59 protein-coding genes (1 of these 59 running past the window's edge) are annotated in these 53,936 nt (G+C 60.4%); 23 read left to right on the forward strand and 36 right to left on the reverse strand.

All coding sequences use genetic code 11. The features are described 5' to 3' along the window. Nucleotides 1-251, reverse strand: a 251-nt coding sequence (locus IMX17_RS25305; RefSeq protein WP_227414693.1) for a hypothetical protein, incomplete at its 3' end; no start/stop codon positions are given. 165 nt (nt 252-416) lie between these two features. On the opposite strand from IMX17_RS25305, the gene IMX17_RS24110 reads away from it, so the two are divergent. Then, entirely contained in the window at nt 417-1,727 is a 1,311-nt protein-coding gene (locus IMX17_RS24110) for an MFS family transporter (protein WP_046897864.1), read from the forward strand. A 36-nt stretch (nt 1,728-1,763) separates the two neighbouring features. On the opposite strand, the gene pssA is transcribed toward IMX17_RS24110, so the two are convergent. From pssA to trxC, 4 genes are all read right to left on the reverse strand, one after another. Next, nucleotides 1,764-3,119, reverse strand: coding sequence for a CDP-diacylglycerol--serine O-phosphatidyltransferase (gene pssA, locus IMX17_RS24115; RefSeq protein WP_193550298.1), 1,356 nt, complete (start codon nt 3,117-3,119; stop codon nt 1,764-1,766). 152 nt (nt 3,120-3,271) lie between these two features. Next, nucleotides 3,272-5,920 (reverse strand): bifunctional acetate--CoA ligase family protein/GNAT family N-acetyltransferase, encoded by a 2,649-nt coding sequence (locus IMX17_RS24120; protein WP_033644169.1) that lies wholly within the window; start codon nt 5,918-5,920, stop codon nt 3,272-3,274. A 48-nt stretch (nt 5,921-5,968) separates the two neighbouring features. Then, on the reverse strand, nt 5,969-6,658 hold the full coding sequence (locus IMX17_RS24125; RefSeq protein WP_046897862.1) for a tRNA-uridine aminocarboxypropyltransferase: 690 nt from the start codon (nt 6,656-6,658) through the stop codon (nt 5,969-5,971). Between the two features lie 114 nt (nt 6,659-6,772). Continuing rightward, the gene (trxC, locus tag IMX17_RS24130) at nt 6,773-7,192 is read right to left on the reverse strand and encodes a thioredoxin TrxC (RefSeq protein WP_004928868.1); all 420 of its coding nucleotides are present in this window, start codon (nt 7,190-7,192) and stop codon (nt 6,773-6,775) included. A 207-nt stretch (nt 7,193-7,399) separates the two neighbouring features. On the opposite strand from trxC, the gene IMX17_RS24135 reads away from it, so the two are divergent. After that, entirely contained in the window at nt 7,400-8,488 is a 1,089-nt protein-coding gene (locus IMX17_RS24135; protein WP_033644167.1) for a tRNA/rRNA methyltransferase, read from the forward strand. A gap of 59 nt (nt 8,489-8,547) precedes the next feature. Here IMX17_RS24135 and emrB read toward each other — a convergent pair whose 3' ends face one another. The 7 genes from emrB to IMX17_RS24170 all read right to left on the reverse strand — a co-directional run bounded on the left by emrB (nt 8,548) and on the right by IMX17_RS24170 (nt 15,865). After that, on the reverse strand, nt 8,548-10,086 hold the full coding sequence (gene emrB, locus IMX17_RS24140) for a multidrug efflux MFS transporter permease subunit EmrB (RefSeq protein ID WP_046897861.1): 1,539 nt from the start codon (nt 10,084-10,086) through the stop codon (nt 8,548-8,550). A 17-nt stretch (nt 10,087-10,103) separates the two neighbouring features. Then, nucleotides 10,104-11,276, reverse strand: a complete 1,173-nt coding sequence (emrA, locus tag IMX17_RS24145) for a multidrug efflux MFS transporter periplasmic adaptor subunit EmrA (RefSeq protein ID WP_016929855.1) — start codon at nt 11,274-11,276, stop codon at nt 10,104-10,106. 23 nt (nt 11,277-11,299) lie between these two features. Next, nucleotides 11,300-12,751, reverse strand: a complete 1,452-nt coding sequence (locus IMX17_RS24150) for an efflux transporter outer membrane subunit (protein WP_033644165.1) — start codon at nt 12,749-12,751, stop codon at nt 11,300-11,302. A 28-nt stretch (nt 12,752-12,779) separates the two neighbouring features. Next, nucleotides 12,780-13,298, reverse strand: coding sequence for a transcriptional repressor MprA (mprA, locus tag IMX17_RS24155; protein WP_004928879.1), 519 nt, complete (start codon nt 13,296-13,298; stop codon nt 12,780-12,782). A gap of 162 nt (nt 13,299-13,460) precedes the next feature. Beyond that, nucleotides 13,461-13,808: an L-valine transporter subunit YgaH gene (gene ygaH, locus IMX17_RS24160; protein WP_033644164.1), complete on the reverse strand. Its 348-nt coding sequence runs from the start codon at nt 13,806-13,808 to the stop codon at nt 13,461-13,463. Further along, the gene (locus IMX17_RS24165) at nt 13,798-14,544 is read right to left on the reverse strand and encodes an AzlC family ABC transporter permease (RefSeq protein ID WP_046897860.1); all 747 of its coding nucleotides are present in this window, start codon (nt 14,542-14,544) and stop codon (nt 13,798-13,800) included. The genes ygaH and IMX17_RS24165 overlap by 11 nt, the downstream gene beginning before the upstream one ends. Before the next feature lie 121 nt (nt 14,545-14,665). Further along, nucleotides 14,666-15,865 (reverse strand): MFS transporter, encoded by a 1,200-nt coding sequence (locus IMX17_RS24170; RefSeq protein WP_046897859.1) that lies wholly within the window; start codon nt 15,863-15,865, stop codon nt 14,666-14,668. A 104-nt stretch (nt 15,866-15,969) separates the two neighbouring features. Between IMX17_RS24170 and IMX17_RS24175 the strand changes: the two genes are divergently transcribed. After that, nucleotides 15,970-16,848, forward strand: coding sequence for a LysR family transcriptional regulator (locus IMX17_RS24175; RefSeq protein WP_046897858.1), 879 nt, complete (start codon nt 15,970-15,972; stop codon nt 16,846-16,848). 30 nt (nt 16,849-16,878) lie between these two features. On the opposite strand, the gene proX is transcribed toward IMX17_RS24175, so the two are convergent. The 3 genes from proX to proV all read right to left on the reverse strand — a co-directional run bounded on the left by proX (nt 16,879) and on the right by proV (nt 20,251). Beyond that, the gene (gene proX, locus IMX17_RS24180; RefSeq protein WP_033644160.1) at nt 16,879-17,880 is read right to left on the reverse strand and encodes a glycine betaine/L-proline ABC transporter substrate-binding protein ProX; all 1,002 of its coding nucleotides are present in this window, start codon (nt 17,878-17,880) and stop codon (nt 16,879-16,881) included. Nucleotides 17,881-17,949: 69 nt separating this feature from the next. After that, nucleotides 17,950-19,056, reverse strand: coding sequence for a glycine betaine/L-proline ABC transporter permease ProW (gene proW, locus IMX17_RS24185; RefSeq protein ID WP_046897857.1), 1,107 nt, complete (start codon nt 19,054-19,056; stop codon nt 17,950-17,952). Continuing rightward, nucleotides 19,049-20,251, reverse strand: a complete 1,203-nt coding sequence (gene proV, locus IMX17_RS24190) for a glycine betaine/L-proline ABC transporter ATP-binding protein ProV (RefSeq protein WP_046897856.1) — start codon at nt 20,249-20,251, stop codon at nt 19,049-19,051. The genes proW and proV overlap by 8 nt, the downstream gene beginning before the upstream one ends. Before the next feature lie 126 nt (nt 20,252-20,377). Here proV and IMX17_RS24195 point away from each other — a divergent pair, with 126 nt between their 5' ends. Next, complete coding sequence (locus IMX17_RS24195; protein ID WP_129993510.1) at nt 20,378-20,641, forward strand: hypothetical protein; 264 nt, start codon at nt 20,378-20,380, stop codon at nt 20,639-20,641. A 16-nt stretch (nt 20,642-20,657) separates the two neighbouring features. Here the strand turns inward: IMX17_RS24195 and IMX17_RS24200 are convergent, their stop codons facing one another. Together IMX17_RS24200 and IMX17_RS24205 are read right to left on the reverse strand one after the other, a co-directional pair. Then, nucleotides 20,658-21,344, reverse strand: a complete 687-nt coding sequence (locus tag IMX17_RS24200) for a response regulator (RefSeq protein WP_046897855.1) — start codon at nt 21,342-21,344, stop codon at nt 20,658-20,660. 33 nt (nt 21,345-21,377) lie between these two features. Beyond that, nucleotides 21,378-22,970, reverse strand: coding sequence for a sensor histidine kinase (locus IMX17_RS24205; protein ID WP_046897854.1), 1,593 nt, complete (start codon nt 22,968-22,970; stop codon nt 21,378-21,380). Between the two features lie 326 nt (nt 22,971-23,296). Here IMX17_RS24205 and IMX17_RS24210 point away from each other — a divergent pair, with 326 nt between their 5' ends. Beyond that, nucleotides 23,297-24,652: a 2-hydroxycarboxylate transporter family protein gene (locus IMX17_RS24210; RefSeq protein WP_182265584.1), complete on the forward strand. Its 1,356-nt coding sequence runs from the start codon at nt 23,297-23,299 to the stop codon at nt 24,650-24,652. A gap of 97 nt (nt 24,653-24,749) precedes the next feature. Here the strand turns inward: IMX17_RS24210 and IMX17_RS24215 are convergent, their stop codons facing one another. After that, nucleotides 24,750-25,721, reverse strand: a complete 972-nt coding sequence (locus IMX17_RS24215; RefSeq protein WP_094141951.1) for a patatin-like phospholipase family protein — start codon at nt 25,719-25,721, stop codon at nt 24,750-24,752. Nucleotides 25,722-25,927: 206 nt separating this feature from the next. Here IMX17_RS24215 and IMX17_RS24220 point away from each other — a divergent pair, with 206 nt between their 5' ends. From IMX17_RS24220 to IMX17_RS24230, 3 genes are all read left to right on the forward strand, one after another. Continuing rightward, nucleotides 25,928-26,872 carry an MBL fold metallo-hydrolase gene (locus IMX17_RS24220; protein WP_046897852.1) on the forward strand — a complete coding sequence of 315 codons (945 nt, stop codon included), beginning with the start codon at nt 25,928-25,930 and terminating at the stop codon, nt 26,870-26,872. Between the two features lie 153 nt (nt 26,873-27,025). Next, entirely contained in the window at nt 27,026-27,766 is a 741-nt protein-coding gene (locus IMX17_RS24225; RefSeq protein ID WP_042785246.1) for an SDR family oxidoreductase, read from the forward strand. Nucleotides 27,767-27,830: 64 nt separating this feature from the next. Beyond that, complete coding sequence (locus IMX17_RS24230) at nt 27,831-28,034, forward strand: DUF1289 domain-containing protein (RefSeq protein ID WP_193550299.1); 204 nt, start codon at nt 27,831-27,833, stop codon at nt 28,032-28,034. 61 nt (nt 28,035-28,095) lie between these two features. On the opposite strand, the gene nrdF is transcribed toward IMX17_RS24230, so the two are convergent. From nrdF to IMX17_RS24255, 5 genes are all read right to left on the reverse strand, one after another. Beyond that, on the reverse strand, nt 28,096-29,067 hold the full coding sequence (nrdF, locus tag IMX17_RS24235) for a class 1b ribonucleoside-diphosphate reductase subunit beta (protein WP_193550300.1): 972 nt from the start codon (nt 29,065-29,067) through the stop codon (nt 28,096-28,098). A gap of 8 nt (nt 29,068-29,075) precedes the next feature. Next, entirely contained in the window at nt 29,076-31,220 is a 2,145-nt protein-coding gene (gene nrdE, locus IMX17_RS24240; protein ID WP_193550301.1) for a class 1b ribonucleoside-diphosphate reductase subunit alpha, read from the reverse strand. Further along, entirely contained in the window at nt 31,202-31,606 is a 405-nt protein-coding gene (gene nrdI / locus IMX17_RS24245) for a class Ib ribonucleoside-diphosphate reductase assembly flavoprotein NrdI (RefSeq protein ID WP_015378865.1), read from the reverse strand. Before nrdI ends, nrdE begins: the two co-directional genes overlap by 19 nt. Before the next feature lie 9 nt (nt 31,607-31,615). Next, complete coding sequence (locus IMX17_RS24250) at nt 31,616-31,846, reverse strand: redoxin NrdH (protein ID WP_033644148.1); 231 nt, start codon at nt 31,844-31,846, stop codon at nt 31,616-31,618. A gap of 272 nt (nt 31,847-32,118) precedes the next feature. Next, a complete protein-coding gene (locus IMX17_RS24255; RefSeq protein ID WP_046897846.1) occupies nt 32,119-32,550 on the reverse strand; it encodes a carboxymuconolactone decarboxylase family protein in 432 nt (143 codons plus the stop codon). Between the two features lie 95 nt (nt 32,551-32,645). Here IMX17_RS24255 and IMX17_RS24260 point away from each other — a divergent pair, with 95 nt between their 5' ends. Further along, complete coding sequence (locus IMX17_RS24260; RefSeq protein WP_046897845.1) at nt 32,646-34,070, forward strand: PLP-dependent aminotransferase family protein; 1,425 nt, start codon at nt 32,646-32,648, stop codon at nt 34,068-34,070. 67 nt (nt 34,071-34,137) lie between these two features. Here IMX17_RS24260 and IMX17_RS24265 read toward each other — a convergent pair whose 3' ends face one another. Continuing rightward, nucleotides 34,138-34,446, reverse strand: coding sequence for a YqjD family protein (locus IMX17_RS24265; RefSeq protein WP_004928950.1), 309 nt, complete (start codon nt 34,444-34,446; stop codon nt 34,138-34,140). Nucleotides 34,447-34,675: 229 nt separating this feature from the next. Here IMX17_RS24265 and asr point away from each other — a divergent pair, with 229 nt between their 5' ends. Next, nucleotides 34,676-35,026: an acid resistance repetitive basic protein Asr gene (asr, locus tag IMX17_RS24270; RefSeq protein ID WP_004928953.1), complete on the forward strand. Its 351-nt coding sequence runs from the start codon at nt 34,676-34,678 to the stop codon at nt 35,024-35,026. A 195-nt stretch (nt 35,027-35,221) separates the two neighbouring features. On the opposite strand, the gene IMX17_RS24275 is transcribed toward asr, so the two are convergent. Then, the gene (locus tag IMX17_RS24275) at nt 35,222-35,602 is read right to left on the reverse strand and encodes a DUF4440 domain-containing protein (protein WP_046897844.1); all 381 of its coding nucleotides are present in this window, start codon (nt 35,600-35,602) and stop codon (nt 35,222-35,224) included. Then, complete coding sequence (locus IMX17_RS24280; RefSeq protein ID WP_046897843.1) at nt 35,599-36,981, reverse strand: MFS transporter; 1,383 nt, start codon at nt 36,979-36,981, stop codon at nt 35,599-35,601. Before IMX17_RS24280 ends, IMX17_RS24275 begins: the two co-directional genes overlap by 4 nt. A 105-nt stretch (nt 36,982-37,086) precedes the next feature. On the opposite strand from IMX17_RS24280, the gene IMX17_RS24285 reads away from it, so the two are divergent. The 3 genes from IMX17_RS24285 to IMX17_RS24295 all read left to right on the forward strand — a co-directional run bounded on the left by IMX17_RS24285 (nt 37,087) and on the right by IMX17_RS24295 (nt 39,695). Continuing rightward, the gene (locus IMX17_RS24285; protein ID WP_046897842.1) at nt 37,087-37,983 is read left to right on the forward strand and encodes a LysR family transcriptional regulator; all 897 of its coding nucleotides are present in this window, start codon (nt 37,087-37,089) and stop codon (nt 37,981-37,983) included. 98 nt (nt 37,984-38,081) lie between these two features. Beyond that, entirely contained in the window at nt 38,082-39,254 is a 1,173-nt protein-coding gene (locus IMX17_RS24290; RefSeq protein WP_046897841.1) for an MFS transporter, read from the forward strand. Between the two features lie 102 nt (nt 39,255-39,356). After that, the gene (locus tag IMX17_RS24295) at nt 39,357-39,695 is read left to right on the forward strand and encodes a DUF2002 family protein (protein WP_033644143.1); all 339 of its coding nucleotides are present in this window, start codon (nt 39,357-39,359) and stop codon (nt 39,693-39,695) included. 25 nt (nt 39,696-39,720) lie between these two features. Here IMX17_RS24295 and IMX17_RS24300 read toward each other — a convergent pair whose 3' ends face one another. Further along, nucleotides 39,721-40,167 (reverse strand): DUF1198 family protein, encoded by a 447-nt coding sequence (locus tag IMX17_RS24300; RefSeq protein WP_033644142.1) that lies wholly within the window; start codon nt 40,165-40,167, stop codon nt 39,721-39,723. A 67-nt stretch (nt 40,168-40,234) separates the two neighbouring features. Continuing rightward, nucleotides 40,235-40,570 (reverse strand): MbeD/MobD family mobilization/exclusion protein, encoded by a 336-nt coding sequence (locus IMX17_RS24305; RefSeq protein ID WP_033644141.1) that lies wholly within the window; start codon nt 40,568-40,570, stop codon nt 40,235-40,237. Nucleotides 40,571-40,754: 184 nt separating this feature from the next. On the opposite strand from IMX17_RS24305, the gene smrA reads away from it, so the two are divergent. Further along, nucleotides 40,755-41,327: a DNA endonuclease SmrA gene (gene smrA, locus IMX17_RS24310; RefSeq protein WP_182265577.1), complete on the forward strand. Its 573-nt coding sequence runs from the start codon at nt 40,755-40,757 to the stop codon at nt 41,325-41,327. A 50-nt stretch (nt 41,328-41,377) separates the two neighbouring features. On the opposite strand, the gene IMX17_RS24315 is transcribed toward smrA, so the two are convergent. Then, the gene (locus tag IMX17_RS24315) at nt 41,378-41,791 is read right to left on the reverse strand and encodes a DoxX family protein (RefSeq protein ID WP_016929826.1); all 414 of its coding nucleotides are present in this window, start codon (nt 41,789-41,791) and stop codon (nt 41,378-41,380) included. Nucleotides 41,792-41,983: 192 nt separating this feature from the next. Here IMX17_RS24315 and IMX17_RS24320 point away from each other — a divergent pair, with 192 nt between their 5' ends. After that, the gene (locus tag IMX17_RS24320; protein WP_094141997.1) at nt 41,984-42,214 is read left to right on the forward strand and encodes a (4Fe-4S)-binding protein; all 231 of its coding nucleotides are present in this window, start codon (nt 41,984-41,986) and stop codon (nt 42,212-42,214) included. A gap of 1 nt (nt 42,215) precedes the next feature. Further along, nucleotides 42,216-42,494 carry a GNAT family N-acetyltransferase gene (locus IMX17_RS24325; RefSeq protein WP_033644139.1) on the forward strand — a complete coding sequence of 93 codons (279 nt, stop codon included), beginning with the start codon at nt 42,216-42,218 and terminating at the stop codon, nt 42,492-42,494. Nucleotides 42,495-42,526: 32 nt separating this feature from the next. On the opposite strand, the gene IMX17_RS24330 is transcribed toward IMX17_RS24325, so the two are convergent. After that, nucleotides 42,527-42,709, reverse strand: coding sequence for a YodC family protein (locus tag IMX17_RS24330; protein ID WP_016929823.1), 183 nt, complete (start codon nt 42,707-42,709; stop codon nt 42,527-42,529). A 120-nt stretch (nt 42,710-42,829) separates the two neighbouring features. On the opposite strand from IMX17_RS24330, the gene IMX17_RS24335 reads away from it, so the two are divergent. Then, nucleotides 42,830-43,336 (forward strand): DUF1543 domain-containing protein, encoded by a 507-nt coding sequence (locus IMX17_RS24335; RefSeq protein ID WP_193550302.1) that lies wholly within the window; start codon nt 42,830-42,832, stop codon nt 43,334-43,336. A 69-nt stretch (nt 43,337-43,405) separates the two neighbouring features. Here IMX17_RS24335 and IMX17_RS24340 read toward each other — a convergent pair whose 3' ends face one another. Further along, entirely contained in the window at nt 43,406-44,140 is a 735-nt protein-coding gene (locus tag IMX17_RS24340) for a bifunctional 2-polyprenyl-6-hydroxyphenol methylase/3-demethylubiquinol 3-O-methyltransferase UbiG (protein WP_182265574.1), read from the reverse strand. A gap of 100 nt (nt 44,141-44,240) precedes the next feature. Here IMX17_RS24340 and IMX17_RS24345 point away from each other — a divergent pair, with 100 nt between their 5' ends. The 6 genes from IMX17_RS24345 (at nt 44,241) to IMX17_RS24370 (ending at nt 50,556) form a co-directional block, all read left to right on the forward strand. After that, nucleotides 44,241-44,693: a GNAT family N-acetyltransferase gene (locus tag IMX17_RS24345; RefSeq protein ID WP_193550303.1), complete on the forward strand. Its 453-nt coding sequence runs from the start codon at nt 44,241-44,243 to the stop codon at nt 44,691-44,693. Between the two features lie 618 nt (nt 44,694-45,311). After that, nucleotides 45,312-45,923, forward strand: a complete 612-nt coding sequence (locus tag IMX17_RS24350; protein WP_072056046.1) for a DUF1120 domain-containing protein — start codon at nt 45,312-45,314, stop codon at nt 45,921-45,923. A 157-nt stretch (nt 45,924-46,080) separates the two neighbouring features. Next, nucleotides 46,081-46,722 (forward strand): DUF1120 domain-containing protein, encoded by a 642-nt coding sequence (locus IMX17_RS24355; protein ID WP_052759935.1) that lies wholly within the window; start codon nt 46,081-46,083, stop codon nt 46,720-46,722. A gap of 49 nt (nt 46,723-46,771) precedes the next feature. Then, the gene (locus tag IMX17_RS24360) at nt 46,772-47,407 is read left to right on the forward strand and encodes a DUF1120 domain-containing protein (RefSeq protein ID WP_193550304.1); all 636 of its coding nucleotides are present in this window, start codon (nt 46,772-46,774) and stop codon (nt 47,405-47,407) included. Between the two features lie 133 nt (nt 47,408-47,540). After that, nucleotides 47,541-49,856: a fimbria/pilus outer membrane usher protein gene (locus IMX17_RS24365; RefSeq protein ID WP_227414695.1), complete on the forward strand. Its 2,316-nt coding sequence runs from the start codon at nt 47,541-47,543 to the stop codon at nt 49,854-49,856. A 16-nt stretch (nt 49,857-49,872) separates the two neighbouring features. Beyond that, complete coding sequence (locus tag IMX17_RS24370) at nt 49,873-50,556, forward strand: fimbria/pilus chaperone family protein (protein ID WP_182265571.1); 684 nt, start codon at nt 49,873-49,875, stop codon at nt 50,554-50,556. 47 nt (nt 50,557-50,603) lie between these two features. Here IMX17_RS24370 and IMX17_RS24375 read toward each other — a convergent pair whose 3' ends face one another. The 5 genes in view from IMX17_RS24375 to IMX17_RS24395 are tightly spaced (at most 54 nt apart) and all read right to left on the reverse strand, a layout consistent with a single transcriptional unit that may run on beyond the window. After that, the gene (locus tag IMX17_RS24375) at nt 50,604-51,905 is read right to left on the reverse strand and encodes an anaerobic sulfatase maturase (protein ID WP_193550305.1); all 1,302 of its coding nucleotides are present in this window, start codon (nt 51,903-51,905) and stop codon (nt 50,604-50,606) included. Further along, a complete protein-coding gene (locus IMX17_RS24380; protein ID WP_046897832.1) occupies nt 51,902-52,252 on the reverse strand; it encodes a DUF202 domain-containing protein in 351 nt (116 codons plus the stop codon). The genes IMX17_RS24375 and IMX17_RS24380 overlap by 4 nt, the downstream gene beginning before the upstream one ends. Continuing rightward, on the reverse strand, nt 52,249-52,581 hold the full coding sequence (locus IMX17_RS24385) for a YidH family protein (protein ID WP_046897831.1): 333 nt from the start codon (nt 52,579-52,581) through the stop codon (nt 52,249-52,251). Before IMX17_RS24385 ends, IMX17_RS24380 begins: the two co-directional genes overlap by 4 nt. After that, nucleotides 52,578-53,294 carry a GntR family transcriptional regulator gene (locus IMX17_RS24390; RefSeq protein WP_046897830.1) on the reverse strand — a complete coding sequence of 239 codons (717 nt, stop codon included), beginning with the start codon at nt 53,292-53,294 and terminating at the stop codon, nt 52,578-52,580. Before IMX17_RS24390 ends, IMX17_RS24385 begins: the two co-directional genes overlap by 4 nt. A 54-nt stretch (nt 53,295-53,348) precedes the next feature. Further along, on the reverse strand, nt 53,349-53,936 hold the end of the coding sequence (locus tag IMX17_RS24395; protein ID WP_193550306.1) for a sulfatase. Its footprint extends 1,158 nt past the window's final position; the window shows 588 of its 1,746 coding nt (coding positions 1,159-1,746); the start codon falls outside the window, past its right edge; it ends in the stop codon at nt 53,349-53,351.

A 53,936-nucleotide genomic window follows, 5' to 3' on the forward strand; every position in this document is an offset into this window, starting at 1 on the left:
GCATGGGGCTTTTTGTTTTGTCTGTTATCTGGCGTTCTGCTCGAGCATGGGCATCCTGAGACGAATTGTGTAGGACAAATCCGCCGGGAGCGGATTTGAACGTTGCGAAGCAACGGCCCGAAGGGGGCGGGCAGGACGACCGCCATAAACTGCCAGGCATCAAATAAAGCCGAAAGCCCTGAACTGACGTTCAGGGCTTTTTGCTGTGCGTAAAATGGAATATCCCCGTTGTAATCCGCTTCAGCTTTCATCGTACTGTTTAATATTCATCACAAAACCAACGCATTGTTTCTCTGAATGTCAGATATTCTTCGTCCGCTATTAAGTTTGGCTGTTAACTTATAAATAACAATAAAGTAACAACCAGGGCGGCAGGAAGCCAAATTTCATCATTGTTATGGCTTGGAGAATACATCATGACAGAAACAACCTCGGCTCTTGGGGATGAGCACGGCGTCGAACAGGGGGCGCTGGATAACAAGAAACGCATTTTCGCTATCGTCGGGGCTTCATCAGGCAATCTGGTGGAGTGGTTTGATTTTTATGTTTACTCCTTCTGTTCCATTTACTTTGCCGCCTCGTTCTTCCCGGCGGGCAACAGCACCACGCAGCTGCTGCAAACCGCCGGGGTATTCGCCGCCGGCTTCTTTATGCGGCCGATTGGCGGTTGGTTATTCGGCTATATTGCCGACAAGCATGGTCGAAAAAATTCCATGCTGCTTTCGGTCTGTATGATGTGCGCCGGATCGCTGGTGATCGCCTGCCTGCCGACGTATGAATCGATCGGCAGCTGGGCGCCAGCGTTGCTGCTGATCGCCCGCCTGTTCCAGGGGCTGTCGGTAGGGGGAGAATACGGCACCAGCGCGACCTATATGAGTGAGGTGGCGATCAAGGGGCGACGCGGTTTCTATGCCTCGTTTCAGTACGTCACCTTGATCGGCGGGCAACTGCTTGCGCTGCTGGTCCTGGTGATCCTGCAGCAGATATTGCCCGCCGAAGCGCTGAAAGCCTGGGGATGGCGCATTCCGTTTGCCCTGGGGGCCGTGTTGGCGATAGTCGCGCTGTACCTGCGCCGTTCGCTGAATGAAACTTCCGATGCGAAGACGCGTAACCACAAGGATGCCGGTTCGCTGACGGGGCTGTGGAAAAATCGCAAGGCGTTCCTGATGGTGTTGGGCTTTACCGCCGCCGGTTCGCTGACCTTCTACACCTTTACCACCTACATGCAAAAATACCTGGTGAACACCGCCGGTATGGACGCCAAGCTGGCCAGCGCCATCATGACCGTCGCGCTGTTCGTCTTTATGCTGCTGCAGCCTGCGGTAGGCGCGTTTTCGGACAAAATCGGCCGTCGCAGCTCGATGTTGATCTTCTCGGCCTTCGCCACGGTGTTGACGGTGCCGATCCTGTTCGCTCTGAAAGAGGTGAGTAATCCTTATATGGCGTTTGGCCTGATCGTGCTGGCGCTGTTCATCATCAGTTTTTACACCGCGATCAGCGGGCTGCTTAAAGCCGAAATGTTCCCGCCGGAGGTTCGTGCGTTAGGGGTGGGCTTGTCTTATGCGGTGGCGAACGCCATGTTCGGCGGCTCGGCGGAATATGTCGCGCTGTCGCTTAAATCGTTTGGCGTGGAGAACGCTTTCTTCTGGTATGTCTCCGGCATGTGCCTGCTGGCGCTGCTGGTCTCGCTCCGGTTGCATCGCAAAGGCAAGGAGATACAGCTGTAATAAAAACCCCGGCCTTGGCCGGGGTCAGCATACCGCTTACAGGATACGGCTGATCAGCCGATCGATGCGGATACGGCGCAGACGCCGAATCAGCTTACGGACCTTGATCGGATACTGCTGAATGCTTTGCAGTTCCTGATAATGGCCGACTACAGTGGTATGAGTACGGATGCATTCCAGCTCTTTCTGCCGTTGCTCGCGCAGCTCTTGCTTGGGATCGTGGATCAGAATGGCGTTTTCCAGATCCAGCCGCCAGGCGCGCGGGTTGAGGTTATTGCCGGTAATCAGCTGCCACTCTTCGTCTACCCACATGCCTTTCAGGTGATAGCTGTTATCGCCATCCTTCCACAAACGCACGATCAGTTGGCCGGTGTCGATGTAACGCTGCAACCGGCTCAGGAAGCGGCGCAGGTTGATCTCGTACAGGTAGGGCAGTGCGCCGATGATTTTGAACGGCTGATCTTCCGGAATATAGAAGTCGTTGGCGGTCTTATCGCCGACGATGATCTCTACCTGTTTGCCCTGGCGCAGCAGATAGATGATGTTGCGCACCAGCAGCGCCGGCAGGTTGAAATAGGGGGTGCACAGCGTCAGTTTCTGGTCGGCACACGACATGAGGTGATGAATGGTTTTATTCAGCACGCTTTGTTTGCCCAGCCCAACCAACGGTGTCACCGCCAGCTCATCGTTGCCGGCCTTACCGCGGAAGTGATAACCGGCGCGGCGCAGGGCGAAACGGAACAGACGGATTTCGTTTTTGATCTCCGGGCTTTTCGGCCGATCGCTGCGATCGAGGCGCTGCACCGCGCCGGCGGTCAGCAGATGCTGCTTGATGTAATCGATCAGGGTATCGGCCAACACCTCATTGGTGATCAGTTGGTAGCGATCGTAACGGTATTTCTCATGCTGATGCAGATAAACGTCGTTGATGCTGGCGCCGCTGTAGATCACGGTATCGTCGACCACAAAGCCCTTCAGATGCAATACGCCCAGCGCTTCACGGGTATTGACCGGCACGCCGTAGATCGGCACCGACTGTTCCGGGTGCTGGCTGGCCATGGCGCAATACCAGTCGGCGTTGGTATTGGCGGCGGCAGCGCCGATGCGCCCGCGCTGTGCGCGGTGCCAGTCGACCAGCACGCAGATTTCCAGCTCGGGCCGCCGCTGCTTGGCTTGATACAGCGCGTTGAGGATCTCACGCCCGGCGTCGTCATGCTCCAGATACAGAGCCACCAGATAGATGCGTTGGGTGGCGTTGGCGATGGAATCCAGCAGCGTGGCGCGAAAGTCGGACGGCGCGTACAGAGTACGAACATCAGCAACCGTCTGGGGGAGTTTGGGCAGTTGTGCAAGGTGTTGTTGATGTTTGCTACGTTTAAATTTTGACAACATCACAGTGCGCTTCTTCTCTCATGATTGATGGCCGGAACGCCACAGACTTAAAAACAATAAACCGAATAATCGGGCGATAATACCATTAGTTGCCTCGATTGTGCGTATGTTTTGGCGTTAAGTGGTGGATTCGTAGCGCATTGCGACGCAGGTCACTGCGCGTCGTCGGCCTGCAGCGGCAGCGTCAGATTGACGATGCCGTCCTCAAGCTGCACCTCAATGCCAAAGCCCAGCCGCTGCGCCAGCGCGATCATGCCGCGGTTATTCGGCATGGTGATGCCGCTCAGGCGGGTCAGGCCATGCGCGCGCGCATAGGCGATCATTTTCTCCAGCAGCTGGCGGCCGAGTCCCACGCCTTTCAGGTCGGAACGCACCAACACGGCGAACTCGGCATCGGTGTTGTCCGGATCGGACAGCGCGCGGGTCACGCCGATAATCTCGTCTGCCCGCACCGCCACAAAGGCCATTTCCCGATCGTAGTCGATCTGCGTCATGTTGGCCAAATCGTCATGGGTAAACTCGTTGATCTCGCTGAAGTAGCGATAATAGAGATCTTCCTTGGTCACCCGGTCGATGAAATGCTTCAGCGCCGGCTCGTCTTCCGGCAGGATAGGGCGGAACAAGCATTGGCTGCCGTCTTTCAGCGCGATGGTCTCTTCCAGCTCATGCGGATAAGGCCGAATCGCCAGCCGCGCCTGTGGATCGCCGCTGAACGGCGCGAGCTGCATCGAAACGTCCAGCAGGGTGAACTCGCTGCCGGAAGCCAGCACCGGGTGAATATCCAGCCGGGCGATCTCCGGGCAGTCAAGGATCAGGTTGGAAACCTGCACCAGCAAGCGGCTCAGCCCGGGGATATCTAAAGGCCGCAGCGCGCTGCGCCCGCGGATCTTGCCGCCTTTCACCGCCTGCAGCACCAGATAACGCGCCAGCGCCATATTCAGCGGCGGCAGCGCGACCGCCACCTGATTTTCCTGGCGCCACTCTACGCCGCCTTCACCCAGCATGATCAACGGGCCGAAAATGGCATCCTGCTCCACGGCGATGCGCAGCTCCTGGGCGCCGGCGCGGTTGGCCATGCTCTGCACCAACAGGCCGTGGATGCGCGCCTGAGGGTAGGTGCGCTTCACGCGGTCGAGGATCGCCTCCGCCGCGCGCTGCACTTCGGTCGCGGTGCGCAGGTAGAGCATCACGCCCTGAACTTCCGATTTGTGCGGGATATCCGGCGAACGCAGCTTCAGCGCTACCGGGTAGCCGATCTGCTCGGCGATGTGCACCGCTTCGGCGCTGTCTTCGGCGATCCAGGTCGGCAGGGTGCTCAGATCGTAGGCCTGCAGAATGGATTGCACCTCGTGGGTATCCAACTGGGTAGCGCCTTCGGCCAGCGCCTGATGAATCAGGCGGTGGGCATCGGCGGTATTGGCGGTCAGGCCGACCGGCAGCGCGGGCGTCTCCTTCAGCTGCTTCTGGTTGCGGCGGTATTCCACCATATGCATAAAGGCGGTGACCGCGCCTTCCGGCGTGCGGTAAGTCGGAATGGCGGCTTCGGTAAACAGCCGGCGCGCCTCTTGCGAAGAGTATTCGCCGCACCAGTTGGTCAGCAGCGTGATGCGCTTGCCCCTCGCATGGCGATGCAGTGCGTCGATCAGCCGCTGCGCCGTGGCAGTGCCGGGCGCAGCCGCGCTCGGCGCGTGGATCAGCAGCAGCGCGTCATAGTCGTGGCTGTCGAGCAGCGCTTCGAGCGCCGCCAGGTAACGCTGTGGCGTGGCGTCGTCGCGCAGGTCGAGCGGGTTGCCGGCGCGAATGAAGTCCGGCAGCGCGTCGCTCAGCGTCGCCAGGCTCTCCTCGCTCAGCGTCGCCAGCTTACCGTTGCGGCCGAGCAGTTCGTCCAAGGCCATCGCCGCCGGCGCCGCCCCGTTGCTGACGATCATCAGCCGTTCGCCGCGCAGCGGATGCATATGGCTGAGGGTTTCCACCGCCGAGAACAACTCATGGGTATCCTGGACGCGCAGCAGGCCGGCGCGCTGGATGGCGGCGTCATAGGCGGCGTCCAGCCCCAGCTGGCTGTTGAGCAGTAATTGCGCCTGTTGGCTGCGGCCGCTTTTGATCACCAGAATAGGCTTGTTGCGCGAGGCGCTGCGCGAGGCGGAGAGAAAGCGCCGCGCATCGCTGATGTTTTCCAGATACAGCAGGATGGCGCTGGTCTTGCTGTCGCGCGCCAAAAAGTCGAGCAGGTCGTCGACGTCGATATCCAGGCTGTCGCCTAGCGCGATGAAATAGGAGAAGCCGACTTCGCGCTGCTGTGCCCAGTCGAGAATGGTGTTGGCCACGGCGGCGGACTGCGAGATAAACGCCAGCTTGCCCTTTTGGATCGGCACCGGCGAGAAGCTGGCGTTGATGCCTTGCCACGGCGCCAGTAGCCCCAGACTGTTGGGGCCCAGCAGCCGCATGGCGTAACGCTGCGCGCAGGCTTTGAGCTCGGCGAACTGTTCCGGCGGCGAAGAGAGCACGATGGCGGTTTTGCAGCCGCGTTGGCCCAGCGCTTCAATCAGCGCCAGATTACGGCTGGCGTGGGTGCAGATGATCGCCAGATCCGGCGTCAGCGGCAGGCTGGCGACGTCGGGATAGGCCATGACGCCGCATACCGCCTTGTAGCGCGGCGTCACCGGCAAGATGGGCCCGCCGAAACCGCCGGCCAGCAGGTTGCTCATCATCAGGTTGCCGGCGCGGCCCGGCTGCTGCGAAGCGCCCAGCACGGCGATCGATTTGGGACGTAGTAGCGCTTCTAACCCTCGCTGGCTCATGCACGGCTCCTTTTGGCAACGTTACGCCTGATTTTAGGCGCTTTATGGCTACATTGCTGTGACCGGTGCCTCCGGTCGGGTCGGTTTTCCCGCCAGATACTGTTGACGGAAATAGCGGAAATGCTGATTCAATCCGTCGGCGGCCGGCATATCGCCCGCCTGTTGCAGCAGGGCGGCGGCCACTTCCGCCGTGCAGTGTTGCTCGGCGCGGCTGGCTTCGCGCAGCTGATAATCTGATGCGGCGTCGACGTTGAGGGAAAATACCGGGAATTGATTGAGGTACGGGCTCTTACGGAACATTTTTCGCGCTTCCGCCCAGGTGCCGTCCAGCATGATGAACAGCGGCGGTTTGCCGCCGGCGGGCAGCTCGCTGAACACCGGCCGCTCGGCGTCGGCGTAGGATGCGGGGAACACCACGTAAGGCTGCCGTGTCGGATCGTTGATGGCCGCCAGCAGGGCGGGATCGACCTCGGTACGCGACCAGAGGAACGCCTGGGTGTCCGGCAGGATATCGGCGATCAGGCGGCCGGTGTTGCTGGGCTTGAGCGGCTCGGCGCCGAACATGATCAGGCAGAAACGGCTGCCGGCCTGCTGCGGGCGAATGGTGTCGCACAGGCAGTTTTTATGCGGCAGCAGGCAACCCTGACAACGCGCCACCCGGCAACCGCGCGCCAGAAAAGGGCGGGTGGCGCGGTCTAAACGGAATTGGCGCAGGCGAAGTACGGCGTTGTCGGTCATAACGATCCTGGGGAAAAACCGCTATTGTAACGCAGAAAAAAGCCCGCCGGGAGGGGCGGGCTCGATCGGGGCGCGTTCGCGCGCGATGGCGGGATACGGCCTATACTTGCCGAATCACACTAACTCGTTGAGCCAGTTGTCAAACGGCGCCTTCGGCATCGCGCCGTTGAGCATGTCGACCATCTTGCCCTGACGGAACACCATGATGGTCGGGATGCTGCGGATGCGGAAACGGGCGCTCAGTTCCGGCTCGGCTTCAGTGTTCACTTTCACGAAGCGCACTTTGCCGGCGCGCTCTTCGGCCACGTCTTCAAAGATCGGCGCAAAGCTGCGGCACGGGCCGCACCACGGCGCCCAAAAATCGACCACGACCGGCAGATCGTCCTGCAGCAACTGGTCCAGCGTGGCGGCGGTGGCGTTGATCACTTCACCGTCGAAGAGCTCATGGCCGCAGCGGCCGCATTTCGCGTTGTCCGCCAGACGTTCTTCCGGCACACGGTTGGTGGCATTGCAAGCTGCACAAACTGTATTCATGTTGACCTCGGGTACTGAGAAAGCCGGGTCCCCGCAACGCGGTTGCGGAGATGTTTCTTTAATGCTGACGATTATCGGCAAAACCCGGCGCATGAACAATGAGGTTTGTTCAATGGATGTGATAGTTGGGAGCTTTTAGCGCAAGTTGGTGGCTTCATGCACCAACATCAGGTAATCTTCGCGCCCTGCGCGTTGGTGGAGAAGACAATGAACGATTCATTTAGTGGCAAGAACGGTAAGGTCAAAGTGATGTACGTCCGCAGCGACGACGACAACGGCGACGACCGCAACAAGAATAAACGTCCGGCCGGCAAAGGCCGTCCGGCTGACGGTGCGCGCTCGGGCCGCACCGGTCAAGACAAGGCGCGCGGCGGCAACGACCGTCGCGGGGCCGATTCCCGCCGCAGTGAAAGCGATCGTCCTCGCCGTCCGGCGCGCTCTGAAGATCGCGGCGGCAACGAGTCGCCGTGGAGAACCGTGTCGCGCGCGCCGAGTGAAGAGCCGGCGTTCGATCACGGCGGCATCAGCGGCAAAAGCTTCATCGATCCGGAACAGCTGCGTCGCCAGCGCGCGGAAGAAACCCGCGTTTACGGTGAAAACGCCTGTCAGGCGCTGTTCGCCAGCCGCCCGGAAGCGATCGTGCGCGCCTGGTTCGTGCAGTCGGTCACGCCGCGCTTTCGTGAAGCGCTGCGCTGGATGGCGGCTAACCGCAAAGCCTACCACGTGGTGGATGAGGAAGAGCTGGCCAAGGCTTCCGGCACCGAGCACCACGGCGGCGTCTGCTTCCTGATCAAAAAGCGTCAGGGCCTGGATGCGCAGACCTACCTGAAAACCGCGCCGGCGACCGACTGCGTATTGGCGCTGGAAGAAGTCGGCAACCCGCATAACCTGGGCGCCATCGTCCGTTCGTGCGCCCACTTCGGCGTCAACGGCGTGCTGCTGCAGGATCCGGCGTTGCTGGAATCCGGCGCGGCAGTGCGTACCGCAGAAGGCGGCGCGGAGCACATCAAGGCGATCAACGCCGATGATTTCCTGTCGGTGCTGGATACCTTCCGCAAGGCGGGTTACACCATCGTCACCACCTCCAGCCACAAAGGCACCGCGCTGGCGCAGGCCAAGCTGCCGGCCAAGATGGTGCTGGTGCTGGGCCAGGAGCGTGACGGCCTCAGCGACAGCGCCTGGCAGCAGGGCGATATGAACGTGTCTATCGGCGGCACCGGCAAGGTGGAAAGCCTGAACGTTTCCGTGGCGACCGGCATTCTGCTGGCGGACTGGTGGCGTCAGAATCAGGCGTGATTTTCATTACGTCGAATAAAAAACGGGCGCCTCAGGGCGCCCGTTTGGTTTATTGAAGCTTAGTGAGCGCCGCCGCCCCCGCCGCCGCCGGAGCTGAACGGCGGTTTCGCCACCCACACCAGCGCCAGCAGCACCAGGAATACCCCGGCCGACAGCCAGAAAATCTCGTTGGCGGAGATGATCAGCCCCTGTGCCGTGATCTCGTTGGCGATGTAGGCCGACGCCTGTTGCTTGCTCATGCCGAGCTGCTCTAGCTGCCGGTACATCTCCTGCGACTGCGGATTGTACGGGTTGACGAACTCCGTCAGCTGCGCGTGATGCTGCGATTCGCGCTGCGTCCACAGGGTGGTGGTGATCGAGGTGCCGATCGACCCCGCCAGGGTTCGCGTAAAGTTCGACAGGCTCGATGCCGCCGCCATGCGTTCCGGCGGCAGGCCGGACAGCGTGATGGTGGTCAACGGCATGAAGAAGCAGGCGATGGCGAAACCTTGAACGAACTGTGGCCAGGCCGAAGCGCCGAAGTCCATGCCCGGTTCAAACGTATAGGCACGCCAGTAGAAGCACACGGCATACATGATGAAGCTGAAGGTCACCAGCCGGCGCATGTCGAGCCGGTTGCCGAACTTGCCGATGATCGGCGACAGCAATACCGGGATCAGCCCGACCGGCGCCGACGCCAGCCCCGCCCAGGTGGCGGTGTAGCCGTACACCTCTTGCAGCAGCTGTGGCAGCAGAACGATGGCGCCGAAGTACAGCATGTACGCCAGGCTGATGCACAGACAGCCGATGGTGAAGTTGCGCGACTTGAACAGCGACAAATCCACTACCGGATGGTCGTCCGTCAGTTCCCAGACCACCAGGAACAACAGCGCGACCACGGCCACGACGGTCAGGGTGATGATCTCGGTCGAGTTGAACCAGTCCAGCTCCTTGCCCTGATCGAGCATGATCTGCAGCGAACCGATGCCGACGATCAGCAATACCAGGCCGACGGTGTCGATCGGTTTGATCTCGGTTTTGGTTTCCCGCCCCTTCAACGTCGCCATCGCCGCCACGATCACGAAAACGCCGATCGGGATGTTGATGAAGAAGATCCAACCCCAGTGGTAGTTGTCGCTGATGTAGCCGCCGAGGATCGGCCCGAAGATCGGCGCGACGATCACGGTCATCGACCAAAGCGCCAGGGCCATCGCTCGCTTGGCGGGCGGATAGTTGTTCAACAACAAACTCTGCGACAACGGGATCAGCGGCCCGGCCACCACGCCCTGGATCACGCGGAAGAAGATCAGCATGCCAAGGCTGTTGGAGATGCCGCACAGCCAGGAGGCGAGGGCGAACAGCGCGGTGGACCAAAGGAACAGCCGCACTTCGCCGAAGCGCTTCGCCAGCCAGCCGGTGATCGGGATTGAGATGGCGTTCGCCACGCCGAACGAGGTGATCACCCAGGTGCCCTGCGAGTTGGAAGACCCGAGGTTACCGGAAATGGTGGGGATCGCCACGTTGGCGATGGTGGAGTCCAGCACCTGCATGAAGGTCGCCATGGCGAGCGCGACCGTCATCCAGGCAAGCTGGGCGCCTTCAAGCGGTTTCTGTGGCAAGATGGCCTCCCGCGCGCTTAGCCGGCGTTCGCATGGATCACGTCGGCGATCAGCTGGTTAACCGGCGCCAGATTCAACGCCAGCGCGTCGCTCTGATACAGCGGTTTGTCGCGCACCACGTCAGACAGCACGCGGCCGTCCAGGTTGGCGGTGTCGACGGTCACCAGCGTCGAAAGACCGATGCGCAGCGGATGATCGGCCACCTGCTTGGCGTCGAGCTCAATACGCACCGGCAGACGTTGCACCACCTTGATCCAGTTGCCGGTGGCGTTCTGGGCCGGCAGCAGCGAGAAGGCGCTGCCGGTGCCCATGTCGATACCGACCACTTTGCCTTGATACACCACGTCGTCGCCGTAGACGTCGCTGACCACCGTCGCCGGCTGGCCGATGCGCATATTGGCGATCTGCGTTTCCTTGAAGTTGGCGTCAACCCAGATGTGATCGGCCGGCACCACCGCCATCAGCGGCGAACCGGCGGCGATCTGCGCGCCGACCTGCACGCTGCGGCGCGAGACATAGCCGGTAATCGGGCTGATCACTTTGGTACGCTGCAGCGCCAGCCAGGCGTCGCGCATCTGCGCGGCGGCTTGCTGGATCGCCGGCTGCTGTTCCAGCGGGGTGTTCAGCACCATCGCCTGGTTGGCATTGTATTGCTGCACCGCCACTTCGAGCGCGGCTTTGGCGCTGTCGACCGCATCGCGAGCATGTTGCAGCTCTTCGCGGCCGATGGCGTCAACGCTGCCCAGCACCACGCGACGTTTCAGATCGTTCTCGGCCTTGCTCAGATCGGTCTTGCGCAAGGCGATGTTGGCCTGATACTGCTTGCTGTTGATGATCAGCTGGTGGGTCTGACGCACGCTGTTGGCCAGGCCGGTTTTGGCGCGTTCAAACGCCTGCTCGGCATCGGTCGGATCGAGCGTCAGCAGCACGTCGCCCTGCTTGACGTAGTCGGTGTTGTCGAAGTTGACGCTGTTCACGCTGCCGGACACCTGGGCCATGATCTGCACCTGGTTGCCGGAGACGTAGGCGTCGTCGGTTTCCTGGTGATGACGCAACACCAGGAACCAATACACTAAATAAGCCACCCCTATAACAATGAAAATAACCGTCAGCAACAGCAGCCAAAATTTGCGCTGCTTCTTTTTGCCGCTCGGCTGCTGCGGGTTTTGAGTTTCCGCGCTTGCGCTCATGGTGTTCTCCAAGCCTTATATTATTATGCTTTCGAATCCGCTGCGGCCGGGGCCTGATAGCCACCGCCCAACGCGCGGATCAGTCCTATCTTCGCCTGCAGTAAATTGCTGCTGGCATTCAACTCCGCCTGTTGCTGCTGCAATAGCTGCGTCTGGCTGGTCAACAGATCGTCGCGCCCGATAATCCCTGCCTGGTAACGGGCGTTGGCGACCTGATACACCTGTTGCATCGACTGGGCCGCGGACGCCGCCTGCAGCTGCTGTTGTGCAGAGCTCTGCTGGATGGTGATGGCGTCGGCGGTTTCCTGTACCGCATTCAGGATGGTTTGGTTGTAGGATTCCACCGCTTCGTCATACAGCGCGGATTCCTCGCCCAGCTTGCTGCGCAGGGCCCCGGCGTGGAAGATCGGCAGCGAGATCGCCGGCATCACGTTCCAGGCCTGGCTGGCCGCTTCAAACAGATTCGGGCTGGTGCCACTGGTATTGGTGGTCATCAGGCCGGCGAAGGCTGAAATGGTCAGGCTGGGGTAAAACTCTTTACGCGCGGCGCTGACGCGCTGGCTGTAAGACTCCACCAGCTGGCGTTGCGCGGCGATGTCCGGGCGTTTGCCCAACAGATCCGCCGTCAGTTCACCCTGCGGCGCCATCAGGTTGTCTGCAGGCAGCGGCACCTGACGCAGGTGCTGCATGGCGTTCGGCCCCTGGCCTGCCAGCGCGGCGAGCTGGTGTCTGAGCTGTTCGATTTGCGACTGCAGCTGCAGAATCTGCTGTTTGGCGACGTCGGACTGCGCCTGGGTTTGTTGCGGCACGTCGACGCCGGTCAGGCCGGCCTGATAGCGCTGTTGGCGCAGCGCGGTCAGGCGCTCGTTGTTGTTCACTTCCTGCTGCAGCAGCTTCTCGAGCGCGAGATTGCTCTGCAGCTGGTAGTAGGCGGACGCCACCGAGCTGGTCAGCGTCAGCGCCGCCTGTTCCTGCTCGGCGCGCGCTGCGTTCACTTGCGCCTTGGCGGCGTTCACCTGGTTGCGGTATTTACCCCACCAGTCGAACTCGTACGCCAGGTTCAACCCCAGCGAGTTGGAGCTTGAATAGATCGGCTTATGCGGATACCCCAGCCCCATATTGACGTTCTGCGGCACGCGCTGACGCTGGGTGCTGGCGTTCAGATCCAGGTTCGGCCCGTTGGCGGCGTTGGCTTCGCCTACCACGCTCTGCGCTTCGCGCACGCGGGCGGCGGCCTGACGCAGGGTCGGCGAACTTTGCAGCGTCTGCGTCATCAAGGCGTCCAGCTGCGGATCCTTGAGGGCGCGCCACCACTGCGGGCTGACGGCCAGCGAACTGACTTTCGGCTGAGCCAACTGCAGGCTCTGCGGATCCATCAGCGTGGATTGCGGGGCAATATTATCGGTAGAAGCACACCCGGCCAGCAGCAACACGGCGAACAGCGGGGTGAATCTCCAGTGAAATGGGGATCGCATAAGTAGGTACCTGAACAGAAATTGTGAATTAGGGTAACTGTTCTGTGATTTCCATTTGATCCAGACGTGCCAGCAATTTGCGCGTCAGCTGTTCCAGCTGTTTTTGCTCATCGTCGGTCAGCGTGGACCACAGGAAATGCAGACATTGGTGCTGCGGCGGCAGCAGTTGACTGAGAAATTCTTCCCCCTGCGGCGTCAGATGCAGATGCAGGCAGCGGCGATCGTTGTCGCTTTCCCGGCGCTCGATCCAGCCGCGCTTCTCCAGCTCGTCGGCGATGCGGGTCGCATTGGTGCGCGAGGAGCCCAGGGCAGAGCTTAGCTCAGAAGGTTGGATGCTGTGGCTTTCCTGCGCATCCAGGGTAATCAGCGCCATAAACAGTGTTTCGTTAATCCCCTGCGCTTTCAGCATTTTATTGCGATTTTCCAGCAGCTTGCCTTGCATGTGCATGCATAGACGGGTCAGCAGGATTTCCTGATAAGGGAAATCTTTCTGCCGCGTGGCGCGGAAATTCAGCATTTGTTCTATGGGGGCAAACGAGCTTTCCATAATTTAGGGCCTCATTAATTTCGTTCGAGATAGTAACGACGGTGACAAATAATGTAAATGTTCAGCCGTGCGGATAATTTAGCAATTCGTGTCATTTGTCAGTGTTTGTAAAGATGTGGCGCCTGAAAACGCCAGTGTGAAGCCAAACGGTCGGAGGCGGCGTCAGCCAGGGCCGAAAAACATTAACAATTTTAATGTGACGCCAAAGGCCGTCGCGCCGAGCAGCGTCGACAGAATGATGCTTTTACTGCGGTAGAAGCACAGTGCCAGCGCGGCGAACCCCGCTAACGTCGGCAGCAGCTTGTCCGGTTCGCGCATCACCACCGGCGTGCTGGAGACCACCAGCAGAGCGCAGATGGAGGCGATGCCGATGCTGTCGAGCAGCAGGGCGGCTTTGCCGCGTTTGATGCCGGGCTGAGCGCGCGCCGGCGCCAGCCGCAGCGGCAGATAACGGAACAAGTAGTTGGCGCAGCCCACCACCAGGCCGATCACCAGCACATCAGTGTTCATGGCAGGCCTCCGCGTGCGGGGGTTGGAACAGGGCGGCGACGCAGCCGGCGCCGATGCCGGCCAAAATGGCGACCGGAATGGAGAACAGCACCACGCCGAGCAGCGCGCCGGCCAGCGCGGCGGCGATGGTCAGGCTCTGCGGGCGCCGGAAAGCGGCCAGCAGGAAACTGAGAAACAGCGCCGGCAGCATGAAGGCGAGCGAGGCCTCGATCACCGGGAACTGCTCCAGCGGGCCGTTGCCGAACAGCGCGCCGAGCGCGGTGCCGGCTACCCAGGAGAGCCAGGAACAGAGCGCGATGCCCAGCATCCAGTTTTCGCTCCAGCTGCGATTATTGCGCATCAGTCTGGCGGTGGCGGCGGCGAACACCTCATCGGTCAGGCCAAAGGCCCACAGCGCCGTTTTGCCGGGCGACAGGCGCGAGACGATGCGGTGACGCAGCGCCGGGCCATACAACAGGTGGCGCACGTCCATCGCCATTACCGTCAGCGCGGAGACCCACAGCGACATGCCGGCGCTCAGCAGAGCGGTGATCACGAACTGGCTGGCGCCGGCGTAGATGATGCAGGAGAAGAAAATGCTTTCCAGTGGGGAAAAGCCCAGTTTGACGGCGCTGAGGCCGAAAGCGAACGCCACCGGCACGTATCCGATGACGATCGGCAAACTGTCGACGACGCCGTTGGCGAAGGTGGCGCTGACGGCGGGCGGAGTGAGGCTGTCTGCAGCTTGGCTTTGCATGGTTGTGGGTCGCAGGGTAGATAGGTCGTCAATAGTTTATGCCCAGAACATTACCAGAGAGTAAGTAATGTTTATACCCTGCACCGCTAATAAATTTCTTTAGTGACTATTTGCACGATAATCAGATTGCCGCCGGCCCCTGCGGATCGTGATGCTTGCCGAGCCACCAGGTCAGCAGGTTGAGCAGGCATAACCCCCCTCCGACGGCGGCCACGCCGTACCAGCCGGTATGCTGATAGGCGGACGCGGAGAGCAGCGAACCGAGCGCGCCGCCGATAAAGTAGCTGGTCATGTAGCCGGCGGTCAGGCGGTTGCGCGCCTCCGGCATGATGCGATACATCACGCTCTGGTTGGTGACGTGTACCGCCTGCGCCGCCAGATCGAGGATCAGGATGCCGGCGATCAGCGCCCACAGCGATTGTTTAGCCAGCGCGATAGGTATCCAGGACAGCAGCAGCAATACCAGGCTGACGGTGGTGGTCAATCCGGCCTTGCCTTTGTCCGCCAGATGCCCGGCGCGCGAAGCGGCCAGCGCTCCGGCGGCGCCCACCAGACCGAACAGTCCGATCACCCCTTCGGAATAGTTGAACGGCGGCGCGGCGAGCAGAAAGGCCATTGAGGTCCAGAGCACGCTGAAGTTGGCGAACGACAGGGCGCCGAGAATGGCGCGGGTGCGCAGCAGCGGCGTGCGGCAGAACAAGCTGAAGATCGAGGCCAGCAGCTGCGGGTAGTTCAGCCCGGAGTGTTGCTTATAGCGCGGCAGCGCGCGCCACAGGATCAGCGCCATCAGGATCATCAGCACGCTGGCGACCCAGTAGATGGTGCGCCAGCCGCCGAACGATGCCAAGGCGCCCGCGACGGTGCGCGCCAGCAGGATGCCGAGCAGCAGGCCGCTCATGATGATGCCGACGGTCTTGCCGCGCTTTTCCGGATGGGCCAGCGTGGCGGCCAGCGGCACCAGGATCTGCGCCACAACCGAGAACAGCCCGGTGAGCGCGGTGCCGAGGATCATCATCGGCAGCGTGGCGGAAGTGGCGGTGATCAGCATGCCGCCGGCGGCCAGCAGCGTCATGAACACGATCAGCCCGCGGCGCTCGAACATGTCGCCGAGCGGCACCAGCAGCAGCAGGCCGGTGGCGTAACCGAGCTGCGCGGCGGTGACGATAAAGCCGGCCTGATTGACCGACAGGTTGAAACCGGTGGCGATGGTTTCCAGCAGCGGTTGCGCGTAATAGTTGCTGGCGACCGCCAGGCCGGTAGCGATGGCGATCAGCACGGTCAGCGCCGGGCTGAGGCCCGGATGGGCGTTTTGTTGGCTCATGGTTTTTCATCACGGAAAGAAGATGGCGCGCAGTATCCGGCAACGCGTCTGCGGAAACCAATGTATAATTTTCATTTGATTTATCTCATTTCAAGATAGATGCCATGAACCTGAAACAGATCCGCTATGCGCTGGCGGTGGCGGAAGAGCAGAGTTTCACCCGGGCGGCACAGCGCTGCCATACGGTGCAGTCGGCGCTCAGCCACCAGATCGCCAAACTGGAAGAAGAGCTGGGCTGTACGCTGTTTGAACGCACTTCGCGCCGGGTGCGCTTGACCCCCGCCGGCCAGGCTTTCATTCCGTCGGCGCAGCGCCTGCTGGCGGCCCAGCAGGCGCTGGTGGAAGAGGTGACCGCCGCCGGCGATGCGGTGTCCGGCATCCTGACCATCGGTACGATTTCAACCATAAACGCGATTGATCTGACCGAAAAGCTCGACAAGTTTCATCGCCACTATCCGGCGGTGAACATCCGCCTGTACGTTGGCATGAGCGAAGCCCTGCTGGAGGATGTGCGTCAGCAGAAGTGCGATATGGCGTTCGTCGGCATTTGGCCCGGCGATGTCGATCTGCTGCCGATGTCGCACCGGCAGTTGACCGATGAGCCGCTGGTGGCGCTGGTGGCGCCGCAGCATCCGCTGGCCAACCGCGAGCGGGTCAACCTGCAGGCGCTGGCGGAAGTGCCGCTGGTGGATTTTTACAGCGGCACCGGCGCGCGACGCCAAACCGACCGCGCCTTTCAGGCGGCGGGCATCCGCCGGCACGTCAGTTTTGAAATCGACCATATCGAATGGCTGGAGAATCTGGTGCGTCGCGGGTTGGCGGCGGGCATCGTACCGATCTCGACCGCGCAGCGTTTAGGGGCGCTGGTGTCGATTCCGATTGAAGACGGGCCGCGGCGCCAGGTGTATTGCATTTGGCCGCAGCCCTTGTCGAACGCCGCTGCACGTTTTTTACAGTTCAGCGGCATCGATCTGGCGGGGTAGGGGCGCGGCAGAGGCGGCGCCCCCGATCGGTTACGGCTTCGCCGCTTCGGCGGCGGTTTTCACCCAGCCGTCGAAGGTGGCCTGATGCGCCTTGATCCAACCGTTGACGTGGTTTTGGATGTCGGCCTCCGAAGCCTGGCCTTCATGCATGCGCAGGTTTTGCGCGTTGATGTCGGCGATCGGCAGCTTCATGATGGCGAACAGCTTGGCGGCCGCCGGGTTGGCTTCGGCCCACTGCTTGTTGGCGGCGATGCGCATGGTGTTGACCGGGAAGCCGTAGTTGGCGCCGTTAGGCAGCTTGGTATCGACGTTCTTCTGCTCGCCCGGCAAGGAAGAGAACGGCACCTGCAGCCAGACCACGTCGCGGCCCGGCACCATCACATCGCTGACCCAGTACGGCGTCCAGGTGTAATACAGCACCGGTTTGCCCTCTTTGTAGCGGGTGATGGTGTCGGCGATCATCGCCGCGTAGTTGCCCTGGTTGTGTTCGACGGTATTGCTCAGGCCATAGGCCTTGATGTGGTGGTTGATCACCGCCTCGCAGCCCCAGCCCGGGGTGCAGCCGGTCAGATCGGCCTTGCCGTCGCCGTTGGTGTCGAACAGCTTGGCGATCTTGGGATCCTTGAGCTGCTCGACGTTGGTGATGTGGTACTGTTCGGCGGTTTTCTTGTCGATCAGGTAGCCCTGCGCGGCGCCGTTGACGTAGACGCCTTCGCGGTAGAACTTGGCGTCGCCGCCGGCGGCCTTGTACTGATCGGCGTGCAGCGGATCCCAGTTGACCGCGATAAAGGTGGCGTCGCCGGAGGCGATGGAGGTGTAGGCGACGTTGTAATCCACTTCGCGCGGTTCCTTCACGTCGTAACCCAGTTTTTCCAGCGCCTTGCTGACCAGCAGCGTCTGGAACGTCTCTTCGGAAATGGTGCTTTGCACCGGCTGTACCGCTATTCCCTTACCGGGTAAATCCGCCGCGATGGCGCTCTGTGAGCCAATCAGTGTCGTCAGGGCGAGAGCCCAGATGCCCGTGGTGCGCATAGTGTTTCCCCTCTTTTGATGTGGTGGTGCCTTGGCCCGCCGGGGCCGCAGCCGCCGGCGGGAAAAGCGTCAGGCTTGTTTGATAAATGGACGGGTAAACAGCCCGATGGGGCCGCGACGGTACCAGCGGCCGATGCCCTTGCTGCGGCGATCGCGCCCCAGCGATTGGGTGAGGCGATCGAGAATGATCGCCAGGATCACGATGCCGACCCCGCCGATGGCGGCCAGGCCCATATCCAGCCGGCCGATGCCGCGCAGCACCATCTGGCCCAGACCGCCGACGGCGATCATCGAGGCGATGACGACCATCGACAGCGCCAACATCAGCGTCTGGTTCACGCCGGCCATGATGGTCGGCATCGCCAGCGGCAGCTGCACCTTGAACAGCAGCTGGCGCGGGCTGGCACCGAAGGATTCGGCGGCCTCGATCAGATCCTCCGGCACCTGCTTGATGCCAAGAATGGTCAGACGCACGATCGGCGGCAGCGCGAAGATAATGGTCACCACCACGCCCGGCACGTTGCCGATACCGAACAGCATGACGATCGGCACCAGATAGACGAAGGCCGGGGTGGTTTGCATGGCGTCGAGCAGCGGCCTAATCACTTTGGCGGCATGCTTGCTGCGCGCCAGCCAGATGCCGAGCGGCAGGCCGATAAGGATGCAGAAGAACAGCGCGGTCAGCACCAGCGCCAGCGTAACCATCGCCTGCGACCAGGCGCCGATGGCGCCGATGGCGACCAGAGAGAGCAGCGTCGCGGCGCCCATACCGAGGCCCGCGATCTGCCAGGCGACCAGCGAGAACACCAGAATGGCGATCGGCGCCGGCATGCCCAACAGCAATTGCTGGAAGCCGCTCAAGATCACGTCTACCGGCACGCGGATGCCCTGGAACAGCGGGCGGAAGTGCAGCACCAGCCAGTCGATGCCTTGCGTGACCCAGGAATCAAACGGCACCCAGGCTTTGTGGAACGGATCAAGCAGGCTGAAGTGCTCAGGCTGCGCCGGGGCGCTGCTGAGCCAATCGGCGCCTTGCCCGGCGGCGTCATGAGCGGCCGGCGGAGGCGCGCTGGACCAGGCGTCGCCGGCGTTGGCGGCGGCATCGTGAGTTGGGGCAGCGCCGGCATCGGCCGGTGCGGTAGCCCAGGGATCTTGGTTTTGCGTGGTATCACTCATTGGCTGAGCCCTCCTTGTCCAACGCCTGCAGCAGCATGGCCTTGGAGATGATGCCGAGATAGTTATGTTCTTCGCCCACTACCGGCACTGCGCACGGCGCCTGGGCGACCAGGGAGATCAGATCGCTGAGCGGCGTGTCGGCCGGCACAGCGGCGGGGGCCTCAAGCAGGGCATCGTCCAGCGTTTGATTGGCGGACAGCGCCTTTTTCAGCGACTCTATCGACACCACGCCGATAAATTTCTTCCCGCGTTCAACAACATAACCATAATCACGGTCCTCATCGCGCAGCAGCTGCAGCGCCGAGCGGGGGCCAAAACCGGGGGTTTTGCGGATCAGCGTCACCGGGCGCCGCTGGGCGATATCCTTGGCGCTGAACACATGACTGATGTCCACGCCGCGGAAGAAGGTGCGCACGTAGTCGTTGGCCGGGTTATTGAGGATCTCGTCCGGCGTGCCGACCTGGATCACCTCGCCGCCCTGCATGATGGCGATGCGATCGCCAATGCGCATCGCTTCGTCCAGATCGTGGGAAATAAACACGATGGTGCGCTGATGCTGAGCCTGTAATTTCACCAGCTCATCCTGCATCTCGGTGCGAATTAACGGATCGAGCGCCGAGAAGGCTTCGTCCATCAATAATATATCCGGGTTATTGGCCATCGCGCGGGCTAATCCCACGCGCTGACGCATGCCGCCGGATAATTCATCCGGGTAAGACAGCGCATAATTCTCAAGCCCGACCTGACGCAGGGCGTCCAGCGCTTTTTCCTGGCGCTCCTGCAGCGGTATTCCGGCTAATTCCATGCCAAAGGCGGTATTATTCAGAACATTCATGTGCGGCATTAGCGCGAATGACTGAAATACCATGCTGATCTTATTTCGCCGCACGGTGCGCAGCGCGGTGTCGGATATTTTGGCGATGTCCTCACCGTCGATCAGCACCTGACCGCGGGTGGGTTCTATCAGACGATTGAGAAGGCGTACCAGGGTGGACTTGCCGGAACCGGAGAGCCCCATGATGACAAATATCTCGCCTTCTTCAATGGCCAGAGTGGCGTCTTTTACGCCGAGCGATAAGCCGGTTTTTTCAAACAGCTGATCTTTTGTCAGACCTTTATCCAGCAGTTTGAATGCGCGTTCCGGGTGCTCGCCAAATATCTTATACAGGTTCTTTACTTCGAGTTTAATTGCCATGCAATTTGCTGTTTCCTCTGGTTTAATTAAAGCGTTATGGGCTGTCCTTAGCAAAATAAAAGAGCTTTTTACCCTAACACAGTGAATATCTGAGACAACCCTCAATGTCATTTAAATAGGATATTAGTGGTTTACATCAAGGTTTTAATTAGTTATGGTAATTTAGCCCGTGACTCAAAATTGACGGCCATTATTCGCCATAATGGTTTGGTTTTTGGGGAAATAATACGGTGTGGCGCAGAGAAATATTTGGGCGCCGCGCCTGCCGTTCGGATAATAAAAAACCCGACCAGAGGCCGGGCAAAAGTCATCAGTATTTCATCAGTTTTAACGACAGGTGCCGATATCGAGGGGGATATCGTCGGGCGTCATGTTATCGCCTTAGTATGACAGCCAGATGGCAGCCTCAGGCCTTGCGATACAGCCTGCGCGGATGGCCGATATTGCCGTACAGCATCTCCACCCGCACGAACTGGGTGGCGACGCAATATTCCAGATAACGGCGAGCGGTGGTTTTGCTGATGCCGACCTGTTCGACCACGTCTTCCACCGCATGTGCCACCGCCGGCTGGGCGATAAACAGCGCCTGCACCAGCTCCAGCGTGTTGGTTTCTATGCCTTTGGCGCTCGGTTCGCTGGAGAACTGCTTCGACTGCAGGTTGTACAGCGCATCGACATTGTCCTGATCGATGATTTTAAAGGTGCGCTGGGTCTGCACGAACTGCATGAAGCGCTCGAGCGAGTTGCGCAGCCGTTTGTAAGACACCGGCTTGATGATGTAGTCGAAGGCGCCGTTGCGGATCGCTTGGCTGCAGGTATGCATGTCGCTGGCGGCGGTGATGAAAATCACCGAACAGGCGGGATTCTTCACCGCCGGTTCTTCCATTAGCTCGATGCCCTGGCCGTCCGGCAGAAAGTTGTCCAGCAGGATCAGCCGCGGCTGATGCTCGTTGGCTTTGGCCCGCGCTTCGGCCAGCGTGGCGGCGTAGGCTACCACCTGCAGGTTGAAATTTTTCTCGATGAACTCTGCGTGCAGCGTCGCCAGTTGCGGCTCATCTTCCACGATCAGAACGTCCAGTGTTTGGTGTGACATAATCGGGTGCTCAAAAAAATCGGGTTATGGGTTTTATTTAGGGATAAATATAGAGAATATCGCGCCGTGCGGCTCGTTGTCCGACACTTCTATGCTGCCGTGTGCCTGCGCCACGTGGCTGGCGACCAGATGCAGGCCGATGCCGTGGTCGCTTTTATCCGCTTTGGTGGTCACGCCCTGTTCAAACAGCGTATCACGAATCTCCTCGGCGATGCCGGTGCCGCGATCCGCCACCTCGATCACCAGTTCGTCGCTGCCGTCGCTGATATAGAGTTCGATCGCGTCGTGCGGAGCCGGGCAGTGCAGCGTCGCCTCCACCGCATTATCCAGCAGGTTGCCGACGATCGACATCAGTTCGGTCTCATTCAGCGCCGCCGGGATCTGCCGCAGCTGGCAGGCCGGATCGAAACGCAGTTCGATGCCTTTCTCTCTGGCGCTGGAGTATTTGCCCAGCAGCAACCCGCACAGCGCCGCCGAACTGAAGCGCTGCGAGATGAAATCGAGGATCTCCTGTGCCCCCTCCGACTGGGCTTCCACATAGCGGATGGCCTCGTCGTAGCGCTGCATGTGCAGCAGCCCGGCCAGCGTGGCGGTCCAGTTCAGCTGCTCGTGGCGCATGATGCGCAGGTTGTCGGCATAGCGTTTCACCTGGCTGAGCTGGCTGCTCAGGGTATTGATATCGTTCTTGTCGCGGAAGCTGATCACCCAGCCTTGCAGCTCCTGCTCCTGCATGATGCGCACCCGGCTGGCGATCACCCGCACGTGGTTGAAGCGGCACACCTCGTCATGGGTGTCGTGCTCCAAGTGCGCGACGGCGAAAAAGTCCGGCTGGGCCTGGATCACATCGCCGATCGGCTGGCCCAGCAGGCCGGTGGCGGGCTGATGCAGATCCAACAGCTCACGCGCCGCATGGTTGATGGTGATGATCCGCAGCTGCGGATCGATGGCGATCACGCCCTCATAGATGGCTTCCAGCAGCGCTTTTTGCTGGCGCACCAGCAGCGCGATCTCTTTCGGCTCCAGCCAGAACATTTGGCGTTTGAGATTTTTCGACAGCAGCCAGGAAAAAACGAACAGGGCGATCAGCAGCAGCACGATGGAACCGATAATTTGCGTTAATGTCCTGGCATTTAAATTATCGATATGCGATTTCAAATAGCCGACGGAAACGATGCCGATGACGTGATTATTTTCATCCAGAATCGGCGCCTTGCTGCGTAATGAAACGCCGATGCCACCCTTGCGAATGGAAATAATGCTTTTTCCTTCCAATACTTCTTTATTATCGCCGCCGATCATCGGCGTGCCCAGGCGGCCCTCATATTCGGAATGATAGAGATGACGGGCATGATTATCACCGATGACGATATAGCTGGCGTCGCTGCTGGCGCGGATTTTTTTCATCAACGCAGCGATCCTGGCGGCGTCGTTTTTTTCTACGGCATCCACCAACGAAGGGATAAGGGCGATTTCACGCGCCTGCACCTGGGCGCGGGCGCCGAGATCGCGGTGCAGTTGCGCATCCAGCTGGTAATAGGTGTAGGCGCCGATGCAGCTCAGCAGCAGGCAGGAGAAGGCCACCAGGCACAGAAACAGCTTGATTTGAAATGAGAGTTTAAGGCGCATGGCGGAGCTTCACCGTAAAGAGATCCTGAAGCCTTACCCTATCACGAGATACGGGGTGTGTAATATTGCGCCCGATCAACTTGTGATCCCTCACACGGGATTAGAGTGAACCGGACGAGAATTGTTCGTCTGCGATAAAGTTGATAAGCTTTAAAATAAAAACGGCATTAACACCATTAAAACCACGCTGATTTTTACATAATCTTAATTAACCCCATAGAAACCATAACCACCATTAAAAACCCTTTTTAATTTTGAACATAATCACAGCAGATAATCCGTGCGCTTCTCTATGATGGCTGAACAAACTAATAAGAGGCCAGATTATGAGCACAACAGATGATTCTTACCTCGTAGCCAAAGACAAGGCCGCCGATATTCCTCTGCGTGAGAAATGGTGGCGGATACTGGACAATTATAAAGTAGGGATTATTCCGTTACCGTTCTTTATTCTGGCCGGCGTATTGATTCTGCTCGACTGCCTGGAAGGCAAGTTGCCGAGCGATATCGTGGTGATGGTCGCCACCCTGGCGTTCTTCGGTTTCGCCTGCGGCGAATTCGGCAAGCGCCTGCCGCTGATCGGCAAAATGGGCGCGGCGGCGATCTGCGCCACTTTCATTCCTTCCGCGCTGGTGCACTATGGCCTGCTGCCGGACGTGGTGGTGGAGTCGACCACCAAGTTCTACAAATCGACCAACATTCTTTACCTCTACATCTGCTGCATCATCGTTGGCAGCATCATGAGCATGAATCGCCAGGTGCTGATCCAGGGCTTCCTGCGCATCTTCATCCCCATGCTGTGCGGCGAGATCGTCGGCATGCTGGTGGGGATGGGCATCGGCATGGCGCTGGGCCTGGAACCGTTCCAGATCTTCTTCTTCCTGATCTTGCCGATCATGGCCGGCGGCGTAGGTGAAGGGGCGATCCCGCTGTCGATGGGTTACGCCGCGATCCTGCACATGGAGCAGGGCGTGGCGCTGGGGCGCATTCTGCCTATCGTGATGCTCGGCAGCCTGACCGCTATCGTCATCGCCGGCCTGCTCAACCAACTGGGCAAGCGTTATCCGCACCTGACCGGCGAAGGCAGCCTGATGCCGAGCAAGCAGGGTGAAAGCGACATGAGCGCGGTGGAAAAAATCAGCGGCAAGGTGGACGTCAGCACCATCGCCTGCGGCGCGCTGTTGGCCATTCTGCTGTATATGGTGGGCATGCTGCTGCACCGTCTGATCGGCCTGCCGGCGCCGGTGGGCATGCTGTTCGCCGCCGTGGCGGTGAAGTTGGCGCACGGGGTGTCGCCGCGCATTCAGGAAGGCTCGCAGGTGGTGTACAAATTTTTCCGCACCGCCGTGACCTATCCCATCCTGTTCGCCGTCGGGGTCGCCATCACGCCGTGGCAGGAACTGGTGGACGCGTTCACCGTACAGAATCTGATCGTGATCGTCACCACCGTCAGCGCGCTGGTGGCGACCGGCTTCTTCGTCGGCAAGAAAATCGGCATGCATCCTATCGACGTGGCGATCGTCTCCTGCTGCCAGAGCGGGCAGGGCGGAACCGGCGACGTGGCGATCCTCACCGCCGGCAACCGCATGTCGCTGATGCCGTTCGCCCAGATCGCAACCCGTATCGGCGGCGCTATCAACGTCTCGCTGTCGCTGCTGGTATTAGCCAAGTTCTTCGTATAACTCCTATAAATCCTTAGCGTTACTTTGCCTTTCCCCGCCCCCGCGGGGATTTTTTTTGCCCGCGCGCCGGCCTGACGCGCGGGCGGGGAACTGCCGGTTACGCCGCTTGCTTCATGGCGGCGTCATACCACGCGAAGTAGCGCTCTACGCCGCGACGGCCGGATTCGATCAGCGCGCGTTTCTTCTCCTCGCTGATGCCGAACTCCAGCGTGCCGACGTCGAGCGTGTCGACATACACGGTACGCTTCCAGTCATCGCTGTCCAGATGCACCTTGGTTTGGATGTCCAGCATCACGTTGGCCACCGCCAGGGTGAAATCAAACAGGTTGTTGACCGGCGTGCGCGGGCCGGCCTGACCGGCGGCCTGAGCGATTTCACTGGCGGAGTCCAGGCGAATGCCCAGCGTGCGGGTGTTGATGCGCTGGCTGGCGTTGTCGATGTAAGGCGGCGTGGCGGAGAAGTCATAGTCGAACAGCCGCACCGGGTAGTTGTCGATCATGCCGCCGTCGATGCACAGGTCGCCCAGGGCATTTTTCTTCGCCACGAAGGCGAACGGGAACGACATCGAAATGCGCAGGCCATCCGCCACTTTCATGCGCGGCGTGGTGCGATGCGAATAGACTTCGCGCTGGCCGCTGTTGAGGTTGGCGCCGATAAAGTAAATCGACTTGAACCCTTTCGCCGTTTTCATCGCTTCGAACTGTTCGAAGGTAATATTCGGGTTGCCGGTATATTGCTTGATAATATCGCGCGACCATTGATAAAAATAATCACCGGGCGCAATGCCGTATTGATTGAACAGGCGATAGGCGTCCTGGAGCGTGCCGAAAAAACCGCCGTTATAATCGAGGAATTTTTTAAAATCCATCGCCGACAGAATCTTGGTCACGTCGGCCGAGCTGCAGCCCAGCCCGACCAGCAGCGCGGCGATGGCGCCCGCTGAGGCGCCGGAGGTTTGCTTGATCTGCGGCATGATGCCTTTGGCCTCCAGCAATTCCAGTGCGCCGCCATAGGCGATGCCTTTTACGCCGCCGCCTTCAAAGACCAGGTTTTCGAATTGATAGCTCATCATATTTCCTTACTCGTGGTTTAGGGAGTAAGAAAAATAACGAAGCGGCGCACGAGAAAATATGGATTGGGGTTGTGTGGCTTGGCAAACAAAATTATTCATAATGAATATATTATTTATATATTTATCAAAGGCATTTATTAAACAGGCGCATCGGACTTTTTGCGTCAATACTTAGCGCTGTTCAATTCTCACAAGGAGTCATCATGTTCTGGAAACGTTGTCTGTTGGGCGCGGCGCTGGCCGTTATGTCGTTACAGGCCGGCGCCGCCGCGCCGCAGGCCAAAACCCCGACGCCGGGATTCTACCGCATCATGTTGGGCGGTTTTGAAGTGACCGCGTTGTCCGACGGCATTATTCGCCTGCCGGCGGATAAGCTGTTGCTGAATACCACGCCGCAGCAGATCGCCGCCGGGTTAGCCGAGCAGCATCAAAGCCTGCCGGTGGTCACGTCGGTCAATGCTTATCTGATCAATACCGGCGACAAGCTGGTGATGATCGACAGCGGCGCCGGCCAGCTACTGGGCGACGGCCTGGGCAAGCTGGTGGATAACCTGCGTGCGGCGGGCTACCAGCCGGAGCAGGTGGATGAGATCTACCTGACCCACATGCACCCGGACCACCTCGGCGGCCTGACGCACGACGGCAAGGCGGTATTCCCCAATGCGGTAGTGCGCGCCGCCAGCCAGGACGCGGACTTCTGGCTAAGCGCGGACCAACTGAAACAGGCCAGCGCGGGCAGTAAAAGCAACTTCGAACGGGCTCAGGCGGCGATCAAGCCGTATCAGGCGGCCGGCCACTTTAAGCCGTTCAGCGGCGACGGTGAGCTTTCCCCGGGCATTGCCGCCTTTGCCGCCCACGGCCATACGCCGGGGCATAGCGTGTATCAGGTGACCAGCCAGGGCCAGAAGCTGTTGCTGCTGGGGGATCTGATCCACGTGGCGGCGGTGCAGATGCCGCATCCGAAGGTGGCTATCAGCTTTGATAACGATGCCAAGGCGGCGGTCGCTCAGCGGCTGCGGATATTTGGCGACAGCGCGCGACAGAGCGAACTGGTGGGGGGCGCACACCTGTCGTTCCCGGGGTTGGGGTATCTGAACCGCCAGGGCGACGGTTACACCTGGGTGCCATTGAACTACGGCGCCCTGTAATGGAAATGGTCGCCCAACGGGCGGCCATCGTAAGCGCCTTGGGGACATTGTTCGATAATTTGGGATGATGATGCCAGAGAATCGGGGCTGATTCGCCGTGATAAACAGTGCATGATTAACGTTACCCTCGTCGTTTTCTTTAAGGATCTCCCGATGAATCAGAAAACTCCCTCCGTCGCCATCGTCACCGGCGCATCGCGCGGCATCGGCGCGGCCATCGCCGAGCGTCTGGCCGCCGACGGCTTCACCGTCATCATCAACTATTCGGGCAACCCGGCGCCGGCCGATGAGCTGGTGCGCAAGATTGAACAGGGTGGCGGCCGCGCCTTGAGCGTCAAAGCCGACGTCAGCGATGCCTCTGCGGTCGCCCGCCTGTTCGACAGCGCCGAGCAGGCGTTTGGCGGCGTCGACGTGCTGGTCAATAACGCCGGGGTGATCGCGCTGGCGCCGGTGGCGGATATGCGTGACGAAGACGTGGATCGCCTGCTCGACATCAATCTGAAAGGCAGCTTCAATGCGATGCGCGAGGCGGCGAAGCGCCTGCGCGACAATGGCCGCATCATCAACTTCTCCTCCAGCGTGGTGGGGTTGCTGCAGCCGGGGTACGGCATGTATGCCGCCAGTAAGGCGGCGATCGAAGCGCTGACCAGCGTGCTGGCGAAAGAGCTGCGCGGCCGCAATATCACGGTGAACGCCGTCGCGCCGGGACCGACCGCCACCGGCTTGTTCCTCGACGGCAAAACCCCGGAGCTTATCGAGCGGTTGGCGAAGATGGCGCCGCTGGAGCGCCTGGGCACGCCGGACGATATCGCTGCGGCGGTGGCCTTCCTCGCGGGGGCCGACGGCGGTTGGATCAACGGCCAAACCCTGCGCGCCAACGGCGGCATCATCTGATTGACGACGCACCGCCGCAGGATCGGGTATCCTGTGGCGGAACTCATCACATCAAGGGCAGCGTATGGCGGGCGACAATCAGCAGTTTCATCCCGGCGTCAGGTCGCCCTGCGTCAGCCTGTGCCGGATTGACGACGAAACCCAGCAGTGCCGCGGATGCCGGCGCACGCGGGCGGAGATCGCCGCCTGGCCGACCGCCAGCGACGCGGAGAAACGCGCTATCTGGCGGCGGCTTGAGCTGCGTGCGGAATTCAAGCAAAACACATAGTCGCGAGAGCACGACACGCCGCACTCCCGTGAAGGTTTATTCCTGATACGGCTAGCCAGCCTCAGAAGTCCCAGTCCTCATCCTCGGTGTTGACCGCCTTGCCGATAACGTAAGACGACCCTGAACCGGAGAAGAAGTCGTGGTTTTCGTCGGCGTTTGGCGACAGCGCCGACAGGATCGCCGGGTTGACCTCCGCCATCGCCGGTGGGAACAGCGCTTCATACCCGAGGTTCATCAACGCCTTGTTGGCGTTGTAGTGCAGGAAGGTCTTCACGTCTTCCGTCCAGCCGACGCCGTCGTACAGCTCCTCGGTGTAACGCACCTCGTTGTCGTACAGATCCTGCAGCAGATCGAAGGCGAAGTTTTTCACCTGTTGGCGCCGTGCAGCGTCCATTTTCTCCAGCCCTTTCTGGAACTTATAGCCGATATAGTAGCCGTGCACCGCTTCGTCGCGAATGATCAGACGGATCAGATCGGCGGTGTTGGTCAGCTTGGCGCGGCTGGACCAGTACATCGGCAGGTAAAAGCCCGAATAGAACAGGAACGACTCGAGGAACACGCTGGCGACTTTTTTCAGCAGCGGATCGTCGCTGCGGTAGTGCGCCAGAATGATGCCGGCTTTCTTCTGTAGCGCTCGGTTTTCCTCGCTCCAGCGATAGGCGTCATCCACGTCCGGCGTTTGGCACAGGGTGGAGAAGATTGAGCTGTAAGAACGGGCGTGCACCGCCTCCATAAAGCTGATGTTGGAGTACACCGCCTCTTCGTGCGGCGTCAGCGCATCGGCGATCAGGGCCGGCGCGCCGACGGTGTTCTGGATGGTGTCCAGCAGCGTCAGCCCGGTGAACACCCGAATGGTCAGCTGCTGCTCCTTCGGCGTCAGCGTGGCCCAGGAGGGGATATCGTTGGACAGCGGCACCTTCTCCGGCAGCCAGAAGTTGGAGGTCAGGCGGTTCCACACCTCCAGATCCTTGTCGTCTTCGATGATGTTCCAGTTGATGGCGCGCACCAGCGGCGCCGATGTTACGGTCGTCATAAGTTGCCTCACAGCGCGCAGGACACGCAGCCCTGCACCTCGGTGCCTTCCAGCGCCATCTGGCGCAGGCGGATGTAGTAAATGGTTTTGATGCCTTTGCGCCAGGCGTAGATCTGCGCGCGGTTGATGTCGCGGGTGGTGGCGGTATCGCGGAAGAACAACGTCAGCGACAGCCCCTGATCGACGTGTTGCGTTGCGGCGGCATAGGTATCGATGATTTTTTCCGGGCCAATCTCGTAGGCATCCTGGTAATACGTCAGGTTGTCGTTGGTCATGTACGGCGCCGGATAGTAAACGCGGCCGATCTTGCCTTCCTTGCGGATCTCGATGCGCGAGACGATCGGGTGGATGCTGGAGGTGGCGTTGTTGATGTACGAGATGGAACCGGTCGGCGGCACCGCCTGCAGGTTCTGGTTGTACAGCCCGTGCATCATCACCGACTGGCGCAGCGTGCGCCACTCATCGCGGCCCGGGATGGCGATGCCGGCGGCGGCGAACAGCTCGCGCACCCGCTCGGTCTGCGGCAGCCAGTCGCGCTCGGTGTATTTGTCGAAGTACTCGCCGCTGGCATAGCGCGAGTGCTCAAAGCCGTCGAACGCGCCGCCGCGTTCGATCGCCAGCCGGTTCGAGGCGCGGATGGCGTGATAGGCCACGGTATAGAAATAGAGATTGGTGAAGTCGATGCCTTCTTCCGAGCCGTAGAAGATGCGCTCGCGCGCCAGGTAACCGTGCAGGTTCATCTGGCCCAGACCGATGGCGCGGGCGCTGCGATTGCCTTCGGCGATCGACGGCACCGAGCGGATGTCGCTCATGTCGGCCACCGCGGTCAGCGCGCGGATCGCGGTCTCGATCGCCTTGCCGAAGTCCGGCGCGTCCATGGTTTTGGCGATGTTCAGCGAGCCGAGGTTGCAGGAGATATCCTTGCCGATGCGATCGTAGTTCAGATCCTCGTGATAGGTGCTGGCGCGATTGACCTGCAGGATTTCCGAACACAGGTTGCTCATGTTGATGCGCCCGGCGATCGGATTCTCCCGGTTGACCGTGTCCTCGAACATGACGTAGGGGTAGCCGGATTCGAACTGGATCTCCGCCAGCACTTGGAAGAACTCGCGCGCGTTGATGCGCGACTTGCGGATGCGCTTGTCGTCCACCATCTCACGGTATTTTTCACTGACGCTGATTTCAGACAGCGGCGTGCTATACACCCGTTCGACGTCGTAGGGCGAGAACAGGTACATTTCTTCGTTGTTCTTCGCCAGTTCGAAGGTGATATCCGGGATCACCACCCCCAGCGACAGCGTTTTGATGCGGATCTTCTCGTCGGCGTTTTCCCGCTTGGTGTCGAGAAAACGCAGGATATCCGGGTGGTGAGCGTTGAGATACACCGCGCCGGCCCCCTGGCGCGCGCCGAGCTGGTTGGCGTAGGAGAAGGCGTCTTCGAGCATTTTCATGATCGGAATGACGCCGGAGGACTGGTTCTCGATGCGTTTGATCGGCGCGCCCACCTCGCGAATGTTGCTCAGCATGAAGGCCACGCCGCCGCCGCGTTTCGACAGCTGCAGCGCGGAGTTTACCGCCCGGCCGATCGATTCCATATTGTCTTCGATGCGCAGCAGGAAGCAGGAGACCAGCTCACCGCGCTGGCGTTTGCCACAGTTGAGAAAGGTCGGCGTGGCCGGCTGGAAGCGGCCCGAAATCATCTCTTCCACCAGATCCTGAGCCAGGGCGGTGTCGCCCGCCGCCAGCGTCAGCGCCACCATGCACACCCGGTCTTCGTAGCGTTCCAGATAGCGCTTGCCGTCGAAGGTTTTGAGCGTATAGCTGGTGTAGTACTTGAAGGCGCCGAGGAAAGTCTCGAAGCGGAATTTTTTGGCGTAGGCCTGCTGGAACAGCTGCTTGATAAACGGGAATTCGTACTGCGCCAGCACCTGCGGCTCGTAGTAGCCTTCTTCCACCAGATAGCGCAGCTTTTCCTCCAGGTTATGGAAGAACACGGTGTTTTGGTTGACGTGCTGCAGGAAGTAGTGCCGCGCCGCCAGCCGATCTTTATCGAACTGGATCCGGCCTTCCGCATCGTAAAGATTGAGCATCGCGTTGAGCGAATGGTAATCCAGCGCGCCCGTCTCGGGCCTGGTCAGTTCTGTCGTTGCCAAAATGCGGTTACTCCCTGTCGAACGTTTTCAACGTCTTGCGCAGTGCCGAGCAGCTCGAAGCGGTACAAGAAAGGCACCTGGCATTTTTTGGCGATGATGTCGCCGGCGATGCCGTACGCTGCGCCGAAGTTGGTGTTCCCGGCGGCGATGACGCCGCGCAGGTATGAACGGTTTTGCGGAACGTTGAGAAAGCGGATCACCTGGATCGGCACCGCGCCGACGGCGCTGCCGCCGCCATAGCTGGGCACGATCAAGATATAGGGTTGTTCCATCAGCAATTTGCTGCGGGCGCCGGCGATCGGAATGCGGATCGCCGGCAGGCCCAGTTTCTCAACGAATCGATGGGTGTTCTCCGAGCTGCTGGAGAAATAGACCAGCGGATTCATCGTCGGGCCTCAGCAGGTGAGCGCCAGCGCGCCGATTTTGTCCGGCCGGAAACCGGCCCAGTGATCGTCACCGGCGATAATCACCGGAACTTGCTGATAACCTAAGGATTTAACGTGGTCCAGCGCTTGCGGATCTTGGGTGAGGTCGATCACCTGATAATCAATCCCCTGTTTATCAAATGCGCGATAGGTGGCGTTGCACTGGACACAGTCCGGCTTACTGTAAATAATAATGCTCATGATTCGCATTTACCTTTAGGCTGAAGGAAAGGCGGACAAGTCAGAGAACGGAGCATTGTTCCTGGCGTTTCTGACGGCGTTATCAGCCGAACAACATTCCCTGCGGCTGACCCATAAAATACTATATGTTGATATTTGTTTTATCAACCACGCTATATATGGTGTTTTGTCGGGTTTTGCGCGCAGGCCGCGCCGGGGCTGGAAAAGGCGAGGGGAAAAATTTTTGCGGGTGTGAAATTCCCCCTCAGAGTCAAGAGGGGGAGGCGAGCGCATTACTGACGCATGCTGACGGCCAGCCGGTTGAAGGCGTTCATGATGCTGATGGCGAAGGTCAGATCGGCGATCTCGGCGTCGCTGAAGTGCGCTTTCAGCGCCTCGAAAGCGCTGTCCGGCGCGCCGGTGGCGGCGATCAGCGTAACCGACTCGGCCCACTCCAGCGCCGCGCGTTCACGTTCGCTGAATTCATGGCTGACGCGCCAGCCCGCCAACGTATCCAGCTTGGCATGGCTGAAGCCGCTTTCGCGCAGCGCTTTGCCGTGCATGTCCAGGCAGTAGGCGCAACCGTTGATCTGCGAAACGCGCATAAACATCAACTCGATGGTCGCTTTGTCCAGAGTGCCTTTCTCCAGCGCCATCAGCGCGCTCACCATATTTTTGTACGGGGCGGGCGCCAGCTCGGCATAGTTCAAACGTTGCTTAATCATGGTCAACCTCAATCGGTAGTAACGAAATCATGGCGCTACTTTAGCGGCCTTATGGTCTATGCTATAGGGCCATAAAATGATTATTTAACCGGGCCATGATGCCACCGTTCCTGACTTCATTGCGGCTGGACAGCCGGCTTGCCGAGCCGCTGTACCGGCAGATTTACCAGCGGATTAAAGACGCCATCGCCCAGGGCAGCCTGGCGGCGGGCAGCCGGCTGCCTTCAGTGCGCGGGTTGGCGAGCGATCTGGGCGTGGCGCGCGCCACGGTGGAAAGCGCCTACGCGCAGCTGATCGCCGAAGGTTTCTTGCAGAGCCGGGGGCAGGCGGGCACCTATGTCTCGCCGCAGTTGCCGCACATGCCGCCGGGCGCGATGCCCGCTGCGCCGCCGCTGGCGACGATAGCGCCCGATCCGCTGCAGCCGCAGGGCATGCTACAGCCTTTCCAACTGGGCGTGCCGGCGCTGGATGCGTTTCCTCGGGCGCTGTGGCAGCGCATTGTCGCCCGCCAGCTGCGTGGTTCCACGGCGGCTTCCCTGGCGCTGCCGCCGGCCGGCGGCCTGCCTGAACTGCGTGAGGCGATCGCCCATTATCTGCATTTGTCGCGCGGCATCAGCTGTCGGCCGGAGCAAATTTTCCTCTGCGCCGGTTATCCGGCGTTGCTGGACTGGGTGACGGAGACGCTGTTGCACGCCGGCGACGCGGTATGGATCGAAGATCCCGGTTATCCGGTCACGCGTCCGCTGTTGCGGGCCGCCGGCGTCAGGCCGGTCGCCGTGCCGGTGGATGAACAGGGCATGGACGTGGCCGCCGGTATGCTGACGGAGCCTGAGGCGCGGCTGGCGGTGGTGACGCCGACCCATCAAAGCCCGCTCGGCGTCTCGCTCAGCCTGGCGCGGCGGATGGCGCTGCTCGACTGGGCGCAGCAGCGCGGGGCCTGGATCCTCGAGGATGACTACGACAGTGAGTTTCGCTATCACGGGCGGCCGCTGCCGCCGCTGAAAAGCCTCGATGTTCAGGGGCGGGTGCTGTACGCCGGCACCTTCAGCAAAACGCTGTTCCCGGCGCTGCGCATGGCTTATCTGGTGGTGCCCGACGGCCTCACGGAGGCCTTTGCGCGCAGCAGCCGGCTGCGTGGCTGCGGCTGCCCGCCGCTGCTGCAGGCCGGCGTGGCGGATTTTATCCGGCAAGGGCATTTCTATCGCCACCTGAAACGCATGCGGCCGCTGTACCGCCAGCGGCGCGAGTGGCTGACGCAGGCGCTGGAACGGCAGCTGGGGGCCTGGCTGACGACGGTGCCGCAACAGGGCGGCATTCAGCTGTTGGCCCGGCTGCGCAACGGGGTGGCGGATGCGCCGTTGGCGGCGCAGGCCTGGCGACAGGGGCTGGCGGTGCAGGCGTTGTCGGAGTGGCGAATCGACCATCCGGCGGGGCAAGGGTTACTGCTGGGGTTCGCCAATTTCAGCCGGCGAGAGGAGGCGGAGCGAGCGGTACAGGGGCTGGCGCAGCTGTTTCGCTAAAATTAAACGGCCCGCGATTTCCGCGGGCCAGACGCACATCTGTTTTATCTTTATGACTGCAGGGGTGTTAACGCCGGGCCAGCAGCACGCCGAGCACGATGCCGACGGCGGCACCGATCCCTACGCCCTGCCAAGGTTTGTCACGCACATAGCTGTCGGCTTGATCGACCGCGTCGCGCGCATGCTGTGTCAGACTGGTGGAGCCGTTGAATCGCGCTCGCGCGTCGCGCAGCACGCCTTTCGCCTTGCTGTGCAGCTCTTTCAGTTCCTCTTTGGTCTTGTCACCGGACTCGCGCAACACTTCATCCAGCGTATCGGCCAACAGAGTCACATCCTGATCGATATCGCGTTCTGTTCTTTCCGCTTTCTTAAACATTCAGCTCTCCATTTCGACACATGTCTTTTAAGTGTAGACCATGCTGAGATTTGCGTGGCCGATCACGGAAAAAAACCGCCGTCGCGCAGGTGTTTGCTGGTACCTGGGCTTTGTACATTTGGTTACTCGGCGAAACCAATCACTCACGGAAACGGTCGTTTGATTCCACTAGTATCTGTTTCAACGGCTCCACCGGAGCTTACCGAAACAACACTCTGAGGATTTAAAGATGAAAAAAGTATTAGCGCTGATCGTTGCTGCCACTATGGGTCTGTCTTCTGTTGCTTTCGCTGCTGATACTGCAGCTACTGCTCCGGCTACCACCACCGCGCCAGCTGCGACCACCACTACCGCTGCCCCAGCGGCGGCTGCTGAAAAAGCGCCAGCTAAAGCAACGCACCACAAGAAAGCCAAGCACCACAAAAAAGCGCCAGCCCAGAAAGCTCAGGCCGCTAAAAAGCACCACAAAAAAGCGCCAGCTCAGAAAGCCCAGGCTGCTAAAAAACACCACAAAAAAGCGCCAGTGCAGAAAGCTCAGGCCGCTAAAAAACACCACAAAAAAGCCGGTAAAAAAGCTTAATTAAGTGATGTTTGCGGAACCGAAAGGTTCCGCACGCTCCAGCCCGTACTCCAGACACCCGGTTCTTCCGGGTGTCTTCTTTTGAGGCGACGAACGATGATCCAGCGCTATCTGTTTGAGGTCATTTTCAGCGCGGTAACCCTGTGCGGGGTGATCGTCGGCTGGGAACTGTTTTTGGCCGGCAGCTTCCTGTAATTATTGCGCCGCGGCGGTTTCGTGCAAATGCCGCCAGCCGAGCGCGTCGGGCAGGCGTTCAAACACCACCGTGGAGTAGCGCAGCGTGGCGCTTTGCCCTGGCAACCGCTGTTTTTCTCGATAACTGACTACCGCGCCCGTCGGCCATTCGGCCACCAGCTTCATCTCTTCTATCTCGATTTCCAGTCCCGGTTTGGCGGCGCGATGCGCGCGGAAAAAAGCGCACAGCGCGGTGAAATCCAGCGGGGCGCCGTTCAGCGCGATCATGCTGAAATCCGGCGTAAAGCGCGCCAGCAGCGCCTGCTCCTCTCCGGCGCCTTTGCCCAGCCAGCGTTCAATGGTGATGTGGGCGTCGATCACTTCGGTAAAATACGGGTTCATAAAGCATCCTGTTGAGCGTTGAGTTGGCGCACGATGGCGCGGTTGGCGAGGCGCAGGCACAGCAACAGCGGGATAAGTGTGCTGGCGCCCGCCAGAATGAAGCAGGTTCGGTAAGCCGCCGCGGGCGGCAACACGGCCAGCAGCAGATTCAGCAGCAGACTGAGCAGCGCCACGCCGAGGCAAAAACTGAGCTGGCGGTTGATATTCCACAGTGCGCTGGCGTCTGCCAATTGGCCGTCGGGGATCTGCAGAAACGCGCTGCTCTGCGCGGTGCTGCTGCACAGGCTGCCGCCGAACCCCATCAGGGCGAAGGCGGCGATCTGTAACGCGTGCTGCCCGGCCTGATCGATCTGCGCCAGCGTCAGCATGCCGGCGCCTTGCAACAGACAGCCGGCGATCAGCAGCGGCCGCGGGCCGAGGCGATTAAAGCTTTTGCCGGTCAGCGTGATGGCCAGGAACGACGCCAGCGCCCAGGGCAGCATCAGGCCGCCGACCTGCGCGGCGGGCATCCCCAGCTGGTTTTGCAAATACAGCATCGCCACCAGGCTGACGCCGATGAACAGGCCGGGAATGCACAAATAAACCGCCATGGCGTTGCGCAGCAGCGGATCGCCGACCAGCCGCAGGTTCAGCAGCGGCTGCGGGGTGCGCAGGCTATGGCGCAGATAATAGGCCAGCACCAGCAGGCCGGCGGCCAGCAGCGCCGCGCCGGAAACCTGATGACCGGCTTCGCTCAGCCGGGTCAGGCCGAGCAGCAGCAGCGTCAGCGCCGCGCAGGCGCTCAGTAATCCTGTCGCGTCGAGCGGTTTGCGCGCCGCCGTCGGCGTTTCCGCACGTAGCCACAGCGCCGCCAGCGCCAGGGCCAGGGCCGCCAGCGGCAGGTTGGCGAAAAACACCCAGCGCCAGTCCAACCGATCGACGAGCCAGCCGCCCAGCGCCGGTGACAGCGCCGGCGCCAGCAGCCCGACCAACATGATGGCGGCCGACAGCCCGGCGCGTTCATGGCTGCGGTACAGCTGATAGGTCAGCGTCTGGCCGATGGGGATCAGCAAGCCGCCGCCCATGCCCTGCAGGGTGCGCCAGCCGATCAGCGCGCCGATGCTGTCGGCGTTGCCCGCGCCGAGGGTGGCCAGCATGAACAGCGCCAGCGAGAGCAGAAACACCCGCCGCCCGCCGATGCGCTGCGCCAGCCAGGCGCTGAGCGGGATCACCAGCGTCAGGCCGAGAATATAGCCGTTGCTGACCCACGCCAGCTGGCTGACCGATGCCCCCATCGCCTGGCCGATGGCGGGGTAGGCGACGTTGGCGATAAACATATTGATCAGATCGACGAAAAAGCCGAGCAGATAGACGATTGCCACTTTGCTGCGATAAGACATGCTGCCTCCGGTTGAAGGCGAGCAGTGTATCGGGGGGAAAAGTGCGGATAAATCGGCGGCGGGCGATTACACTGTCAAAATTATTTTGACAATAAGGGCGATGAAATGCTGAATTTGCAGCGTCTGGCGATCTTCGCGGCGGTGGTGGAAGCGGGCAGCTTTACCGCGGCGGCGGCGGCGCTGGGGCAAACCAAGGCGGTGGTGAGCTTTAACGTCAAGCAGCTGGAGAACGAACTGGGGGTTTCACTGCTGGCGCGCAGCACCCGCCGATTGTCGCTGACCGATGCCGGCGAACGCTTTTACCAGCGCAGCCTGCAGCTGTTGCAAGAGGCCGAGAACGTGCTCGACGACGTGCGACGCGATCATCACGGGCTGAGCGGCGTGCTGCGTATTACCAGCACGCCTGAGTATGGCGCGCAGGTCGTGGCGCCGGCGCTGGCGGCGTTTTCGCGCCAGCATCCGCGCCTGCGCATCCAGCATGTCTCTTCTTCTTATCACGCCGATCTGATCTCGGAGCGCTTCGACGTGGCGATCCGCCTGGGCCAGCTGGCGGATTCCAGCCACCGCGCGGCGCTGATCGACAGCTTCGCCATCTTTCCGGTGGCGGCGCCGAATTATCTGGCCGAGCGACCGATCCATTCGCTGACGGATCTGGCGCAGGCGCAGTGGATCGCCCACAGCCGGCTCAGTTCGCCCCTCAGCTGGCAGGTGGTCACGCCGCAGCGCGAAGCGGTGCTGTTCAAGGTGACGGACGCCGCGACGCTCACCGGCGACAGCGCTGCGGCATTGCTGGCGTTCGCCCTGCATGGCGCCGGGGTGGCGCTGCTGCCGGCGTGGCTGGCGCAGCCCGACATCGACGCCGGCAGGCTGCAACGGTTGCTGCCGGATCACCGTTTCCCCGAGCAGAGCATCTATGCGCTCTACCCGAACACCCGTCACGTGCCGGAGAAGGTGCGGGCGTTTATCGATTTTCTGCGTGCGCGGGTGGCGGCAAACCGTTAGCGAAATAATAATTCGTTATTACTCTCTCATTTATCATCAAATCTCGTCAGGGTATGCTGGAAGGCTTCGTCTACCCCGCCCGATGCGAGCCGCCTTCGATGACCGCAGAAAATAACTTCCAGTTGAACCGACGTATTTTGTCTGTGGTGATGTTCACCTTCGTCTGCTACCTGACCATCGGCCTGCCGCTGGCGGTGTTGCCGGGGTTTGTGCATGACCACCTGGGCTACAACTCGGTGCTGGCGGGCCTTATCATCAGCGCGCAGTACTTCGCCACGCTGTTCAGCCGCCCGCACGCCGGGCGTTACGCCGATCAGCTGGGGCCGAAGAAGGTGGTGCTGTTCGGCCTGGCCTGCTGCGGCGCCAGCGGCCTGTTTTACGCGCTGGCGTTCGGCGTTGACGGTTGGCCGTGGCTCAGCCTGCTGCTGCTGTGCGTGGGGCGGGTGTTTCTCGGCGTCGGCGAAAGCTTCGCCAGCACCGGTTCCACGCTGTGGGGCATCGGCCGGGTTGGGGCGATGCACACCGCGCGGGTGATCTCCTGGAACGGCGTCGCCACCTACGGCGCGATGGCGGCCGGCGCACCGCTCGGCGTGTATCTGAATCAGCAGTGGGGCTTGGCCGGGGTGGCGGCGCTGATCGTGCTGGCGGTTGCGGTGGCGCTGCTGTTGGCGAGCGGCAAGCCGGACGTCTCGATCGCCGCCGGGCAACGCATCGCCTTTCGCGCGGTGTTCGGCCGTATCTGGGCCTATGGTCTCGGGCTGGCGATGGGCACCGTCGGCTTCGGCGTGATCGCCACGTTCATCACCCTTTACTACGCCGACAAAGGCTGGAGCGGCGCGGCGTTTTCGCTGACGCTGTTCAGCTGCGCCTTCGTCGGCATCCGCCTGATCTTCAGCAACGTCATCAACCGCCACGGCGGGTTGAAGGTGACGCTGGCGTCGTTTCTGGTGGAGATCGTCGGGCTGCTGTTGATTTGGCAGGCCGGCGAGCCCTGGATGGTGCAAACCGGCGCGTTGCTGGCCGGCGCCGGTTTTTCGCTGGTGTTCCCGGCGCTGGGCGTTGAGGCGGTGAAACAGGTGCCGCCGCAGAATCAGGGCACGGCGCTCGGCACCTATTCGGCGTTCCTCGACCTGGCGTTGGGCATCACCGGCCCGCTGGCCGGGCTGTTGATTGGGCAAGCGGGCGTGCCGTCGATTTATCTGGCGGCGGCGCTGCTGGTGGCGCTCGGCGTGTTGCTCACTCTGCGTCTGTTGCAGCAGCGTCGGACCTGAGTCAGGAATAGTCTGAAACCCGGATTCCTCCCCAGAAAATCATTGTTTCGGTGAATGATTACGGTAAGGTCGCTCAGCGGTCCAGAATGAGAGGAGGAATCGATGTATTTACGGCCGGATGAAGTGGCTAAAGTGTTGGAGAATACCGGCTTTGAGCGTGATTATGTCACCGATCAGGCCTATGGTTACCGCAAGGGCGCACACTATGTGTATGTGAATCGCGAAGCGCGGATGGGCAGAACCGCGTTGGTGATCCACCCGGCGCTGAAAGAGAAAAGCGTGCATTTCGCCACGCCGACCTCGCCGGTGCGCACCAGCGAGCAATATCTGGAATTTCCCCTGGATTTAAGCAGCGACGCGCCGAATCAGCGTTACGGCATCGCACACGGCTTCAGCTCGCGCGAAGCGCTGTCGCGTTACCTCTACAGCATGTTCCTGTAAACGGTCCCCCGCCAGGGGGACGCTATCAGCCGTGGGCCAACGCTTCGCGGTTGAAACGCTCGTTGTAGGCGCGGCGGAACTGCGCCAGTTCAAACGCATCGATATCCAATTCGGCGAAGTAAAACAGCGCCGCTTCGGTGTGCTCGGCGTGCAACTCCGGCGACAGCCCGGCGCGCAGCAGCACGTCGCGCCAATGGCCAATCTGCTCGTCGTCCGCCTGTTTGATGAACGTCAGGTAGATGAACAGCAGGTAAGCGGCCTGGTGCATCTCTTCGGTATAGCCGTTGTTCAGCATGCGGATAAAGGTCTGGCTTTGGCGGCCGCCCATTTCCTGGATCATCGATTCGATCAGCATCGGTTTGACCCTCAGCAGATGGGCCAGCGAATCGATGGCTTTACGGGTATCGGACGTCAAAATGCGGTAACCGATGATGAATACGACGATCAGGGCGGCGAGGATGATCCAGGTCATTTAGGCTTTATTACACTCTCAATACGCCAGAAGAGGGGCGGGAGGCGCTGTGCGACAGCGCCTGCTATCAATGCTGTTCGCCGCTGAAATTACCGACCGCGCTCTGTTGGCGCAGGTGGTGATTGAAGGTGGCCGCGTCTTTGGCCAGCGCGTCCAGATGGGCGCCGAGCATTTTGATCTGCTTGACCAGCGCATGCTGCTCCGGCACCGAACTGGCGGTGCTCAGTTTGCGCGCCAGTTGTTCATTCTGCGCCCGCAGCGCGGCTTCGCGCTGTTTGGCTTCTTCCAGCAGTTGCTGCAGCGCCTGGTAGCTGCGCTGCCATTCGCGGTGTTGCCGTTCGAAGCTGCTCTGCAACTCATTCATCGCATTTTGAAACTGGATTTCCAGCTCGCGCATTGTCATGGGCTCGATCCTTTGCGGCACTCAATGATGGCTTAGCAGTATAGCGAAAACTGCTCGCAAGCTCACCCGTTGACGACAATTGAGACACATGCCGCTGACAATTCCCGGCTTGCAACCGCGCCAAGGCGTCTTACAATCGACCCCATTCCCGGCCGTAAAGGCTGCCGTTCAAGAGAGGTGGAACATGAGCGAGCAGGAAAAAGACTTTTTTGAACAGGCGATGGCGGACGTGGTGCCGCTGGCGAGCAGGCGGCAGACGCTGTACCTCAAGCCGCAGGAGACGGTGGACAAAAGCGCGCGGCGCGAAGCGCAGCGGCTGCGGCAGGAAAACTTCCTCAGCACCGATTTCCTGGAGGTGATCCCCTGCGATCGGCCGCTGGAGTTCAAAGGGGAAGGCATTCAGCAGGGCGTGCTGGACAAGCTGCGCAACGGCCGTTACCCGCCGCAGGCGTCGCTGAACCTGCTGCGTCAGCCGGTTGAAGCCAGCCGGCAGGCGCTGTTCCGCTTCATTATCCAGGCGGAGGCGCAAAACCTGCGTTCGCTGCTGATCGTGCACGGCCGCGGGCGGCAGAACGACAGCCATCCGAATATCGTGCGCAGTTACGTCGCCAAATGGCTGGCGCAGTTTGAACAGGTGCAGGCGTTTTGCCGCGCCTTACCGCGCGACGGCGGCGAGGGCGCCTGCTATGTCACGCTACGTAAATCGGCGCAGGCCAGGGCGGAAAACTTTGAGCGCCACGCCAAGCGCAGCCGGTGAAGGGACAGCCGAAATAAAATGGCCGGCGCATATCGCCGGCCATCGATGAATTATTTATTAAATATTTTATAGTCCAGCGAGTAACGGCCGGCGCCGGTCACCGCCAGCAACAGCAAACCGCCAATGATGCTGATGTTTTTAAAGAAGTTGATTTCGTTGCCCATCATTTCCATGCCGGTCATCTTCCAGAACGGATGGCCGATAAACGCGGTGCCCAACACATACAGGGCGAAAATGACCGCGATAGGGCGAGTAAACAGGCCGAGAATAAGCGCGATGCCGAAAATAAACTCCACCACCACGGCGACAATCGCCGCCAAATAAGGCATCGGCGTGCCGTAGCCTTCCATCGCCGTGACGGTCGCACCGAAGTTGACCAGTTTCATCCAGCCGAAAATGATAAACAGAACCATCAGTAGAATGCGGGACAGCAGAATTACGCCGTCTTTTGAGCTATCACCCATTTCGAACTCCTTAGCCACTGTCGGAATTATGTTGTCTTGCTGATTAAAGATTAGAACAATTTACGTTTTTTTCTAGCTGCGGCGGGCGGTTGCGCCACTTTTTTCAGCGGAAGAGAGGCGTGGTGAAGCCGGCGGCATTGCCTATACTTGAGCCTGGAGCAAAAACAATAAAACAGGCAATGTGAGGCCATGATGGATGAGGAATTGACCGCCGCCGGTTACCGCCGTTATTCCGGCGACAAGATTGACGTTTATTTTAACAGCGCGATATGCCGCCATTCCGCCAACTGCGTGCGTGGCAACGCGGCTATTTTTACCCTGAGCCGCCGGCCGTGGATTATGCCGGACAATGCCGACGCGGCCGAAGTGAAACGCGTTATCGATACTTGCCCCAGCGGCGCACTGAAATATAGGGAGAAATAATATGGATCATAAAATACTGGCGGACGAGAAGCGTTTTTATATCAATGACGAGCACGGCAAGTTGATCGCCGAGATCTCTTTCGTGCCGAGCGGCGACAAGCTGACCATTATCGATCACACCTGGGTGGACGAGTCATTGAAGGGGCAGGGCGTCGGCAAAAAGCTGGTGGCGCTGGTGGTGGAGAAAATGCGTGCGGAGCAGCGCAAAATCATTCCGCTGTGCCCGTTCGCCAAGCATGAGTTCGATACCACCCCAGCCTATCAGGACATTCGCGCCTGAGGCGATAACGGGGCGCGGCGCGCCCCGATCATTCAGCAAACGCCGAAATCGCCGTCTTCGTGGTACAGCGCCACCTCGTTGGCCTGCACCTCCGTACGCTGCTCTTTACCCAGTTCATTCCAGCTGCAAACCAGGGTTTCGCCGTCGATCGCCACCACGGTCATCTTCGGGCCGCCGGTGGTGCGTTGTACAAAATCACCGATATTGAATGCCATGCGTTCCTCCACAACAGATTAAACCTCATCTATTGATAACACAGAATGGCGCCGCCGTTGGCAGGTGTTTCGTTATGTATTAAATTATACAGCGATTATCACCAGGGAGAGCAGATTAACATGCCGGGATTATTGATGTTTTATGTGGGCGGTACGGTGCCGGGCGCCAATATTGAGTTGCACGACGTGCAGTTCGCGGCGGCGGATCGGCCGGAAGAGGCGTATCCGCTGCTGCGTGAAAAGTGGTTCGGCGATAAGCGTAAGGTGCATGTCGACGGCTATGCGCGCATCGACTGGGCGGACGGTTACGACGTGAGTCTGGAGCCCGCCCCGTTTGCCGGTGAAGAGAGGCTGTTTTTCGTCAACGTGGGCGGCTACCGCAGCGATGAGCTGGCGGAATTGCACCAGTTCGGCCTGTTCGTGGCGCGCTCCGCCGACGAGGCGAAGGAGAAAGCCAAACGGGCGCTGCTGATCGACAGCGCGCAGCAGCACAAGGATGACCTGGCCGAGGTGGACGACTGCCTGCTGTTGCAGGCGCTGCAGGGCTACCACGTTCATCTGCGCGCCAACCCGCACGGCAAGCCCGCCCGGCCGCTTTGGCAGGGGTATCTGCCGATTGGTGAGTAACGTTGGGGGGAGGCGGCCTCCCCAACTGTGGTGGTGTGAACGGTTTACTGCGGGTGAATCAGATCAGAATCAGGCGGGTTTGCGGGCGGCGAGAATGAAGATCATCGGGCGTTCCTGCTCTTCGTCCAGCGCCGGGGTAGCGGCGATTTGCTGCGCGCTGGGGCCCCATTCGTTCAAATGCTGGATGATAAACCCTTGCTGCGCCAGCGGGTTGATATAGCTGCCGAGCGTGCGGTGCTGCTTGATAACGCCTTCCGCCAGCCAGTTGGAGACGCGCCGGCCTTCCCGCTGGTAGCCGTTGACCGGCCAGGATTTCTGCCCGTTGCCGTCGGTCAGCCAGCCCTGCTGCGCCGGGGCGGTGTAGATCGGGTGCTCGGCGGTGAAGATGAACTGCCCGCCGGGTTTCAGCGCGGCGTAAATCGTGGCGAACAGGGGGGCCAGATCCTCGAGGTAGTGCAGCGTCAGCGAGCTGTAGACCAGATCGTAGTTTTCCTGCGGCAGCTGCAGCTGCGCCAAATCCTGCCGACGATACTCGATGCCCGCGTCGGCGGTCATCTCCCGCGCCTTGGCCAGCATCTTTTCCGAGACGTCCAGCCCCAGCACGCTGGCTGCGCCCTGTTCGCGCGCGCTGCGGCAGAACCAGCCGTAGCCGCAGCCGAGATCGACCACGCTTTTGCCCTGCAAATCCGGCAGGATGCGGCGGATGGCGGGCCATTCCGGCGCGCCGTCCAGGCCGTGCTGCGAGCGGCTGAGCTGCGCATAGCCGTCGAAGAAGGCCTGATTGTCATAGATGTTTTGCGTCATGATGACTCCTTGGGGTGAATGACGGCGGCGGAATGCCGCTGCCATACTCTGCATATTGCTGCATAATTCTACGCTGACAACATGAATAACGGGAATGACCATGGACATGATTTCGGTGCGGCAAGCGCCCGAGCTGGCGCCGCGCGCCATTGCGTATTTTCAGCGGCACTGGGCCACGGCAGAAACGCTGATGATGTATGAAGACGCCATCAACCGCAGCCTCGGCGCCGCCAACCCGCTGCCGCAGTGGTACCTGCTGATGGCAAATGACCGGATCCTCGGCTGCGCGGGGCTGATAACCAACGACTTTATCAGCCGTGGGGAATTATATCCCTGGCTGTGCGCGCTCTACGTAGAAGAGACTCAGCGCGGCCAGGGCTACGGCGCGAAACTGATTGAGCATGTGGCGACGGAAACCCGCCGGCTGGGCTTCCCGCAGCTGCACCTGTGTACCGATCTGGAGGGTTACTACGAGCGTAATGGCTTCGTTTATAACGGGCTCGGCTATCACCCCTGGGGCGAAGCCTCGCGGGTCTATTCGCGGGTGCTGTGAGCCGCTCGTTGTTTGCCAATTCGGTCCGATGGTTATCCTGGGTTGTGTTTTATCTGTCGTGCCGAATATTTTCAGCGCATTCCCGCAATGAGAAAACGGCGCAGAGAGAAACGAGTGCCTTTGTCGTTACATCTGAGGGGGGATTGTGAGTGACGGCATATTCTCATTAATTTTTTTGTTGGTTCTATATTAATTATTTATGTGAGTTATCATTCTGGCTGTTTCTCGGTTTTAATGTGCTGTGTATATTTTTAATGTGCGGCCGTGGCGGTTAATTAAATGTAATTATCATGGGGCGTTTGTCTGTCTGTTGGTATGATTTTATTGTTTATTAGTCGCCGCAATCTATTTTTTTCTACTTATTTTGCCATATGCTCTGAATTTTCCTCTGTATTTAGCTTTATATTTCAATTGTTGTTCTGGGACGCTAAATTGGCACTTCCTGCATCGTCGCTGGCATTGACGCAGGTGAAGCCGTGCCGAGAAATACAAATTGATGGTTATCTAATGAGAGAACGTTTATCGCTTCTGCGTCAGGGGAAGTGAGAACTATTTATCTCATCGATGGCTTGCGTAATTGCAAGCGTGCGGATTAATGGGAATGGAAACCACGCTGGGATGAAAAAGAGACTGTTGCAAACAAGCCTGATCGCTTTATGGGTTCTTTTTTCCGGTCAACTTATCGCTGCGCCTTCGGCTGAGTTGAAAGTATCCGGGAAAATAAAACATTCAGGATGCACCGTTATCGCCGGTAATGACGGCGTTTATGATTATGGCGCCATGCGGGGAGGCGCTCGGGGTGAGGCGCAGAGATTACCGACCTTGAAACAGACCTGGCAGGTACGCTGTGAAGGCGATGCCTATCTGGCCATCATTCCGACGGATAACCGTGCGGCCAGCCGCAATGAGCCGGATCTGCGCCGTTTCGGGCTGGGCAATACGCCGGATGGGCAACCCGTTGGCTATTTTCTGTTGGGGCTGTCTCACTCTGCCGTAAACGGCTTCCCGGCTACGTTGCGTTCACGCAATGCGTCAGTGCCGCCGAACACGGAAGCCGCGCTGATTTCCGGTGAGCGTAGCGATTGGTTGCTGGCGGATGCGACGCGCGCCGCCGGCCAGACCTACACCATGGATATTTCAGTGACGCCGGTTCTGGACGCCAATATTCTCGCCGTCGATAAAGTGGAACTGGATGGCTCTGTCACGTTGAATTTCGTTTTTGGGCTCTGAATAACAAGCAATAAGTGCGCAGCGTCAATTCATGCATTGTTTTTACGCCAGCATGGGTAACGACAGTGAATTTGAGTGACACAAAGGGGTTTATCCCCGCTTAACATCCTGTCATCTGTTTTGAACGGGATAATATTAACTATGAGTATGGATATTCATGATGAAAAAAACAGTAATCTCTGCAAGCATCGCCGCAATCCTGATGATGGCGAATCAGGTCTCAGCGGCCTCTATGTCGCCGGAGTTGAAAGTGAAAGGGCAAATGGCGGTGCCATCCTGTGAGGTGTCCATCACCAATGACGGTGTCTTCGAACTGGGTAAGTTGTCCAATGGGTTAATCAATTCAGCGGCGGCCACGGCGTTAGCCAAGTCGCAAAAGCAGCTGGTTATTAACTGCGAGGCCGAAACCTTCCTGAATTTCACCGTGGTCGATAACCGTGAGGGGACCGCCAGTGTAACCGGCAGCGCTCACTTTGGCCTGGGGAACGTCAATGGCGACGGCAAGCTCGGATATTATAAAGTCAACGTCCTCAACGCTGGGGTTAATGCCATTCCTTCGGCGCTGTTCAGCGTGAAGAAAGGCACCACGGCGTTCACCACTGTCAGTTCCGCCTATATCGATAAAAACAACATCACCGGCTGGGCAAAGTCGGGCAACGTACAAAACAGCGGCAAGCTGTTTACCGCCATGCTGGAGGTTGAGCCTTATCTGGCCTCGGCCAAAGACATGAAGGGCCCTATTACCGACAACGTAAAACTGGATGGATCTTCCACGCTCAGTTTCGCGTACGGCATTTGAGTGCCCGAAAAAGTTCTTTGGATTGAAGCGATATAAGGATGTCGACTAAATGAATAAAATTGCATTGCGCGTGATGGTAGCGTCCACGCTGCTGGTCGCCGGGAGCTCTTTGGCCGCCGGCCCGAGCGCGGAAATCAAAGTGGTCGGAGAGCTGGTGACGCCGACCTGTGAGGTGTCACTTCCTAACAATGGGGTGTTTGATTACGGCAGCATCAGCCATACGAAAGTCAGCAGAGACAAAGCGGTCAGTCTGGGAGTAAATGGTAGCGGCACCATGGAGGTGAAATGCGATGCCGAAACGCCGATGACCTTCAACGTTATCGACAACCGCCTGGGCACCGCCAGCGAGGCGGGAAAAACCTTTGGTCTCGGTAACATCAATAATACCGGCAAGTTGGGATTTTATGTGATAACGGCCTACCTGCCACAGATTGATGGCAAACTCGGTCGACTGTTCGTGACCCAGGACAGCACGATCACCTCCCCAACGGGTACCGTACAACTCGAACACGGCAAGCGCGTAGGCTGGGCTTCAAACGCCAATACGCTGGCCATCGGCAAGACCTTCACCGCAATGCTTAATGTTGAAGCCTACCTGGCTAAAAGCGGCGATATGCACGGCGGTATCGGCGAAGGCACCAATCTGGACGGCTCCACCACGCTGGATTTCGCGTTCGGACTGTAATGTCTGATGGGTAACGCAAGGGGGAGGGCTCTCCCCCTTTTTCTGAATCAGTCGCTCCCGGCATTAACCCAGAGAAGATGACGTGTCTATCAGGCAAAGGGCATCGGCGTTGCTGTTTTTGTTGGTCTGGCCGATGACGAAAACCGCTGCCGCCGGATTTGATGTCAAAACCCTGGCGCAGCTGGGGTACAACGCGGATATCGCCGAATTTTTCAATACCGCCCGGTTTTTGCCGGGCGTGCACCGGGTGACGCTGGAGGTCAATGCGGCGCAGCGTTACCAGGAAGAGGTGCGTTTCGATTCGCAGGGGGCGCTGTGTCTGGATGAACGGCTGGCGCAGACGCTGCGTTTGCGGGTCACGCCGCCGCCGGGGGCCTGCGAACGTTTCGATTCGCACTGGCCGCAGGCGGTGGTGCAGGTGTTTCCCGGCGCCTTTCGGGTGGAAATCACCCTGCCGGAGGCGGCGTTCGATGCGGACAAACTGCGCAGCGAGCAGTCGGGCGGCCATGCGGTGCTGCTGAACTACGACCTGTACGCCAACCGGCGTCAGGGGCGCTACGGCAATCAGCAGACGCTGCAGGCGATGCTGGAGCCGGGCGTCAACCTGCGCAACTGGGTGCTGCGCAATCGCTCAAGCTACAGCAACGACGAGAGCGGCAGCCGGCTCGAGGTATACGAGACCTCGGCGAGCAAAGACTTTCCCGCCTGGGAGGCGGTGGTTCAGTTCGGTGAGTTCAGCGCCGGCGGGGCGCTGAGCGGCAACGTGCCGCTCAGCGGCGGGCAGCTGGTCTCCCTGGCGGCCGGCGCGCCTGATGCGGCGCTGACGGTGCCGCTGCAGGGCAGCGTGGCGAGCCCGGCGACGCTGGAGGTCAAACAGCGCGGGCAGGTGATGTACCGCACCCTGCTGCCGGCCGGGCCGTTTTCGCTGAGCGAGCTGGGGCCGGTGATGGCCGGGGTGGAGGCCGAGGTCACGCTGACGGAAACCGACGGGCGGCGGCAACGCTTTACGGTTACCCCCGACGCCGGTGACCCGGCGGGCCGGGCGGGCGGCTATCGGCTGGCGGCGGGGCGCTACCGGCCGTACGGCGCCGGGCGAGAGGGCGCCTCGCCGCCGGCGCTGCTGCTGGGTGAGCAGGCGTTCCGTCTCGGTCGGGGGCAGATAACGGCGGGCGGGCTGCTGGCGCGCACCTACCAGCGTCTGGGCTGGCAGGGCAGTGTGAGTGACGACGCCGGCAACTGGCTGTCGGGCGGCGCGACCTTCACCCGTGGCCGGCAGTCCGGCGTGCAGCTGGAGGCTCAGGGGCAGGTGGCGCTGGGGCCCCATCTGGCGCTGTCGCTGTCGTCGCAGTACCGCACCGAAGGCTTTCGGGACGCGGACGAAGGGCTGAACCCGCCCGCAGAGGCGGAAGGGGCGGCCCGGCAGCGCTACAACGGCGGGGCGGCGCTCTCCTGGCGCACCCTGAGCGCCGGGGCGCTGACCTACTCGCTGTCGCACGAGCGCTATTACCGCGACAGCCGGCGCAGCTGGACCCATGCGCTGGCGTACGGCGTCAACCTGGGAAGGGCGACGCTGAGCGTCAACCTGCAGTCTTCCGCTTATGACCGCGCGGCGGTCTACGCCGGGCTGAGCCTGCCCTGGGGGGCGGGCAGCGTCAGCAGCCGGCTGCAGTCGCGGCGCAACAATCAGCTGACGCTGGGCGGCAGCTGGCAGGGGCCGGTGAGCGAGCGGCTGAACGGCTACCTGGACGTGACGCGGGACGCGGACGGCGAGTACCAGGGCGCCGGCAACCTGAGCGGCGAGACGGCGTATACCCGTCTGGCGCTGGGGGCCTCGCACAGCGGGCAGGGCAGTTCCTCGCTGTCGCTTGCGTCGTCGGGCGGGCTGGGGGTGGCCAACGGCACCTGGGTGATGTCACCGCAGCGCATCGGCGACACCTTCGCGGTGATGAGGGTGGCGGGACAGTCGGGGGGCAGGGTGTCGGGCGGTGGCAGCGGCATGACGGATTTTGCCGGCGACGCGCTGCTGCCGATGCTGATGCCTTATATACCGCTGCGCGCGCAGGTCGATACGCTGTCGCTGCCGCTGAACCTGCGGCTGGACAGCACCGAAGCGGCGTTCGAGCTGGCGCGCGGCACGGTGGCGGAGCGGCGTTTTCGGGTGACCGAGGTGCGCCAGCTGCTGCTGACCCTGCGGGATGAGAGCGGGGCGCTGCTGCCGACCGGGGCGTCGGTGCACGACGAGCGGGGGCAGCTGCTGGGCACGCTGATAGGCGAAGGCAACCTGATGCTGGTGAACGACGATATCGGCAAGGCGCTGCGGGTACGGCGCCTGAACATGAACGAATGCGTGGTGAGTTACGCGGTGCCGGCGGCGTTCGACCCGTCGGTGTTGTACGAAGAGGGCGATGGCGTCTGCCGTGCGGCGGACGGCTCGTCCGATAATGGATGAAAAGAGAGGAGTAATCATGACGATAAAACGGAGCCTGGCGCAGCTGCTGGGCGGGCTGTGGCTGACGCTGGGGCTGGCGCATTCCGCCGGGGCGTCGTTTCAGCTGGAGAGCATGGGCATCGTGCTGGAGGAGAACCCGGGGCGGGTGAACTTCAGCATCCGTAACAGCTCGTCGGAGCCGATATTGCTGGCGACGAAGGTGGAGGACTTGGATGGCAAAGGGTTCAGCAAGGCGGTGCTGCTGTCGCCGCCGATAGCGCGCATCGAGGCGGGGCAGAGCCAGCAGGTGAACTTCGTGCTGAAGCCGGGGACGGCGCTGCCGCACGAGGTGATGCTGAAGGCGTCGTTCGAGGGGATAGGGCAGGCGGTGGACAACAGCGCGCGGATGCCGGTGCGTCAGAGCATCGGGCTGATATTGCAGCCGAAATCGGTGGCGGTGAGCAAGACGCCGTGGGACGACCTGCGGTTGAGCGCGGCGGACGGTCGGCTGACGCTCAGCAACGGCGGGTTGCACGTGGTGCGGCTGGCGCCGCAGCTGACGCTGCAGCCGTCGGGCAAGGTGGTGACGCTGGAGAACTACTACCTGATGGCGGGCGAGACGCAGACGCTGGCGGTGGAAGGGCGACCGACGTCGGTGGTGATCACGCCGCTGAGCCGCTACGGCTTCAAGCAGGACGCGGTCACGCTGGCGGTGAAGTAGCGTGATGCAAGTTAAGGGGCCCGGTGACGTTTACCGGGCTTTTGGGCTTATTTTTTCGCACTGCAACACTTCTTATACTTTTTACCGCTGCCGCACGGGCAGGGAGCATTGGGTTTGGCGCTGCCTGCGCCGGCCCGCTGTTCCTGAGCCAACGCGTACATGATGGCCTGTTCCGGGTAGCCGTTGGCGAGCAAGTCCTTCATCAGGTTCATTTCGCGAGAGATATGCCGGAAGAAATGCTTGTATCCCGGGCAGAGATAGTTATGCCCAGGATGACCGGACGGCGACACGGCGAAGCGGTGTTTGGGGCAGCCGCCATGGCAGACAAACCTGAATTCGCATTGGCGGCAATCCGGCGTTAGCGACGTCTTTTTCGCGCGGCCAAACGTATGTGCCTGCTCACTGTTATTTAAGGTGCGGATATCTTGCTGATGAATATTCCCCAGCCGATGCTCCGGATAGACGAAGTGATCGCAGTTATACAGATCGCCATTGGCTTCCAGAGCGAAGGCGTGCCCACAGGTTTCGGCGAATACGCACAGCACCGGCGGCTGATCGCACCAGGCGGAAAGCGCCACGTCAAACATCTGTACAGAGACGTGCCCGACATCCCGCCGTACCCAGATATCGAAAATCTGATTGAGAAACTCGCCGTATTGCCAGGCAGGCACTGTCCAGGGCGCCAGCGTGGCGGCGCTTTCACCCGGCATTACCAGCTTGAGCGCGGCGCTCTGCGCCGTGCTCAAGCGTTCAACCAATGGAATGAATTGAATATGGCGAGAGCCTGCGGCCAAAAGAAATTCGTAAACCTCGCGCGCCTGGCCGACGTTATGCTTACCGACCACGGTGAGCGTGTTGAAGTCGACGCCGTGTTCTTGCAGCAGAGTGAGGGCGGCCAGTACCTGGGCATGGGTGCCTTTGCCCGAACGCGAGGTGCGATAACGATCGTGCAGCGCTTGCGGGCCGTCGATCGATATGCCGATCAGGAAGCGGTGTTCGGCGAAAAAGCGCGCCCACTCATCGTTCAGCAATAGCCCATTGGTTTGCAGCGCGTGTTGAATGCGCTTGCCGCCGGCATATTTTTGGCACAGTTCGACGATGCGACGGAAAAAAGGCAGCCCCATCATGGTGGGCTCGCCGCCCTGCCAGGAGAACATCACCTGCTCGCCATCCTGAGCTTGGATATGCTGTTGAATATACAGCGCCAGCGTTTCATCTGACATGCGCCAGTTCTGCTGGCGTTCGGGATAAAGCGCCTCTTTTTCAAGATAAAAACAGTAGGTGCAGTCGATGTTGCAAACCGATCCGGTGGGCTTTGCCATCACCAGACAACCGTGGGTAGCCGTCATTGAATACTTCCTTCCGATAACAGCATGAGCGCGCTGTGCAGCGCGAGACCCAGCGCATTAAACAAGAGGGCGAGGCTGAGCAATCTTTTAAACCACGCCGACCAGACAAGCGGGAGCGCCATCGCGCCCATCAGCGATTTTTGCCGAACAAAAGAGCCAAATACCAACAGCATCGCCACGAAAAAAGAAACGCAGCCCAGTGCGGCGAGCACATATTCTTCGCGGTAAAGGCCGGTACGCGCGGTGATAAGCGCCAGCAGCAATAGAGAGAATGCGGTTCTCTGCCACGCCAGCGCCGTTCTTTCCGGCTGCAGGCCAGGATCGCGCTGCGGACAAGCGGCGTTCATGGCTGAACCAATGTGGCCAGCGTCAGCAATATCCCTGCCGCCAGGCCCGTGCTGAGCCAAATCAGCAGGCGTGGATAGCCCAAGGCTTGTTCATGCCGCATCGCTTTCTCGTTGCCCGCCCAGCGATGGTAGGCGTAGCAGGCCAGCGCCGCCGCCGTAAGCGCCAGCGCGATGATCAACACCTTCAGCGATGTTGAGTCCGTCAACTGATCCAGGCCGACCGCGGCGGCCATAAAGGTCAGCGCGGTGCGGATCCAGGCCAGAAAGGTGCGTTCATTGGCTAATGTAAACCGGTAATCCGGTGATTTTCCCTGCGTCCACCAGCTCATTTGCTGTTCTCGACGATGTATTGATAGTAACGCGCGATATGTTTGGCGATGGTGTATTCCACCAATTGACCTCGTTCGTTGTATCCCTTGCGGGTTTTGACCAGCAGCGGAGTAGAGGGGGCAACGTTGAGGATTGCGCAGTCTTCGGCGGTCGGCAGTTCGGCCGTGATGATGTCCTCAAAGGCATCGATATTTTCATTGCGCTGTTCCAACGCGCAGTACAACCCTTTTTCCAGGTCTGACAGCGTCAGCGTATTTAAGCGCGGGGTCAGATAGATATAGTTGACCTGCGCCGGGACTTCATTTTTGCGGTAAATGGTGCGGGTTAGCAGCAGCGCGCTGTCGGTGTCGAACAGCTGCGCGATAGGCTCAGGCGGCTGAATCGGTGACAACGAAAGGTTGTTGCGCGCTATCGCCTGCGTTTGTTGGCCATCGATCAGGCTGATGCGGGTCTTGACGTTCTGCTTTTCCGACGTGCTGATGACCATGGTGCCGATGCCGGCCTGACGTTTGACCAACCCTTTGGCAACCAGTTCGGCCAGCGCCCGCCGCGCGGTGATGCGGCTGACGCCGAACATTTCTTCAAACTCGGCTTCTGTCGGCAGTACGTCGTTCTTTCGGTATTCGCCGTTTTTCAGCTTCTCCAGCAGGATGTCATACAGCTGGGCATACAGCGGCTTGGCGCCGCGCGAGTAGTCCAGTTCTTGTCCCATCGTTAATTTTCCTTCTGTTCTGCAGTCGCCCCGCCGAAAGGGCGGGGCGACCTCTCAATCAAGCCGCATTTCCAGCGCCAGTTTATAAAACACGCTGGCGTGCTGTTCAGGTGGGACTTCTTGCTGCACGAAGGCCCACAGATCGGCGGTGGTCCATGAGGATTTGGCGGAAGCATTCAGTTTATCAATTATTGCCGTTTGATGAGTGCCTTCCAGATGTTGCGTCAGGGCCAACATACCGTAGCGCAGTTGCGGCGCATAATCTTTGAAGGCCGGCACCCAGTCCGGATCGGCGCCCAGCAGCGGAGAGGCGGGCGCCGACAATTGATAGCGAGGCCAGAGTTCCTGCGGCGCGTCGCTTTGTTTCAGTATGCAACGGATGGCGGACAGCAGGCGTTCGGCGACGGCGGCGTCCCGGCACTGACGATCCTGCTTCGGATTTTCCGCCAGGTCATACAGCCGGTGCCCGAAGCGATCGGCGCCCCGGGTCATCACCGAAGAGGCGGGGATGCGCAACACCTGGCAGCCCTTGGTGAAACGGAATCCCGGATGCAGCGTCATGTGCCGGAGTTCTTCAGGGGACAGCCGGCGGTTGATGCTGGTGGGCATCAGGGTGTATTCGAACAGGTTCTCGGCGCCGTG

The organism is Serratia sp. X3, from assembly GCF_014982455.1.
Classification (GTDB): domain Bacteria; phylum Pseudomonadota; class Gammaproteobacteria; order Enterobacterales; family Enterobacteriaceae; genus Serratia; species Serratia ureilytica.

What these genes read in the sequence shown, in the direction of transcription:
- IMX17_RS24210 (WP_182265584.1), top strand. Translation starts at nt 23,297, where the DNA reads ATGAGCACAACAGATGATTCTTACCTCGTAGCCAAAGACAAGGCCGCC.
- IMX17_RS24280 (WP_046897843.1), bottom strand. Translation starts at nt 36,981, where the DNA reads ATGTCTTATCGCAGCAAAGTGGCAATCGTCTATCTGCTCGGCTTTTTC.
- IMX17_RS24230 (WP_193550299.1), top strand. Translation starts at nt 27,831, where the DNA reads ATGGCGGGCGACAATCAGCAGTTTCATCCCGGCGTCAGGTCGCCCTGC.
- IMX17_RS24320 (WP_094141997.1), top strand. Translation starts at nt 41,984, where the DNA reads ATGGATGAGGAATTGACCGCCGCCGGTTACCGCCGTTATTCCGGCGAC.
- IMX17_RS24300 (WP_033644142.1), bottom strand. Translation starts at nt 40,167, where the DNA reads ATGACCTGGATCATCCTCGCCGCCCTGATCGTCGTATTCATCATCGGT.
- IMX17_RS24120 (WP_033644169.1), bottom strand. Translation starts at nt 5,920, where the DNA reads ATGAGCCAGCGAGGGTTAGAAGCGCTACTACGTCCCAAATCGATCGCC.
- IMX17_RS24200 (WP_046897855.1), bottom strand. Translation starts at nt 21,344, where the DNA reads ATGTCACACCAAACACTGGACGTTCTGATCGTGGAAGATGAGCCGCAA.
- IMX17_RS24390 (WP_046897830.1), bottom strand. Translation starts at nt 53,294, where the DNA reads ATGGGACAAGAACTGGACTACTCGCGCGGCGCCAAGCCGCTGTATGCC.
- emrA (WP_016929855.1), bottom strand. Translation starts at nt 11,276, where the DNA reads ATGAGCGCAAGCGCGGAAACTCAAAACCCGCAGCAGCCGAGCGGCAAA.
- IMX17_RS24385 (WP_046897831.1), bottom strand. Translation starts at nt 52,581, where the DNA reads ATGAGCTGGTGGACGCAGGGAAAATCACCGGATTACCGGTTTACATTA.
- proW (WP_046897857.1), bottom strand. Translation starts at nt 19,056, where the DNA reads ATGAGTGATACCACGCAAAACCAAGATCCCTGGGCTACCGCACCGGCC.
- IMX17_RS24295 (WP_033644143.1), top strand. Translation starts at nt 39,357, where the DNA reads ATGTATTTACGGCCGGATGAAGTGGCTAAAGTGTTGGAGAATACCGGC.
- proV (WP_046897856.1), bottom strand. Translation starts at nt 20,251, where the DNA reads ATGGCAATTAAACTCGAAGTAAAGAACCTGTATAAGATATTTGGCGAG.
- ygaH (WP_033644164.1), bottom strand. Translation starts at nt 13,808, where the DNA reads ATGAACACTGATGTGCTGGTGATCGGCCTGGTGGTGGGCTGCGCCAAC.
- IMX17_RS24260 (WP_046897845.1), top strand. Translation starts at nt 32,646, where the DNA reads ATGATGCCACCGTTCCTGACTTCATTGCGGCTGGACAGCCGGCTTGCC.
- IMX17_RS24340 (WP_182265574.1), bottom strand. Translation starts at nt 44,140, where the DNA reads ATGACGCAAAACATCTATGACAATCAGGCCTTCTTCGACGGCTATGCG.
- IMX17_RS24370 (WP_182265571.1), top strand. Translation starts at nt 49,873, where the DNA reads ATGACGATAAAACGGAGCCTGGCGCAGCTGCTGGGCGGGCTGTGGCTG.
- IMX17_RS24360 (WP_193550304.1), top strand. Translation starts at nt 46,772, where the DNA reads ATGAATAAAATTGCATTGCGCGTGATGGTAGCGTCCACGCTGCTGGTC.
- proX (WP_033644160.1), bottom strand. Translation starts at nt 17,880, where the DNA reads ATGCGCACCACGGGCATCTGGGCTCTCGCCCTGACGACACTGATTGGC.
- IMX17_RS24135 (WP_033644167.1), top strand. Translation starts at nt 7,400, where the DNA reads ATGAACGATTCATTTAGTGGCAAGAACGGTAAGGTCAAAGTGATGTAC.
- IMX17_RS24350 (WP_072056046.1), top strand. Translation starts at nt 45,312, where the DNA reads ATGAAAAAGAGACTGTTGCAAACAAGCCTGATCGCTTTATGGGTTCTT.
- trxC (WP_004928868.1), bottom strand. Translation starts at nt 7,192, where the DNA reads ATGAATACAGTTTGTGCAGCTTGCAATGCCACCAACCGTGTGCCGGAA.
- IMX17_RS24215 (WP_094141951.1), bottom strand. Translation starts at nt 25,721, where the DNA reads ATGAGCTATCAATTCGAAAACCTGGTCTTTGAAGGCGGCGGCGTAAAA.
- pssA (WP_193550298.1), bottom strand. Translation starts at nt 3,119, where the DNA reads ATGTTGTCAAAATTTAAACGTAGCAAACATCAACAACACCTTGCACAA.
- nrdF (WP_193550300.1), bottom strand. Translation starts at nt 29,067, where the DNA reads ATGACGACCGTAACATCGGCGCCGCTGGTGCGCGCCATCAACTGGAAC.
- IMX17_RS24125 (WP_046897862.1), bottom strand. Translation starts at nt 6,658, where the DNA reads ATGACCGACAACGCCGTACTTCGCCTGCGCCAATTCCGTTTAGACCGC.
- IMX17_RS24265 (WP_004928950.1), bottom strand. Translation starts at nt 34,446, where the DNA reads ATGTTTAAGAAAGCGGAAAGAACAGAACGCGATATCGATCAGGATGTG.
- IMX17_RS24315 (WP_016929826.1), bottom strand. Translation starts at nt 41,791, where the DNA reads ATGGGTGATAGCTCAAAAGACGGCGTAATTCTGCTGTCCCGCATTCTA.
- nrdI (WP_015378865.1), bottom strand. Translation starts at nt 31,606, where the DNA reads ATGAATCCGCTGGTCTATTTCTCCAGCAGCTCGGAGAACACCCATCGA.
- IMX17_RS24290 (WP_046897841.1), top strand. Translation starts at nt 38,082, where the DNA reads ATGACCGCAGAAAATAACTTCCAGTTGAACCGACGTATTTTGTCTGTG.
- IMX17_RS24170 (WP_046897859.1), bottom strand. Translation starts at nt 15,865, where the DNA reads ATGAGCCAACAAAACGCCCATCCGGGCCTCAGCCCGGCGCTGACCGTG.
- IMX17_RS24285 (WP_046897842.1), top strand. Translation starts at nt 37,087, where the DNA reads ATGCTGAATTTGCAGCGTCTGGCGATCTTCGCGGCGGTGGTGGAAGCG.
- IMX17_RS24380 (WP_046897832.1), bottom strand. Translation starts at nt 52,252, where the DNA reads ATGAACGCCGCTTGTCCGCAGCGCGATCCTGGCCTGCAGCCGGAAAGA.
- IMX17_RS24150 (WP_033644165.1), bottom strand. Translation starts at nt 12,751, where the DNA reads ATGCGATCCCCATTTCACTGGAGATTCACCCCGCTGTTCGCCGTGTTG.
- smrA (WP_182265577.1), top strand. Translation starts at nt 40,755, where the DNA reads ATGAGCGAGCAGGAAAAAGACTTTTTTGAACAGGCGATGGCGGACGTG.
- asr (WP_004928953.1), top strand. Translation starts at nt 34,676, where the DNA reads ATGAAAAAAGTATTAGCGCTGATCGTTGCTGCCACTATGGGTCTGTCT.
- IMX17_RS24165 (WP_046897860.1), bottom strand. Translation starts at nt 14,544, where the DNA reads ATGCAAAGCCAAGCTGCAGACAGCCTCACTCCGCCCGCCGTCAGCGCC.
- IMX17_RS24175 (WP_046897858.1), top strand. Translation starts at nt 15,970, where the DNA reads ATGAACCTGAAACAGATCCGCTATGCGCTGGCGGTGGCGGAAGAGCAG.
- IMX17_RS24325 (WP_033644139.1), top strand. Translation starts at nt 42,216, where the DNA reads ATGGATCATAAAATACTGGCGGACGAGAAGCGTTTTTATATCAATGAC.
- IMX17_RS24220 (WP_046897852.1), top strand. Translation starts at nt 25,928, where the DNA reads ATGTTCTGGAAACGTTGTCTGTTGGGCGCGGCGCTGGCCGTTATGTCG.
- IMX17_RS24345 (WP_193550303.1), top strand. Translation starts at nt 44,241, where the DNA reads ATGGACATGATTTCGGTGCGGCAAGCGCCCGAGCTGGCGCCGCGCGCC.
- IMX17_RS24365 (WP_227414695.1), top strand. Translation starts at nt 47,541, where the DNA reads ATGACGAAAACCGCTGCCGCCGGATTTGATGTCAAAACCCTGGCGCAG.
- IMX17_RS24335 (WP_193550302.1), top strand. Translation starts at nt 42,830, where the DNA reads ATGCCGGGATTATTGATGTTTTATGTGGGCGGTACGGTGCCGGGCGCC.
- IMX17_RS24305 (WP_033644141.1), bottom strand. Translation starts at nt 40,570, where the DNA reads ATGACAATGCGCGAGCTGGAAATCCAGTTTCAAAATGCGATGAATGAG.
- IMX17_RS24255 (WP_046897846.1), bottom strand. Translation starts at nt 32,550, where the DNA reads ATGATTAAGCAACGTTTGAACTATGCCGAGCTGGCGCCCGCCCCGTAC.
- IMX17_RS24225 (WP_042785246.1), top strand. Translation starts at nt 27,026, where the DNA reads ATGAATCAGAAAACTCCCTCCGTCGCCATCGTCACCGGCGCATCGCGC.
- IMX17_RS24110 (WP_046897864.1), top strand. Translation starts at nt 417, where the DNA reads ATGACAGAAACAACCTCGGCTCTTGGGGATGAGCACGGCGTCGAACAG.
- mprA (WP_004928879.1), bottom strand. Translation starts at nt 13,298, where the DNA reads ATGGAAAGCTCGTTTGCCCCCATAGAACAAATGCTGAATTTCCGCGCC.
- IMX17_RS24330 (WP_016929823.1), bottom strand. Translation starts at nt 42,709, where the DNA reads ATGGCATTCAATATCGGTGATTTTGTACAACGCACCACCGGCGGCCCG.
- IMX17_RS24205 (WP_046897854.1), bottom strand. Translation starts at nt 22,970, where the DNA reads ATGCGCCTTAAACTCTCATTTCAAATCAAGCTGTTTCTGTGCCTGGTG.
- IMX17_RS24375 (WP_193550305.1), bottom strand. Translation starts at nt 51,905, where the DNA reads ATGACGGCTACCCACGGTTGTCTGGTGATGGCAAAGCCCACCGGATCG.
- IMX17_RS24250 (WP_033644148.1), bottom strand. Translation starts at nt 31,846, where the DNA reads ATGAGCATTATTATTTACAGTAAGCCGGACTGTGTCCAGTGCAACGCC.
- IMX17_RS24355 (WP_052759935.1), top strand. Translation starts at nt 46,081, where the DNA reads ATGATGAAAAAAACAGTAATCTCTGCAAGCATCGCCGCAATCCTGATG.
- IMX17_RS24275 (WP_046897844.1), bottom strand. Translation starts at nt 35,602, where the DNA reads ATGAACCCGTATTTTACCGAAGTGATCGACGCCCACATCACCATTGAA.